This is a genomic window from Candidatus Puniceispirillum marinum IMCC1322 (assembly GCF_000024465.1).
Classification (GTDB): domain Bacteria; phylum Pseudomonadota; class Alphaproteobacteria; order Puniceispirillales; family Puniceispirillaceae; genus Puniceispirillum; species Puniceispirillum marinum.
On sequence record NC_014010.1, the window covers coordinates 2375687 to 2433357 of the forward strand.

The following is a 57671-nucleotide window of genomic DNA, read 5'->3' on the forward strand; positions in this document are numbered from 1 at the left end:
GGCCGCAACGTGGTTTCCCGTGGTCTATGCGGTTGCCGAATATACGATCTCTATTATTCCGGATCATACCACCGCGGTTCAGGCCACACCCGCTGTTGGGCTGGATGATTTGCTGGCGCATATTGGCGTTGATGCTGCGGGTAATATTGATCATCACGGTCTGTTTGCGGCTGGCACCTTTACCGATATTTGTCAGGCATGGCAGACCTTGCTACCTGATAATATGATCGATCTGCTGACCGACACATCATACAATGCCAGGGTTAACGAGCTGGTGATCGAGCTGGTGCGGGGGCGCAGTGTTGCCAAAGGTGATGTGAAAACACCGCTGACGATGCTGTCGAATGCGGGCTATATTCTGGCCTTACTGACCAATGATAATGCAGTCTCGGCATTGCAGAATCTCAAAGATCTTGAAATTGACCATTTATTTGCAACAATCATAGGGGCTGATAGTGGCTTTGGTGGCAAGCCAGCCCCGCATGGGTTGTTGCATATATGTGACTCGCATGGCGTAATGCCGGATCAGACAATCATGGTGGGAGATACGATCGCCGATTATGGTGTGGCGATAAATGCCCGGGTACAGAATTTTATCTGCGTTGCTGATGATATCAGCTATCGCCCAGATAGGGCTATTGATCCAGACTTGGTGATCCCGAGTCTTGGGGCTTTGCCCAGCTTGATTGAAAACTTGCCAAGATAAATGTGACAGCTAAAGGACGTAAAATGAAGTTTCGTGGTATATATACCCCAGCCATCACCCCGCTTCATGATGATGAAAGCATCGATTGGGATGGGTTTGACAAGGTGCTTGAATTTCTCATTGAGACAGGTGTTGATGGTATTATCATTGGCGGCACAACGGGTGAATATTATGCCCATTCGACCGAAGAGCGCGAAACAGCTTTAAAGCGTGCGACTGATGTGGTGGCGGGGCGGGTGCCACTTATTGGCGGTACTGGGGCCATTCGTACCGAAGATTCGATTGCCTTGGCGATGATAGCCAAAGCCAGCGGCTATGACGCCATACTGATCACGACACCGCCTTATGCCCAGCCAACGCCGCGTGAAAATGCCATTCATGCGTTACGCATTGATCGCGCGGTTGATATGCCCATTATGCTGTATAATTATCCTGGACGAATGGCCGCCGAGATGAGTGATGAATATCTAGACCGCGTAGGCCGAAGCCAGAATTTCCGTGTGATAAAGGAAAGCTCGGGCGATATTAACCGTGTGCATCAACTGGCACGCGATTATGCCCATATTCAGCTTAGCTGTGGCATGGATGATCAGGCGCTTGAGTTTTTTGCATGGGGTGCCGAAAGCTGGGTCTGTGCGGGATCAAATTTTGCTCCTGAAGCACATATTGCTCTATGGAAGACCTGCGTTGTTGATGGTGACTTTGCGCTTGGCCGAAAGATCATGTCGGCGATGTTACCGCTTATGGCCACTCTGGAACAAGGCGGTAAATTTCTGCAATGTATCAAATATGGTGCGACCTTGCGCGGCTTGCCGTCAGGGCCCCCACGAAGCCCGCTTCGAAGTCTGAACAAGGATGAAAAACGCAGCCTTGCCGAAGTGATTGCGGTAATGAACAAAACGATAAATGAACTAAACGCTGGAGAGGCCGGAAAATGAGTGATCTTTTGACGCATGATGAATATAAGGCACTTGCCGAGGGCCTGACGCCTGCATCTACCAGCTTTGTTGATGGCAGTTTTCGTGCGGCACAATCTGGTGCCACCTTTGACAGCATCAATCCGGCAACCGGCAAGCGACTGGCCAAGGTCGCTGCGTGCGATGCCGCAGATGTTGATTACGCTGTTGAAAAAGCCCGCATGGCTTTTGATGATGGGCGTTGGCGCTGTTTACATCCATCGGCGCGTAAAGATGTGCTGATAAAGCTGGCCAAGCTGATAAAGCGCAACCGGCATGAACTGGCGGTTATGGAGTCAGTTGATTCCGGCAAGCCAATCCGTGATTGTGCGACCATTGATCTGCCTGAAACGATCAATACCATCATCTGGCATGCCGAAGCGGTTGATAAATTATATGACCAGACCGCACCAGCTGGCGAAGATGCCATGGGTATGATTGTGCGTGAACCGATTGGTGTTGTTGGTGCTGTATTGCCATGGAATTTCCCCCTATTGATGATGGCGTGGAAAATTGCCCCCGCTTTGGCGGCAGGGTGTTCGGTCATTGTCAAACCCGCTGAACAGACATCATTGACTGCTTTGCGTATCGCTGAATTGGCAATGGAAGCTGGTGTGCCACGTGGTGTTCTGAATGTGATTACGGGGGATGGGCCAAAGACAGGCGCGCCTCTGGGGCTACATCCGGATGTGGATATGGTATCCTTTACCGGCTCAACCGAGACCGGACGTTTGTTTCTCAAATATGCCGCTGAGTCCAATCTGAAAAAAATCGTGCTGGAATGCGGTGGTAAAAATCCGGCGATTGTCATGGATGATGCCGAAGACCTTGATCTGGTCGCTGAGCATGTGGTCAATGGGGCATTCTGGAATATGGGTGAAAACTGTTCTGCCACATCGCGTCTGATTGTGCATGAGGCTATCAAGGATGATCTGATGCGGCATATTCTGGCACATGCCAAAGAATGGCATATGGGCGACCCGCTTGATCCGAAGAATCATCTTGGATGTATGATTGATTCCGAACATTTTGGTAAAGTCGCCAGCTATCTCGATACCAGTGAAAATGGTAACAATATTGTTACCCTATGTGGTGGCAAAGCGGCGGATGGCTATGTCGAGCCGACGATTTTTGATCAGGTAACGTCGGCAAGCCGGCTGGCTAAAGAGGAAATCTTTGGGCCTGTTCTTGGGGTTATGACCGTCACATCCATCGACGAGGCGATTGCCCTTGCCAATGACACTGACTATGGTCTTGCCGCTTCGGTCTATACGACCAATGTCAAACAGGCGATGCGCGCGGCGCGCGCCATTCGTGCCGGTACTGTTACCGTCAATTGCTATGGCGAAGGTGATGCCACAACCCCGTTTGGCGGCTATAAGCAATCTGGCTTTGGCGGACGTGATAACGGCATTCATGCACATGATCAATATTGCGAGGTCAAAACCATCTGGATTGACCTGACTGACCGGGCGGCTAGTGACGCGGTCAACTAGTTGCTTGGGTACAACCCGGGCTAGCGTGTCCGATAAGCAATATTTTTGGTCTGCACATAATTGAGCAAGGCTTCGCGGCCTTTCTCGCGTCCATAGCCCGATTTGCCATAGCCGCCAAAGGGTGTTTCGACACCCCCTGCAAACCATTCATTTACAAAAATCTGGCCTGCCTTGATTTTGCGGGCGGCACGGTGGGCGGCGTCAATATCACTGGTAAAAATGCCACCAACAAGTCCAAATTCGGTGCTATTGGCAATCGTGATAGCTTCGGCTTCATCATCGGCTTTCATGACCGATAGAACCGGACCAAAAACTTCGGTTCCTGCGATCTGCATGTCGGGCGATACATCAGTAATGATTGTCGGTGCTAGAAATGATCCAGGCTGGTTCAGGCGATGCCCCCCAGTGACAATCCGTGCGCCTTCGCTAGCCGCTTGTTTGCATAGGTTTTCGGCGCGGTCACGTTGATTGTCAGATACCATTGCACCCATATTAGCCCCAAAGGTAGTTCGTTCTATACCGGGGCCAACTGACAGGCTTTCGGCAAGGCTAACAGCACGTTCGACAATTTCATCATGCACATCAGGATGCGCGATCACGCGCGACATGGCCGAACAGACCTGTCCGGCATTAAAGAAAATACCCCAGCGCATCGATTCCATCACCTGATCCAGGTCGGCATCTGGCATCACGATCGCCGCTGATTTACCTCCAAGCTCCAGAATCGCTGGCACCACATTCTGTGCGGCAGCTACCGCTACTTTGATACCGGTTGCGACCGAACCGGTGAACACAACATTGCCGATGTCAGGATGGCCGGACAGGGCGGCGCCTGCTTCATGCCCATAGCCGCATAGAATGTTCAAAGCCCCGCGTGGCAGGCCAGCGGCTTCGCCTGCTCGTGCCAGCCAGCTGGTTGATAATGGATCAAGTTCGGGTGTTTTGACAACGCATGTATTGCCAGTGGCCAAAGCCACCGCAATACCGCGTGCGGTCATTTCAATCGGGTAATTCCACGGAATGATCTGGGCACTGACGCCAATCGGTTCATAGATTGTATAATCAAGATAATTTGCGCCAAGCGGGATTGACCGCCCTTCAACCGTTTCAGCCTGATTGCCGTAATATTCGAAATACCGGGCTGTCCCTTTAATTTCAATAACGGCTTCCCAGTAAGGTTTACCTGATTCAAGGCACAGCAATTCGGCTATCTCGGCGCAATTATCGAGCATGAATTGCCCCATCTTGCGTACCATACGGCTACGCTCAACAGGACGTAAATCGGATAGTGCACCACTTTCGTGGCAGGCCAGCGCCGCGGCAACGGCGCGGTCGATATCTGCCGCATCCGCAAGCGCTACATCCGCCAGATGCTCGCCAGTGCCGGGATTGCTTACAGGCAGGCGTCCCCCGCCACCATCAATCCATGATCCGTTAACATAGTTCTGGAAAAAATCCTGCATGACATGATCCTCTGTCGGATATTCTTTTTTGATATATGCTCATAGGCCAGTTCAAGATATACTCATCAAACCCCAGATTGGATTTTTATTTAGGTGCAATATCAATCTACCAAAGCTGTTTTTTAAATCCTAGATCATATTATGGCACTATATTAGGCTTGACCCTTATCCAATAATCGCCATGACTAGAGTTCATACAATATGAAGGTGAGATGAGTTCATGACGTCAAATATCGTTATCATTGGTGCCAGTCACGCTGGCGTCAGCTTTGTTGATGCGATGCGCACAAATGGTTTTGACGGCGCTTTAACACTTATTGATCGTCAGGCGGGAACCCCGATGGAACGTCCGCCCTTGTCAAAGGCGTTTTTGCTAGAAGATTCCGACAGTGTTAATCCGGCCTTTATGATTCGTAATGCAGATTGGTATGCGACCAACAAAATAACGCTGACATCAGGTGCTGACGTCATTGCTATTGATCCCGTTACCAAGTTGCTGACATTGGCAGATGGCATGACAATCACTTTTGACAAATTGGTGCTGGCAACAGGTGCCGTGCCGCGTGTGCTTCCGCCGGCATCTGAACTTGCTAATGTGTTCATGTTGCGCCAGCCTGATGACGCTACGGCGCTTAGAAAGGCGGCTCAATCAGCCACAAGTGCCATTATTGTTGGCGGCGGCTATATCGGGCTTGAGGTGGCTGCATCTTTGCGCAAACGCGGGCTAGATGTCAGCGTGGTTGAAGCGGCTGATCGTTTACTTGCCCGTGTTGCCAGCCCGCCTGTAGCCACATTTTTAGGTGACTTGCATCATGCGCATGGTGTGTCAATTCATACGGGTGTGGCAATTGCCAGCATTACTGATAATAAGGGCGTGTTTACGGGTGTTACCCTTATCGATGGGCATGCATTATCGGCCGATATGCTGGTTGTCGGTATTGGCGTTACGCCAGATAGTCAGCTTGCCCGTATGGCCGATATTGAAACCGAAGCTACTGATAATGGTGCCATTCTGGTTGATGCGATGATGCGCACCAGCAATCCGGATATTCTGGCCATTGGAGATGTTGCTCTGCAACATGGGCATGCAGTGCGTATTGAGTCGGTTCATAATGCTCAGGATAGCGCCGCACGTGCGGTTGCGGGGTTGTTGGATATGCCGCCACCAGCTGATCAGGCGCCGTGGTTCTGGTCGGATCAATATGATGCCAAATTGCAATCGGCAGGTATCGTGCCTGTTGGTGCGGATGATCTGTTACATGTGACGCGACCAGGCAAGCGTGAAGGCGGTAAATCGGTCTGGACCTATCGTGGCAGTCAGCTTCTGGCGGTTGAGGCTGTTCGTGATCCGGCCGGTTATATGCTTGGCAAGAAATGCCTTGAGGCCAATATATCACCCAGTCCGAATCAGATTGGTGATCCGGCATTTGACCTGAAGGCACTATTGGCTCATTAAGGAAGAATATTTCAGAATGATGGCGGGTTAAATGGCGAATGCGGGAACATATGCAGGTGCAACAATGGCGACAGGCGACGTGCTTGTTGATTTTCGCAGTGACACGGTAACCCGCCCAACCGCGGCCATGCGTGCGGTGATGGCCAAGGCTGATGTAGGCGATGATGTCTATGGAGACGATCCCAACGTCAATGACCTTCAAGACAAGGTAGCAGCTCTTATGGGCAAGGAAGCCGCGCTGTTTGTGACCAGCGGCACCCAGTCCAATCTATGCGCCATGCTGGCACATTGTCAGCGTGGTCAGGAAATACTGACTGGCGAAAACTATCACGTCTTTATTGACGAAGCTGGCGGTGCGTCTGTGCTTGGCGGCATCATGATGGCACCGATGCCTACTGACGAAACTGGCGCATTGAATGGCGACGATATCGACCGGACGGTCAAGCCTGATGATCCGCATTGTCCTATCAGTTCTTTACTATGTCTGGAAAACACTGTGTCCGGCAATGTGCAATCGGTCGATGTGATCGATGCGCTGGCGTTACGTGGCAAAGCGCATGGGCTAGCTGTGCATCTTGATGGCGCGCGCCTGATGAATGCGGCGGTCAAGCTGGATGTGCCGGTGCGTGATATTGTCAAACATGCCGACAGCGTATCATTATGCCTGTCAAAAGGGCTTGGCGCGCCTGTTGGCTCGGTGCTTGCTGGTTCAAGGGAAGTGATCAGTCGTGCTTATCGCGTGCGCAAACTTGTGGGTGGTGGCTTGCGTCAGGCTGGCCTACTGGCGGCTGCCGGGCTTTATGCGCTTGATCATCATGTTGATCGTCTTGCCGATGACCATGCCAACGCTCTGCGGCTGGCTGAACAGCTGGCAACGATCCCGCAGATTTCGGTCAATGTTGATGCTGTGCAAACCAACATGGTCTTTATGACTATGGCGCATGACGCTGCCGCATCCTTGCCTGCATATTTGCAGAATAAGGGCATTTTGATAAATGGCCATCCTAGCCGTATCCGTCTGGTGACGCATCTGGATGTCAGCGCTGAAAAAATTGACCAGTTTGTGACCGAATTACGTGGATTTTTTGCCTAAAAACGTAATGGTTTTGACGTAAACGGAATATCTTTGCCGCATAGCTATGGCAGACTTCGGTAAATTTATTGAGGTGTGTAATGTCTCTTGCTCTTTCAGTTGGGCCGCGTGTGCGCAAAAGCCCTTTTTTTTCGTCAGCACGCAAAGCTGGCCTGGCGGCGGCCTCTGTTTATAATCATATGTATATGCCAACCAGCTATGGCGACCCTATGGCGGAATATGATCGCTTGATCAATGGCGTTGCTATGTGGGATGTGGCGGTTGAACGTCAGGTGGCTCTCAAGGGGCCTGATGCGATTGCGCTGGCAAAATATTTGACCCCGCGTAATCTTGATAATCTTAAAGTCGGCGTTGGCAAATATGTCCCGCTTTGTGATTTTAATGGGATGCTGATCAACGATCCGGTGCTGTTGCAAATCAGCGAAGATGAAGTCTGGCTGTCGATTGCCGATAGTGATGTAAAATTATGGGCGGCGGGCATTGCTGGTGCGCGCGGCATGGATGTCCGCGTTTATGAACCGGATGTGTCACCGCTTGCCATTCAGGGGCCTAAAGCCAGCGATGTTGTGCGCGATCTATTTGGCGACTGGGTGAATGAGATCAAATATTTTGGTTTCCGGGCGACCGAGCTAAAAGGTATCCCATTGGTGTTGGCGCGGTCTGGCTGGTCAAAGCAAGGTGGCTTTGAACTCTATCTTCAAGATGGCAGCAAAGGTGACGCCCTGTGGGATATTGTAGCCGAAGCAGGCAAGCCCTATGGTATCGGGCCTGGTACGCCGAATTATATCGAACGTGTTGAAAGCGGGTTGATTTCCTATGGTGCTGACACCGATGAAATGAGCAATCCTTTTGAACTGGGAATGGATCGTCTTATTGACCTTGATCAGCCACAAGATTTTGTCGGCAAGGCGGCGCTCAGTGACATCAAGGCACGCGGGGCGACCCGCCGCTTTATGGGGCTGATTATTGATGGTGAAAAATTCACCAGCACCAATGAAAGCCGCTGGCCAGTTGAATGGAATGGTGCCAATGCAGGCTATGTAAGCGCCAGTGCCTATTCACCGCGCCTTGATGCGAATATTGCGATGGCGATGGTATCTGTTGCGGCGATTGAGTCCGGCGACAAGGTACATGTCCTGAACGAAACGGGCCGTCTGACGGCTAAGATAGTGTCATTGCCTATGGTCTAGATTTTAGATCAGTGTAATGATGCCAATGGGGGTGGTAATGGCTGACATGGTCTCACATGCAAAGGTGGTTGTTATTGGCGGCGGCGTTGTTGGCTGTTCGATCCTGTTCCATCTGGCAAAATTTGGCTGGAAAGACGTGGTGTTGCTTGAACGTAATGAGCTGACATCTGGTTCAAGCTGGCATGCGGCAGGTCAAATTCATACGATCAGTTCCGACCCGAATATTTCACGCCTGCAAGGCTATACAATCAATCTTTATAAGGAAATTGAGGAAACCTCTGGCCATTCGGTTGGCATGCATAATACAGGTGGTTTCTATCTGGCCTCTAATCCTGATTGGTATGATTATCTCAAGCGCGAACGGTCCAAAGCGCGCTATATGGGTCTTGATCAGGAATTCATCTCGATCGAAGAAGTTGCCGAACGCCATCCCCTGATTGATCCCAGCCACTATCTTGCGGCTTTATGGGATCCGCTTGATGGCGATATTGATCCGTCTGGCGTCACCTATGCCTATGCTAAATCCGCCCGCGTTCATGGGGCAAAATATTACACGCATACGCCGGTGATTGAAACCAACCAGCGCCCCGATGGTAGCTGGGATGTGGTCACCGAAAAAGGCACCATCAATGCGGAAATGATTGTTAATGCGGGTGGCCTATGGGCGCGCGAAGTTGGTCATCTGGCAGGGTTGCATCTGCCGGTTCAGCCGATGGAGCATCATTATCTGATAACCGAGGATATTCCCGAAATCACCGCCCGCAGCGAACGCCTACCAGCAGGCATTGATTATGAAGGCAATATCTATTTCCGACAGGAACGTGGCGGGATGTTGCTGGGCACCTATGAACCACGGGCAACGCCGTGGTCGCTGGCTGGCACCCCACAGTCATTTGGCCATGAATTGCTCGAACCAAAGCTCGATAATATCGCTGACAGGCTGGAAATTGGCTTTGAGCGCATTCCGGCATTAGCCGAGGCTGGGATTAAGAACATCATCAATGGTCCCTTTACCTTTGGGCCAGATGGTAATCCGATGATTGGGCCGGTGCCGGGCATGACCAATTACTGGGTCGCGGTTGGCGTTATGGCGGGCTTTTGCCAGGGTGGTGGTGTTGGTCTGTGTATGGCTGAATGGATGATGGATGGCGAACCGTCGATTGACGTGTGGGCTATGGATGTGGCGCGCTTTGGTGATTATGCAACGCCGCATTGGGGCACCGTCAAATCATCGGAAAATTACGAACGCCGTTTTGTCATGACGTTTCCTAATGAGACCTTGCCAAAAGGGCGGCGGCAACAGACAACAGCTCTTTATGACCGGCTGGTATCACGCGGGGCGGTAATGGGTGATTCGCATGGGCTGGAAAATGCCCTTTGGTTTGCAAATGATGCCGATGATGCCCACGAAGATCCAACATTCAGGCGTTCACGTGCGCATGATTATGTGGCTGCCGAAGTGGCGGCGGTACGACATGATGTTGGCGCCATCGAGGTTGCCAATTTCGCCAAACATGAATTCACCGGCACTGGCGCGCGTGCGTTTCTGGATTATATGCTTGCGGGCCGTGTGCCAAAGCCGGGCCGGTTGCAACTGACCCCGATGCTGACGCCAAAGGGCAAGCTATATGGTGATATGACAGTTGCTTGTCTTGCCGAAGATCATTTCTATCTATTCGGTTCGGGGGCAGCCCAAAATATGCACCGGCGTTGGTTTGAATCACATCTTCCAGATAGCGCTGTCAGCTATGCAAATCGATCTGATGCGTGGCATGGTATTGCCATCTCGGGGCCGAAGTCACGAACACTTCTGCAACGCCTTGTGCGCGAAGATGTTGGTGCCGATGCGTTGGCTTTTCGTGATGTGCGGCAGACCTTTGTGGCTGGTGTGCCCGCCATGCTGCTGCGCATATCCTTTTCTGGTGAGCTCGGTTATGAAATCTATGTTGCCCCGCAATATCAGCTTCGTTTGTTTGAAGCGATCGAAGAGGCAGGTCAGGATCTTGGGCTTCGGCTTTATGGAAGCCGGGCTTTGATGTCGCTACGGTTGGAAAAGAACTGGGGGGCATGGACATTGGATTTCCGGCCTGATTTCACCGCCGCTGAATCTGGGCTGGATGCTTTCATCCATTGGGACAAGGATTTTATCGGCAAGGCTGCCGCTATGGCTGAGGCCAAAACGGGTCCGGCAAAAAAGCTGGTGATGATGACCATCGATACAGATGATATTGATGTTTCAAATGACGAAGCCATTTTTGCCAATGGCGAGGCTGTGGGTTATGTCAGCTCGGGTGGTTTTGCGCATCATGTCGGCAAATCAATGGCATTCGGCTATGTGCCAAGCGCATTGGTTGCTGATGGTGCCGAACTGCATGTCGAAATTCTTGGCAACCTATGTCCAGCCAGAATAGAAACGACACCTCTATATGATGCAAATGGCGGAAAAATGCGGGGTTAAGCATCATCCAATCGAAGCGAAGTGCAGATTGATAAGATGATCGCGGGTTATATAAGCATCATCCAATCGAAGCGAAGTGCAGATTGATAAGATGATCGCGGGTTATATAAGCATCATCCAATCGAAGCGAAGTGCAGATTGATAAGATGATCGCGCTTTAATACAAGCATCATCCAATTGAAGCGAAGTGCAGATTGATAAGATGAGCATCATCCGCCGGATAAAGTGGTTCAGATATAGTCTAAAACCCATACCAAAGACAAAAGCCGCCCCTGACGGAGCGGCTTTATCATGATAGGTGGCATTGTCTAACCGACACTGCCAATTGGTTTTACAGCCAACTTTATTTTATTCTACAACTTCAAGATTTACGGCGGCCATTTTGCCGTTACGCTGTTCTTCAAGCTCATAAGTTACTTTTTGACCTTCGTTCAGACCGTTCAGGCCTGAATTCTGGACAGCGGTGATGTGAACAAATACATCATTGCCAGAATCATCAGGATCGATGAAACCGTAACCTTTTTGGGTGTTAAACCATTTAACAGTGCCTTGTGACATTCTATTAGTCTCCAACTTCAAACCAAACCTGCCGATGGTTTAGTATCTCAAATTGTTATGTGGTTTCATTGTTGCTTTACGCAAATGCGAAAAAAGCCCAAAAAAACCCTCGGCACATAACATATGGGTGGCATGTGCCCCAATGTCAATTGTTTTATGCGTAGTAAAGAGCTTGGCAATTATACTAGATACGCCTATGAAAGATATTGCTGTGGTCAATTCTTTGTATTTTTCCTGCAGATGTTATCTCTTTGAAAGTTTGTCGCCGATGGCCCCAGAAAATTCCAATGTGCGTGGCGCCATGCCCGGAACAGTGTCTCAATCCCATAACCTGCAAACGCGCGGCATCATATTTGCGATCGCCGCAGGGTTTTTATGGGGTGTTCTGCCGATCTATATCAACAGTGTGAATGCCATCACACCTTATGAAATAGTCGCGCATCGTGCTATTTGGTCTGCGGTTCTTCTGGCCGCGTTAATGCCGTTCTTGGGTGGCTTTGGCCAGGTCATAACCTTGCTTCGCCAGCGCAAGCTTCAATTAGGTTTGGGGGCAACGACGGTTTTGGTTGGCATAAACTGGTCTGTTTTTATCTATTCTGTGCAAAGTGGACAGATTGTGCAGGCGGCGCTTGGCTATTTTATTTATCCGCTTGTCGCACTATTGCTTGGTGTTCTGATGCTGGGGGAACGTCTAGACCGGATGGGCTGGCTGGCGATCGCGCTGGTAGCCTGTGGTGTCATAGCGAAAAGCACATTTGCTGGCGAGCCCCCAGTTATAGCGCTGTTTCTGGCAGTAACCTTCGGTTTATATGCCGTGACGCACAAGAAATTAGGCATCGATCCGGTCAAAGCCCTGTTTGTTGAATCGGCATTATTATTACCTATCGGTGTTGCCTATCTCTGGTGGCTTACCGATCAAGGCCTCCCGATCTTTTTTGGCGGTGGGGCGATCAATATATCATTAGCGGTGCTGGCGGGTTTATTTACAATTCTACCGCTATTGTTCTTTCACGCGGGAAACCGCGCTCTGACAATGTCCATGTCGAGTTTGCTATTCTATTTCAATCCTACAACCCAGCTCATGGTTGGCATCTTTATATATGATTCGCCCTTCACCATGGCCGATGCCGTTACTTTCGGACTGATATGGGTCGGAATAGCTGTATATTTTGCTACCCGACCCCGTACGCCTAGACCAGTGGTCTAATCCAGCATCCGTGCCGAGACAATTTTGTCTGCTGTTGCAGGTGGTTCGCCAACGGCTAGTTTTTTGACAATATCCATGCCGCGTTCTACCTGGCCCCATACTGTATATTGTCCAGTCAAATGACTACATCCATCAAAACAGATGAAAAACTGGCTATCAGCACTGTTTGGGTTCATCGCACGCGCCATGCCGACGGTGCCTTCACGATATTGATAATCGGTGAATTCAGCGTCAAGATTTGTACCTGAACCACCCATGCCGGTACCTGTTGGGTCACCCGTTTGTGCCATAAAGCCGGGAATCACGCGGTGAAAGATAATGCCATCATAAAATCCGTCATTCACCAATTCGGTGATCCGGGCAACATGGTTAGGCGCCACATCAGGCAGCATCGTGATTTCAACTTGCCCCTGGCTTGTTTCAAGAAGCATTGTTTCGCCTGCGACGGCGTCATTTTGAGTACTCATCAATAAAAATCCAATTCCAACTAGGGATACAAAAAAAGTGCGCATAAGATAATCCTTGTTAGCGAGCCTAGAAAAGGGCGTCAATCTGTTCGTCAGTCAAGTTACCAGGTACAACCGTAATCGGTACGCGACAACTTGAAGCACCGCGTGTCACCATGAATGAAATAAGCGGGCCAGCTGTTTCCGAGTTTGTGTCGGCGCCAAGCACAAGCAAGCTGATATCGGTTTCCTCACTGATAAGGCTCAGTAATTCGTCACGAATATCACCTTCACGAACATATAATATAGGCGTGCTGTTGGTAAGCTGTTGAACATATTCGGCATGTATCGACATTTTTTCTTCGGCCGCTTCGCGGGCTTCGGCCCGCATCAATTCGCCAACGCCGGCAAAATATTCGAACTCGGATGGCGCTATGCAATAAAGCAAGGCAACCTTGCCTCCGACCGCATCGGCGCGGCCACAGGCAAACTGCAATGCCTGATGCATTTCCTCGCTATCATCAACGACCACAAGAAAAACAGGGTCCTGCTTCTTTTTTGTTTTAGCCAAGGTTACCTCCGAAAAACTGGCAGCTTCATCATCTGAAAAAGCCACAGGCAAGATTACATGCAGTTGTAGAATTTGACCAGTAGTTGTTGGACAGTCCCGTTATGGTATCATTCATGCAGACGTTCTTTTTTTCTGGCTATTTTTCTGGCTATTTTTTCCGGAACGCTGCTGCAGCCAGCCAGCCCGAGGCAATCGCAAAGATAACGGCAAATAAACCGTAAAAGAACGAAAATTCATGCGCCATATTATAGATCGTGGCACTGAGTCCACCTTTTCTTATGGCAATACTTGTTGTGTCCTCGCTTAATGGCACGCCATCTCGTAAATGTATGATCCGCACCTCATACTGGCCGGAATGCACATTCGATGGCAGGTCAATCACGCTGCGGAACAAAGCCCCTTCCTTGAGGGCGATAGTATCTGTTGTGGCACCCCATAGTCCAAGCGCACGCATATTCGCTACGAGCTCACCAACCATGCCATTGACTGTTGGCATCGCCAGCCCAGTCTCCTGTGGGTCTTTTTCGGGGGTTATTTGCAAGGCCAGATTGGTGGCCCCCACACCAAGATCTTGCAAGGTGGCCTCATTGGCAATCTTGGCCAGGTCACGCGTTGCCAAAATCTGATAGAAGCTTGGTGTTTTGGTCCAGATATTGGTTTCAACATTTATCCAGATGCCCGCGACCTTGCTTTTGCGGCGCTGGGCTATGTGGGCATCAGGGCCACGCACAACGATGATGATATCGTCGCCTTGCATGCCATCAACAGCACCGAATAATAATAACTCTGTGCCATGAAAATCACTTTCGATCGAAACCGTATTTTCGGACAAATCGGCAACAAGCTTACCGTTAACTGCGTGGGCTGAGATCGTACCAAAGCTAACCGAAAGAATCGTGAACAGCCACAGCATGAATGTCATCTGGCTAGGGATTTTATAATTGTGCGGATATGGTCTGATCATTTCAGCAACTCCACCGAATAGAGGCTGGCGGGTTGTAAAGCCAGATCAAAGCCCAGCTTTATACAAACAGCAATGACCATCAATGCGAGCAGGCCGCGTAATTGTTCGCCGCGTAATTTTGCTCCGGCGCGGGTGCCGAACTGGGCACCGATCACAGCGCCGAATAGCAACAGGCCAGCCAGAACAAAATCAACAGTTTGCGTCTGAACGGACTGCAAAACCGTCACATTGGCTGTCACAAAGATAATCTGGAATAGCGAGGTGCCAACCACAACAGCCGTTGGCATACCCAGTATATAGATCATCGCAGGTACCATTATAAAGCCGCCACCCACACCCATAATGGCGGCTAGCACACCCACGAAAGCCCCTATGCCAAGGGGAAGCAAGGCTGAAATATAGAGTTTTGAGCGCCGAAACCGCATTTTGAAGGGCAGGCCATGCAACCAGTTATGCTGATGCAATTTACCACGTGCCGCGCCTGGCTGGCGGGTGCGCAATATGGCGCGTACACTTTCGACAAGCATCAGGCTACCCACGATGCCTAGCAGAACAACATAGGATAGTTTGATAACCAGATCAATCTGGCCAAGTTCACGCAGAAAGGCAAACAGGAACACGCCAAGGGTAGACCCAATCACACCACCAACCAGCAGGATGGTGCCCATTTTAAAGTCAACATTGCTACGGCGCATATGTGCCAGCACGCCGGAAACCGACGAGGCAACAATCTGGTTGGCTTCGGTGGCCACAGCCACAACAGGCGGCACGCCAAAGAAAATCAACAGTGGCGTCATAAGAAAGCCACCACCAACACCAAAAAGCCCCGATAGAAAACCAACACCACCACCAAGCCCGATGATGATTCCGATATGCATCGAAATTTCTGCAATAGGAAGATAAATATACATCTATATGTAACGCCAGATCATATGCTAATGTTCAAAGATGCGTTGCTTGCACAGCCATAGCATCTCTTGCGCCATCGTGTTGCACAAATAATAACGCTATTCAACTCAAATTATATACTTATCGTCGCGTTGTTTATTTTACATATGTAAAAATAAACAGAAACAGCCCCATTTATGGAGCCATAACGTCTGAAACATATGTCATACGTTAAATATGTTAGTGCAGATTTATTAGTGCAAATCCATTAGTGTCGGGTTTTTCTCATTGCGGGGTCGTCAATATAGATATGAGTCAGCAAACGTAGAATGCGCAATACATCAGCATCCTCAATCGAATAATAGATGGTTTGCGACGCGCGGCGGGTACGTACAATATTTGCTCGTCGCAACCGCCCTAGATGTTGTGATAAAGCCGACTGGCTGAGTGTGGCAATAATTTCCTCAAGCTCGGAAACCGATCTTTCCTGTCCGTCGGCAAGTTCATTGAGAATGCGCAAACGCTTGGAATTACCCATAGCGCGCAGAATCATTGTTGCCTTAGATTGTTCGGTTTCTAAGTCAGGTAAGCGAGCCATGAATTTTCCTCCTAGCGAGTTAAAGCCCAAGATATGGCGGCGATTCCCCTTATCCACCCACTAATATATCGCAAAAAGGTTATTAAACCGTTAAAGACTATATGAAAAATGCATTGTTTTTAATATGTGAACGCTGTTTTGTCAGATTATGCACCAAGGCTAGATAATGGGCTGATGTTCGGGGTCGGTGATACAGGCAACGCTTAATACCCGATAATTCTGTGGGCGATCTGATGCGGGGGCGAGGGGATAGATCAGACGATGAAAATGATGCTGGATATGTCCGGGGATGGTTCCGGTTTGTGTGTCTGGCATTTTTATGTGGCCATGGTGATAAAGTGGGGATTTCAGGGCAAAGGCTGTTTCATAAAGGATGCTGAGCCAATATTCTGCATCTTTAGGAAGACATTCATCAAGCGCATCTCCCTTTTCGATGGTGGCGTTTGGCCATGAAAATTGTGGGGGAATCGAGAGAAAACATAATCGCATCGACATGGTTTGTCCGATGGATACAAGATTTTTGATATTGGCATCAATCACCTGCATCAATGCTGACGGCACGTCCTTGCCAAGCAGATTGAGACGCGCCAGTGGCATTAATTCTTCTGGCAGATCATATTTGTCTAAATTGGCATGCGAGAAAAGTTCCAGATGACTTTTAAAAATTATGTCGGGTTCTGCTTCCAGCGCTTTGATTGCCATTCGTGCGATCGTGATAAAGACATCCTGCGGCGTCTGGTTGCTTGTATTGATGTTGGCACCTGACAGGCTCATCAAGCCAGACGCTGATCTTAAGGTGCGAATCAGGCTTATTAGCGCGGGTAGTTCTGGTTTATCGTCAAAGAAAATTGAAAATTCCTGATTCGTGCGTGTCACATATACACCGCCTTCTGGCGTTGCGTTACTTTCTGATGACTGAACAACGCCCTTTTTATTTATCAATATTTCTGAACGCATTACTTTTCGCATGATTTCAATAGCATCATTAGCTTATGCTTGTTCCCAAATTTTAAACGTGTTTTGTTTTTTTCACGTTGCTTAGTTGCATTATGGTTTTATTTCGTTCCATCTAGTATGTGAGTATTTTTAAAACCCACATGCAAAAATAAAAAAATTAATAAAAACAGATACAAAGCCAACATCACATAGTTTCTATGCTATAGTGTCGCAGAAAAAGATTTACAAAAGGTTAGCAACACAAAAATAAATTTTTTGACGGTAAAATCCTGATATTATGACTCATGTCCAAAAACGCGCCTGACAGTGGTAAAATCAAAAAACCGCTTGAAAATATCAACCGGTTGACGCCGCAACAGTTCGATATTCATATCGCGTCTGATGGTTCTTGGTTTCATGAGGGGGGGCTTATCGGGCGCCCAGCTTTGGTACGGCTATTCGCGTCGGTATTGCACCGGCATGACGATGGCACATTCTGGCTTGTGACACCGGCAGAACGCGGACAAATAACCGTTGAAGACGCGCCCTTTATAGGGGTGGCACTTACGGTAACGGGCGAGGGTGTTGATCGTGAGCTTCGCCTGACAACGAATATCGGCGATACGGTGCTGATTGATCGTGATCATGCGCTGCGTATGCAAACAGGCGACGATCATGAGGGCCGACCCTATGTCAGAATCAGAGACCAGCTGGATGCTAAATTGAGCCGGCCTGTTTTTTACGAATTGGCAGCCCTTGCTGAACCAGATGAAAATGGCCGTTTGGGTGTATGGAGCGCGGGATGCTTTTTCCCGCTTATGGATTGAGTATGTTTGGTGATGCGTCAAAAATTGCATCGGTACTGACCCCACCGCACCATATGAATGGTAATATCAAGGATATGATTATGCCGGTGATGGCAACCGATCGGCCGGCGGCTGTGCTGGTCGGCTTAATCACACATCAACAAAGTTTGCATATTCTGATGACGCGCCGCGCCGCGCATTTGGCAACGCATCCAGGGCAAATCAGTTTTCCCGGTGGCAAGATTGAAACACATGATGCCACGCCGGTTGATGCCGCTTTGCGAGAAGCGCATGAAGAGGTGGCGTTACAGCCTGATCATGTGACCATACTTGGTTCGCTTTCGGTGTTGCGTAGCCCAGCGGGCTTTATCGTTGCCCCGATTGTCGGTATGATTACAGCTGACGAAGGGGATGAGGTGAAGCTTACACCTGATCCGGCTGAGGTTGATGATATTTTGCTGTTACCACTTGATCACATGCTTGATCGTCAAAATTATAGGCGTGAAACACATGAACGTGATGGTGTTGCGCGTCAAACTTGGGTTATTGATCATCCAGCCCATTATATTTGGGGACTATCGGCAGCCATAATTGTTGAGCTGTCCGATAGATTGCAGACACTAAGTCAAACAGGAGCAGGTTAATGCGGCGATATCTGATTATTCTATCTGCGCTTGGCGCGGCCATAATTGTGATGAGTCTGGTAAAGGCATGGCAACGACGCCGTGCGATTAAGGCTGGTCTTGATCCCAGCGATATTAAAATCTCGACATCTTACATAATAGGCGGGCTGGCTGGTTTGCTTGTATTTCTTATTGGCGTAATGGCTCTTGAAGGTGGAGCAGGTGCCCCTGGTACAAGCTACAAACCGGCCACCATAAAAGATGGCATGATTAGCTCGGGTGGCTTCAAAGATAATGATAATTAGGCAGCCATCTTGGTCACCAGCAGATAAAAACCATGCCCTGCGGTCATTACCGCCATTTGCCAGTCAACAGCTTGTCATGCGTATTTTTGATATAGCTCAGAAAGCGGGTGGCGAGGCACGTATTGTAGGTGGTGCCGTGCGTGACTGGCTTGCAGGTATGGAAGTTGGTGATATTGATATGGCAGTGAATATGCCGATTGAACGTTTCGCTGATACTCTTGAACAGGAAGGTCTGCGCGTGATTCATACGGGCTTGTCACATGGCACAGTCACCGTGGTGCAGGACAAAACTAAAATCGAGATCACGCATACGCGACTTGATATCGAAACTGATGGGCGTCACGCCAAGGTCACACATAGTCCTGATTGGCTGGAAGATGCGCGCCGGCGGGATTTTACGATCAATGCCATCTATATGGATGCGGCAGGTAAAATCTTCGACCCGCTAAACGGTCAGGATGATCTTCAAGCTGGCATTCTTCGCTTTGTTGGAGACGCAGACCGGCGGGTACAGGAAGATGCGTTGCGTATGTTGCGCTATTGTCGGTTTTTGCATCGGTTTGGCCGCGGCCAGATTGATGCAGATGCACTTGCGGCATTTCGGCGCAATGCGTCGCTGGCACAGCATCTGTCTGGCGAGCGCGTGCGCACTGAAATGGAATTGATTCTTGTTGCTGACGGGGCTGCAAAAGCGTGCACCTTGATGCAGGATACAGGGCTTGCCACAGCCGCATGCGCTATAGATTTCAATGTCGGATGTCTTGCGCCTGATGGCGCACCTGATCGTGATAACTGGTTAATTGGTCTGGCCAGCATTATGCCACCTGGTACGGCGATATCTTTGGCCAAGCGCTTACGCTTAAGCAAAATTGAAGCGCGCCGCCTACAGGCAATGGATCGGGATATTGATCCCGCATTGCCAAATCTGGCTGGTGATAAATGGCAACAGGCAGCCTGGTTTTTAGGTGATGGTTCGGCGGCTATCTATGCTGTCAAAACACGTCGATCGCAGGCGCAGTTTTCAACCACCCGCTGGGATGAATTGCAAAACTGGACAGCGCCTGAATGTCCGGTCACGGGGGCAGACTTATTGTCGCATGGCGTTGACAATGGGCCCATCTGTGGTGACATTCTACTTAATATTCAAAAGCAGTGGGTTGCTTCGGGTTTTACACTTACAAAGCCTGCCTTGCTGGCAATGATTTCGAATTAGGTATTTAAGGGTTTCGATAGCATATGAACGCGCAGACAAATACAAGTCTGGATGACAAAAAACAGGCAGCAACTGCTTGGTTTGCGTCTTTGCGTGACCAGATCTGCGCGCGTTTCGAAAGCATCGAAGATCAATATACAGGTGCGCCTGATCTGGAATCTGGCCGTTTTGCTCGTAAAACATGGAATCGTGAAGGTGGCGGTGGTGGTGTGATGAGTATCATGCACGGTCGTGTCTTTGAAAAAGTTGGGGTGAATATTTCGACAGTTCATGGTGTTTTTTCAGATGAATTTCGCGACAAAATCCCCGGTGCCGAAACCACAGGTGATTTCTGGGCGGCAGGCATTTCATTGGTTGCGCATATGCGTAATCCGCATGTGCCAGCGGCGCATATGAACACCAGATTTATTACGACCAGCAAAAGCTGGTTTGGTGGCGGCGGTGATCTGACGCCGTTGTTACCCGACGAGATTAACGCAGCAAAATTTCATTTGGCGATGCAATCTGCCTGTGATGCGCATGATCCTGACTATTACCCCAAATATAAAAAATGGTGCGATGATTATTTCTATTTGCCGCACCGTGATGAACCCCGTGGCGCGGGTGGCATTTTTTATGATAATCTGGATAGTGGCAATTGGGATGCTGACTTTGCCTTTACTCGTGATGTTGGCATTGCCTTTAAAGATGGTTACAGCGCCATTGTCGAAGCAAGCATGAACCAGCCTTGGAGCGATGCCGAACGGCACGAACAGTTGGTCCGGCGCGGGCGTTATGTAGAGTTCAATTTGCTTTATGATCGCGGTACGCTTTTCGGCTTGAAAACCGGTGGAAATATAGAGGCCATTCTGATGAGTATGCCGCCACAGGTGCGGTGGCCATAAGGTGATATCTATCACCATAGACATATACGCTGTTTTTGTTTGAAAGCAGATAAAAAGAGGGTATGAAACTAACACGTTAACGTGTAAAACACGGCAATATTTGGGTGAAATTTTTGCCCGTGACTGCTGCTAAAAGGCGGGGCCCCAAAAAGGGGTTAACAGTTGTAGAGGATAGAATGACAAAATCGACATCAGATACCAAGGATCTGCAAGATCCGGAGCGTCGCGATTTCATTGTAGTAGCGACCTATGCGATGGGCGCGGTTGGTGCCGCCGCCGTTGCGTGGCCGCTAATTGATCAGATGAACCCGGCGGCAGATACATTGGCGCTTGCCAATACCGAAGTCGATATCTCGAAAATTGCCGAAGGTCAGTCGATCACTGTCAAATGGCGTGGCAAGCCAGTTTTTGTAAGGCACCGTACGGCTGATGAAATTGCCCGTGCTGAAACCGCAAATGGAGATGACCTGCGTGACCCACAGCCAGATGATGCGCGTGTCCAGCGGCCTGAGTTACTTGTTGTCGTTGGCGTCTGTACGCATCTTGGTTGTGTTCCGCTTGGTCAGAAAACAGGTGAAGTGCGTGGTGATTATGATGGTTGGTTCTGCCCATGCCATGGATCGCACTATGATACATCAGGGCGTATCCGCAAAGGCCCGGCACCGACTAATCTTGAAGTGCCGCCTTACACATTTCTTTCCGACTCGGTCATCCGTATCGGTTAATCTATCAAGTCTTCTGGAGGTATAATAGCAATGTCTGCTGATAAATTTTCAAATCCGGTTGTACGATGGATTGACCATCGTTTGCCCGTGTTCTCAATGCTCGATCATACAGCTCACGACTACCCAACACCCAAAAACCTAAATTATATGTGGAACTTTGGAAGTCTTGCCGGTTTGTCATTAACGATAATGATAGCAACAGGCATTGTTCTATCCATGAACTACACGCCTCACATTGACTATGCTTTTGACTCTGTTGAACGCATCATGCGTGATGTTAACCACGGTTGGATGATCCGCTATATCCATATGAATACGGCTAGCTTCTTTTTCATAGTTGTTTATCTGCATATTATGCGGGGACTTTATTACGGTTCGTATAAAGCACCACGAGAGCTTTTGTGGATATTAGGTGTGATAATTTTCTTACTTATGATGGCAACTGCTTTCATGGGATATGTTTTGCCATGGGGTCAGATGAGCTTCTGGGGTGCGACTGTTATTACCAACCTGTTCTCGGCTATTCCGTTTGTTGGTGAGAGTATTGTAACATGGCTCTGGGGTGGATTTTCTGTTGATAATTCAACGCTAAACCGCTTTTTCTCACTACACTATTTGTTGCCGTTTGTTATTGCAGGTGTAGTGATATTACATATTGTAGCCTTACATCGTTTTGGCTCCAATAATCCGATCGGCATTAATGCTAAAGGCCCGCAGGACACAGTTTCATTTCATCCTTATTATACAATTAAGGATGTCGTAGGTATTGCTATGTTCCTCTTGCTTCTTGCAATGGCAGTATTCTTCTTCCCCAATGCGATGGGGCATCCGGACAATTACATTCCTGCCAACCCGATGCAGACACCTGCGCATATTGTGCCTGAATGGTACTTCCTACCTTTCTATGCGATCTTGCGGGCGGTGCCTGACAAGCTTGGTGGCGTATTGATGATGTTTGGTGCGATTGCGGTGCTGTTTGTTTTGCCATGGCTGGATCGCTCGCCTGTGCGTTCGGCGCGCTTCCGTCCGGTCTTCCGCATTTTCTTCTGGTTGTTGATTATTGATGCGGTTCTGCTTGGTTATCTTGGCGCAAAGCCTGCCGAGGGCATCTATGTGATCCTGTCACGTCTGGCGACTGCATGGTACTTCTTGCATTTTCTTGTCATCCTGCCATTGCTTGGGGTGTTTGAGACGACCAAGCCGTTACCAAAGTCAATCTCTGAGCCAGTGCTGGCGACTGCGAAGGGAGCCTAGATCATGATAAAGGCACTAATTACTGCAACAATAGCTCTTACAGCGGCCTTTGGTGTGTCCAATATGGCTGTTGCGGCTGGCGGTGACACTACCGAATTGCAAACCCGTGAATGGAGCTTTTCGGGGCCTTTCGGCACTTTTGACAAAGCCTCTATGCAACGTGGATTTCAGGTCTATCGTGAAGTCTGCGCTGGGTGTCATTCGATGGATCTGATCGCCTTTCGTAATCTGGCTGATCTTGGTTATAACGAAGCCGAGATCAAGGCGATCGCGGCTGAATATGAAGTTCAGGATGGCCCTGACGATGAAGGCGAGATGTTCATGCGTCCGGCACGTCCGGCTGACCGGATCCCTGGCCCCTATCGCAATGATAACGAGGCACGCGCCAGCAATAACGGTGCCATGCCGGTTGATCTGTCGCTAATCGCCAAAGCACGTGCGCATGGGCCTGATTATCTGTACAGCTTACTGCTTGGCTATAAGGAAGCCCCAGCTAGCGTCGAAATGCCTGAAGGCATGTATTATAACGCGGCTTATTCGGGCAATCTGATTGCTATGCCACAGCCGCTTTATGGTGATGATGTTGAATTTGCCGATGGCGCTGATGCGTCAGTTCAAGGGGCGGCGGCAGATGTGACCCAGTTCCTGATGTGGGCGGCAGAACCGAAAATGGAAATTCGCAAGCGCATAGGTGTTGCGTCGGTATTTTTCCTCAGCATTTTCCTGATCTTGAGCTATCTGGCTAAGCGTCGGGTCTGGGCTGATGTGCACTAAACCAGCCTAAATATCCTATCTAAATAAACATCAAAACCCCGTCAGATGCGTCTGGCGGGGTTTATTTATTGTCATCATCAGATCTGTTCAGTATGGCGTTGCTTATACAGGCGGTCATAATGATCGCAATACCGACCATGGTTAGATAATCCAGTATCTCGGCAAAGATAAACACCCCGATCAAAGCGGCACTTACAAATTCTAGATAGGTGAGTGGCACAAGTTTGCCCACAGGTGCCAGCCGTGCGGCCTGAATCATCATCAGGGATGATATTGACCCAATCAGCGCGGCCATAGTTGGCGGCATGATAAATATCCGCGCATCCCAAATTACTACTGGAAGCGATTGTTGGGATGTAAACAGAGTTATGGCATAGATGCTAACCATTAAACTGCTCGCGATCAGACCATCCTGCAATAACAGATATATGGGTGCTTGTGCCTTGCCAAGCTTACGGGTGAGTACGATATAAAGACTGAACATCGCCGCCGCGGCCAATGGGAACAGGCTACCCAGAAATGTTGCGTCAAGTTCGGTTGGTCTGATGATGAGCATGACCCCGCAAATCGCCATGAAAATAAGCAAGATATGTCGCAAACGTAACGCTTCACCAAGGATGAAATAACCAAGCACGACAATGAACAAGCCCTGTATCGTGAATAGCGCAAAGGCAACTGCCAGCGGGACATGCCGCAAACCGGCAAAGAACAACCCCATCGATATGGCAAGGGCAAGCGAACGTCCTAGATTGAGCCATTTCATACCGGCAAAGGGATTGCCATAAAAGCGGCGCTCCTTAAAGGTGATCAAGGTAAAGGCTATACAGGCCTGAATGAAAAAATAAAGACCAACAGCCAACAATATAGGCACCCGGTCATCTTGCATCTTCATAAAGCTGTCTTTGACGGGAAACAACATCGCGGCAGTTGCCATACAGGCCATGCCCATAAGATGCGTGTGGCGTTTTTCGGCTACATGCGACATACGTCAGCATATGGTGCGTTAACCATATGGTGACAGGCCAAAAGTATCACATGCTATGCGTGTTGGGATAAAGACCGCTGTCTAGACATTGAAGCGGAAATGGAACACGTCGCCATCGACGACTTTATAATCCGATCCTTCGACCCGTAATTTGCCAGCATCCTTGGCGCCGCTTTCACCCTGACAGGCGATATAATCGGCAAAGCTGATGGTTTCGGCGCGGATAAAGCCACGTTGGAAATCGGTATGGATCACACCGGCAGCTTGTGGTGCGCTGGCCCCGGCCGCCACCGTCCATGCGCGGGCTTCTTTCGGTCCGACGGTAAAGAAGGTGAGCAGGTCAAGCAGTCCGTATCCGGCGCGAATCAACCGTGATAGCCCAGTTTCGGACAGCCCCAGCTCGGACAGGAATTCGGCCTTGTCGTCATCTTCAAGCTGTGCGATTTCGGATTCGATGGCGGCCGATACAACCACATGAGCCGCACCTTCGCTGGCAGCTTTCTCGGCGACCAGCTTGGTATAGTCATTGCCGGTGGCGGCATCGCCCTCGGCAACATTACAGACATAAAGCACGGGCTTTGATGTTAGTAGTTGCAGATAGGGCAGACGCAGGGTTTCGGCGTCGGTCAATCCGTCGGTGCTACGCACAGGCTTGCCATCGGATAGATGCGCGAATAGTTTTTCCATCAAGGCCAGATCGGCTTTGGCGTCAATATCACCGCCGCGTGACTTTTTAACCAATGCCGCCATACGCTTTTCCAGCGAGTCCAGATCGGCCAGCATCAATTCGGTTTCGACCGTTGCGGCATCACGCACTGGGTCAACATCGCCATCGACATGCGTGATTTCGGTATCTTCAAAACAGCGCAGAACATGGGCGATGGCATCAACTTCGCGAATTGTGCCAAGAAATTTATTGCCCAGCCCTTCGCCTTGAGATGCGCCACGGACAAGCCCGGCAATATCAACAAATTCAAGCTGGGTCGGTATGATCGTTGCCGATTTTGCCAGCACCGCCAGTTCATCCAGCCTGCTATCTGGCACCGAAACGCGTCCGGTATTGGGCTCGATCGTGCAGAAAGGATAATTTGCTGCTTCGGCCGCGGCTGTCTGCGTCAACGCATTGAACAGGGTAGATTTACCGACATTTGGCAATCCGACAATTCCGCAGTTAAAACCCATTATACACTCCTTGCAATGCCGTCAGGCTTGGTTGCCCGCAGGCTCTATTTTGTTGTGCTGTCGCCGGTATTGGTTTGCGTCTTTGCCGGCGGTCTAGCTTTGCCGCCTTGGCTGTCTTGTGGTGCGGCAAGATAGGCAACGCGGCTCATAAAGCCGCCATCATCGCCATCGACCAGCCGTTTGGCTTCATCGGCAATTGCATCAAGCATCCGCCCTAGCCAGCCTGATTGTTCGTCTTTGCTGAAATCGGTCAGTACCCAGTTTCGCACATCCATCGCAGGCACAGGTGGTCGTCCGATGCCGATACGCACGCGCCAGTAATCCTGTCCCAGATGCCGGTCAATATCGCGCAGGCCATTATGCCCGCCATGGCCACCACCAATTTTAACCTTGATCCGGCAAATGCCCAGATCAAGCTCGTCATGGAACACAAAAACCGAACGGGGATCGACTTTGTAAAATTTTATACATTCGGCAACTGGCAACCCCGATTTGTTCATAAAACTTTGGGGTTTCAGCAAGATCACCTTTTCCGTGCCGATACGTCCTTCGGACATCAGCGACAGATGTTTCTTTTTCCAAGGTGAAAAACCATGCTGATCAGCGATCCTGTCAACAGCCATGAACCCCGCATTATGCCTTTGGAAAGCATATTCGGGTCCGGGATTGCCAAGGCCTACAAATACCAGCATGGTCTCTACATTCGGATATGAAGCGACAAGCGATTATTCTTCGCTTGAGGCTTCCTCTTCGCCCTCTTCACCATCTGCGTCTTCATCTTCGTTCTTCACGCCGCCACCAGGTGACTGCAATGTGGCAACGGTAAAGTCGCGGTCGGTAATGGTTGGTTCAACACCGTCGGGCAGCGTAATCGCACTGATATGGATTGAGTCACCGATTTTCAGACCGTCAAGATCAATGATAATTTTTTCCGGAATATCGGTTGCTGGGCAATTCAGCTCGATTTCGTGACGGACAACGTTCAACACGCCACCAATCTTCAGCGCCGGACACAGATCCTCATTGATAAACTCAACAGGAACGCCAACGGCCACTTTTACCGAACCGGATACCCGCAGAAAATCCATATGCAGAATAGTGTCAGATACCGGATGGAACTGAATATCACGGGTTAGAACGGTGCTTTTCTTGCCATCGACCACGATCTCCAGCAAACGGCCGAAAATACCGGGCTGATGCACGATTTTGGTAATTTCACGGGTAGACATGTTAATGCCTAGAGGTTCCTTCTTGTCACCGTAAATAACGGCTGGGACAAGACCTGCGCGGCGTGCCGCACGGGCGGACCCCTTACCGACCCGTTCGCGCTGTTCAGCGCTAATGGTTGTTATGTCAGACATTGCTAACTCCTTTATCAAACAATGACTATGCCTCCAGGGGTGCATAGCGGTGCGAGGTATAGGCCGTAAATCACCAAAACACAAGCGTTTTACGTGCCGCAGACACGAATCGGCTTATGTTTTCTGACGCTGGTTTGAAATTTGAAAAAGGGGTCTAGGCAAAAGCCCCCAACCCATTAAATCATACCAATTAGAACAATGTCGAAACAGACCGTTCTTCATTGATTCGCAGGATCGCTTCGCCAAGCAAGGGTGCCACCGACAGATGCCGCACATTACGGGCAACCCGCACCGCTTCGGTGGCAGGAATCGAATCGGTTGTCACCAGCGAATTAAGCGGCGAGGCCGCCACCCGGCTCACCGCGCCGCCTGACAGAACGCCATGCGTAACATAGGCATCGACGCTCAACGCACCATCATTCATCAAGGCAACAGCCGCATTACATAATGTTCCGCCTGAATCAACAATATCGTCAACCATGATGCAATGACGTTTGCTCACATCACCGATGATATTCATGACTTCGGATACGCCAGCTTTAGGACGGCGCTTATCGATGATCGCCAGATCGGCATCAAGCCGTCTGGCCAATGAACGTGCCCGCACCACGCCGCCAACATCAGGCGATACGATCATCAATTTAGAGGCATCATAGCGTTGCTTGATATCTTCGATGAAAACCGGTGCGGCGAATAGATTGTCGGTGGGAATGTCGAAAAAGCCCTGTATCTGGCCAGCATGCAAATCAATCGTCAATACGCGATCGGCACCTGCCGAGGTGATCAGATTGGCTAGCAATTTTGCCGAAATCGGTGTGCGGGGGCCAGATTTACGATCTTGCCGCGCATAGCCGTAATAGGGCAGGACAGCTGTGATACGGCGGGCTGAACCGCGTCGTAGCGCATCAAGCGCGACCAGCAGTTCCATGACATTATCATTCGCGGGGAAACAGGTTGACTGGATAACAAATACATCCTCGCCACGAACATTCTCGTCAATCTCGACAAATACTTCCATATCGGCAAAGCGTTTGACATCGGCACGGGTCAACGGAACATCAAGGTAGGCGGCAATAGCTTCCGCAAGAGGACGGTTACTATTGCAAGATAAAATCTTCATGCGTCAAAACCTTTGCCGGTTTCCGTGGTCATACCCCACGTCAAGAAGCATGTTATTAGCAACCGCATGGCGAACCGACAAGGTGGTTTTCATCTTTTCTTTACACTTTTATTACGGACACTGTTCAGATGATGCAGCTAGCCAGTAAGGAAAGAAACAGTAACCCAAGGAAAATATACAGATGTGGCATTCTACACCTCTTGCATGGTGGTGGAAAATGGCTGCAGGGCAATGACCGAAATAAGGCGGCCTGAGTCGCTGTCACCGGCATGTGTCGCAAAACGATGCGAAAAGAACTGGTCTGATTCGCTATAGGTATCGCGCTGGCAATCATGAATCGTGTTAATGCGGCAACCTTTCAGACGCATGGCGATATAGCCAGCAAGGTCAAAGCGGTATTTGCCAGATTCTTGGTCAGCCGCAAAAAAGACCGCGGCATCTTCTGTGCTGGCCAGTGCTTCATCGCGCAGATCACCACCAACCTGATAACTATGCTGACGGATACAGGGGCCAATCACGGCGGTTATATTATCGCAGGTGGCACCGGCCTTGCACATGCGATTGATTGTTGCCTCCAGCACCCCACCACATGCACCGCGCCAGCCAGCATGCGCTGCGCCAATCACACCGGCCTCGCGGTCGGCAAACAGAACTGGGGTGCAATCGGCTGTCAAAATCGCCAGCCCATATTCAGCTATTGTTGTGACATGCGCATCGGCATCAGGACGCTGGCCTGCATCTTGATCCAATGCAACCAGCACGGCTTTGGCCGAATGGCATTGCCGTAGCCCGTATAATCTTTCCGCGCCTAGCGCAAGGCTGGTTGCAACCCGCCCTCTGTTTTCGGTGATGTTGGCAGGCATATCCTGTGATCCATAACCACAATTCAGACTATTATAATAACCGCTACTCACGCCGCCATTTCGGGTGAAAAATCCATGCTGAATTATGGTGCCCTCCGCATCTGGTGTCATCCAGTCATCAAACTGGATATACGGCAGCCCATCTGGCGAAATGACTGTCGAAAACCGCATCAGCGAGCCTGCCTATCTGATGGTTCTGTCTCGGCATTATGCGTGACAAAGCCTGGTGGGGTACCATCTCCCTGCGGCACCAGCAATGCCACCTTAAAGGCGCTTCCCATTTGTGCAGGGCTTACCAGCCGGTCATAAGCGGCCAGCAATGCTCGGCGCATCTCTGGATCGGCATGCTTGGCGGCCTGTTCGGCGCGCGCCTTGAGCCCAATCTGCGTCAGAAAGCTACCTTGCTCGACAGGGCCGATCAAACGCGCACCTGCTTCGCTGGCACAAGCAGCCAGCGCCCCGAAATCCACCCAATGCGATATATCGGCCTGACCTGGCTGATAGAACAGATCGACAGGCTTATGTGCGGCAACCGCCTGTACCGTATCGCCAAAATTATCTGTCTTGCCGTAATCAATGATCAAAATGGCACCGCCAAAGCGGGCTATATGCGCTGCCAGAACCTGCATTATATCTTCACCCATCACGCAAAATTCGGCAACCGTACCGTCTGGCGATGCGGCCTTGTGGCTCAGGTGCCACCTATCAAGCTCGGCGGTGGTCAGGGGTGCGCCTTCGCCAAAGCCTAATGCGGGAGTGGCTGTTACCAGCCGGTGCCGCCAAATGCCCTTACGGCAGATCGCATGTGCCACTGGCAAGGCATCGAAAAATTCATTGGCAATGCCATAAAGCGGTGCGGCAGGTAATGCCGATAGATCATCATGCCAATGGATCACCGCGTCTGGCAACGCTTGTTCTTGAAGCGTGCGCAGATAGGGGCTTGTTTCGATCAGATGCACCGTGCATGCCGCCAACTCCGGCATAAGCTGCCCCCAGACATGCCGCATATCGGCCATTAAGGTGCCGCGCCCGGGGCCACATTCGATGATTACTGGTTTTTTGCGCCCGGATTCTGTTTCCTCTGGTGCCTTGCCCAGCTCGAACATATGCGCCAGAAATAAACCACACATCTCGCCAAAAAGGCCGGATATCTCTGGCGCGGTAATAAAGTCCCCCTTGTGGCCAAAGGGATCGCTGGATTGATAATAGCCAGCATCAGCTGTACTTAACGCGATTTCGATATAGCGTGCCAGCGACAGCGGGCCATCAGCCACAATCTGCGCGACAAGCGAAGCTGTCATATCATCGGCATTTATTTCATTGCCGCTGGCAATAGTCATCTGCGGCGCTCCCGCATGATCAGATAAAGACCGCCTGCCAGCATCGGCAAGCACAGAATCTGTCCCATCGTGATCACACCGAATAAAATACCCAGATGCGCATCTGGCTCGCGTGCAAATTCGATCACATAACGGCTCGCCCCATAGCCGATCAGCATAATGGCGGTCAGCCGTCCTTGATATGCCAGCCAGCCTTTGCGATAGCCCATGATCATCACAAGCCCCAGCACCAGCCCTTCTAGCCCAGCTTCATAAAGCTGGCTTGGGTGGCGCGGGGCACCGTCGCTATGCGGGAACACCATCGCCCATGGCACGTCGGTAATGCGTCCCCATAATTCACCATTGATAAAATTGGCAATCCGGCCAAGGAACAGACCTATCGGCAATACCATTGACACTCGATCGCTGATCGCCAGCACCGGTATCTTATGCCGTCGTGCCAGCAGCATCATGGCCAATGTAACACCGATCAATCCGCCGTGAAATGACATGCCACCTTGCCATATCTTAAAGATATCTAGCGGATGGGATAGGAAATAGCTGGCATTGTAAAACAGTACATAGCCAAGACGCCCGCCCGCAATGATCCCGATCAATACATAGTTCAACAAGCTATCAAGCGCGACACTGGTCATGACTGAGTCGGCTTTATTCGCCTCACGCTTCAGCAGATAAAAGCCGATAAGCAGGCCCGCTATATAGGCCAGCGCGTACCAGCGAATGCCAAAATTACCAAACTGAATGGCAAACTCATTGAATTCAGGCAGAATGATTCTGGCTGATGACAGTATCTCGGTTGTTTGGGTCTCGGCGGTTTGGGCGTAACTTGTCATGGCTAGATACGATCCGGCTTAGTTGAAACTATCGTCGCATCGACAAAGATTAGTGATGCGACATCATCTGGTGATTGCAAGCTTAGCGCATTCACCTTATCTCTAGTAGAGGATAAATATGCAACTTGCTTATGTTTGGGTAAACTGCCTATCACATATGCAGAGATTGTGTCGTCATAGTAGGAGAATTTCATGGCTTTGCGTTCATCTTTAATGTCAGACCTTGCCCAGATGGCCAATGGGGCCGCGTCCGCCCTCGGTGGGGTGCGCGAGGAAATAGATAATATGATTCGCCATCGTTTGGAACGCACCTTGAATGCGCGTGGATTGGTCACACGTGAAGAATTTGACGCGTTGCGCACCCGTCATGAGGCACTTGCTGCGCGTCTGGCCGTGCTTGAGGCCGCCGCTTTAGGTCAGCCAGCCCGCAAATCTAAGGCCAAAACCGCATCCGAATCATCTGCCGAATCGACGCCTCGCACAGCCGCAAAAACTGCCAAGCGCCCTGCGGCTAAAAAACCAGCAGTAAAAAAGTCTGCCGCGCCAAAAAATAAATGAAATGTGACTGATGGCTGTATCAAGCCGAATCACCAGAAAAACAGGAAAAAACACTAAAAATTGTGGTTTTGCAAATTCCAGACACTAAATATTGTGTCGAAATAGCTTGATCAACCGCACCGCTTTTGTCATTTTAAGTCATGAAGGTGTCTTTCTAGGCATCCCAACGCATATGCCTTATTGGAACATGACAATGGCGCTGACCCAGCACACAGACGATATTATTCTTGCCGATCCTATTGAGCTTGTGTCGCGTTTTGTCACGCGGCATGACTGGCTTTTGCGGCGTCAGGCCAGCAACGCCATCTTTGCTGAAATTCCCGGTAAATGGAGCGATTATCAACTGCACGCCACCTGGCAGGATTCAGAACAGACAATGCATGTGACTTGCCGCATTGATATTCAGGCTGATGAAAGCCAGTTTGGCGAAATAGCCTTGCTTGCCGCTTTGTTAAATCAGCAGGTGTTTATTGGGCATTTGGCGTTTGATATCACCAATGGTGAGCTCGAATTACGTCATACGCTGGCTTTGCGTGGTGCGGGCGGGGCTACGCCTGAACAGATCGAAGATGTGGTTGATATCATGCTTGGCGAATGTGAACAGAATTTTCCAGCCATTTATCAGGTGGCGCATGGCACCATGCAGGCGACCGACGCTGCCGCCATCGTCTTGATGCCGACAATGGGTGAGGCATGAGCACAACCAGCCACCTGTTACCACAACATCATATCGTCCTTATTGGATGCGGTAAGATGGGTGGGGCCATGCTTGAAGGCTGGATTGCTGATACCGAACTTGACGCGCATTTTTCCATAATCGAACCGTTTCAGGATCATCTTGGCTGGACAACCAAACACGCCCATATCGCGCTATTTGAAAGTTGTGCCGCCGCTGAATCCGCATCTATCCCGCCCGCGACGATCATCGTACTGGCAGTAAAGCCGCAGATGATGGATGCGGCCATAGGTCATTTTGCCCCTATGATTGATGGTGACACTGCGTTTCTGTCGATCGCCGCCGGCATTACCACGGCCTGGCTGGCATCACGTCTTGACGCTTTGACGGGGGGCACCGCGCCAATCCTACGCGCTATGCCGAATACACCCGCCGCAATTGGTCATGGTATCACCGTGCTATATAGCGGTAAGGCTGCTGATACAAAGCGGGATCTTGCTGCCCAGCTATTGGCGGCGGTCGGTCAGGTTGTGATGATTGACGATGAAAGCCTGATGGACGCCGTTACCGCGGTTTCGGGTTCCGGGCCTGCCTATGTGTTTTTGCTTGCCGAGGTGATGACCAAAGCGGCAATCGAAGCTGGCTTGCCAGCTGATCTGGCTGCTGAACTTGCCGAGGCCACGGTGGCGGGGGCTGGCGCGCTGATTGCGGCATCTGACGATGATCCGTCAATCTTGCGTGCCAATGTGACCAGCAAGGGTGGCACCACGGCCGCAGCCCTTGATGTGCTGATGGCGGATGATGGCATGGCCCCTTTGCTGGCGCGTGCTATCGCGGCGGCGAAAGCCCGTTCCATCGCGCTAGGAAGCTGATTGCAACGCCATTTTTAAATCACGCCAGTCATTGATTTTGACTGCTGGCTGGAAATCTGCGTCTATTTTCTTATATAGTGAGTATCAATCCATTATTGCTGGGTAAAGATGTGATGCATGACGCCGATCAGGATACCACTATAGTTATGAGCCAGCTTGCCGCGGTTGCCTTTGACATGCTGGCAGATAAGCCGCTTGAGCAGATCAGCCTTGATGATGTTGCTGATGCGGCCGATATCGATCGTAGCTATGCTGCGATTTGTGCGGGCACTGTTTCGGCGCTGATTTTGCATCATCTATCGATGCTTGATAACAAGGCGATGAGTGAAACCTATGACGATCTCAAAGATGCTGGTGAGGTGTCGATCCGCGAAAAGATCCTCGAAGCTATTTTGCACCGTTTTGAGGTCTATAATCCGCATAAAAAGGCCGTGGCTTCGCTGGCTAAATCGGCGCTACGCACCCCGCCCTTTGGTCTGGAATTATTAGCCAGGCGCGTAGCCATTACCCGCCGCCTGTTATTATTATGTGGCGATAATCCGCATGGCTGGCAAGGCGAAGCCCGCATTCACGGTGTTGTGGGCGTGATGGTGGCTAGTGCGCGTGTTTGGCACAAAGATGATTCCCCTGATTTATCGATGACAATGAAGGAAATTGACCGTCGTCTTGAACAGGCCGAAGATTGGGGATATTCACTTGGGGTTTTTGGTCGTGGCGCGTCCAGACAAAAATCTGATGCGGCCGATAGGGCGGATGCCGATGTCGCCGCAAATAAAGAAGCCGATCATGACTGAAGCGCATTTTGACGATTTTCTCAAACTTGATATTCGTTGCGGTACGATCATAAAGGCCGAACCCTTTCCCGAAGCGCGCAAACCGGCGGTCAAGCTGGTTATTGATTTTGGCGGTGATCTGGGGACGCGCAAATCATCTGCGCAAATAACCAAACATTATGATTGCGATGCGTTACTGGGCAAGCAGGTCATGGCGGTAGTTAATTTTCCACCGCGCCAGATTGGTCCTGTCATGTCCGAGGTGCTAACACTTGGTGTGCCTGATGATGCTGGCGAAGTGGTGCTGGTCTGTCCCGATAAATCGGTGCCGGATGGTGGCCGCCTCTATTAGATCACAAGGCTACATAGGTAGCTTTATGGTCACCCGTAAACCGCCCAATGGTGAATTCAATAACGTCAGTTCGCCGCCATGCCCCAGCACAATGTCGCTGGCAATTGACAGCCCCAGTCCGGTGCCACCTGTTTTACGGTTGCGTGATTCCTCGAGCCGGATAAAGGGTCGGATCGCATCGGCGCGCAATTCTTCGGGGATGCCCGCCCCATTATCATCAAATATAAAGGTGATTTCATCATTGCGAATGCGCACCGTGACAACGGTCTTGGTCGAATAGCGCACGGCATTGGAAATGATATTTGAAAAGGCGCGCTGGATGGCATTGCGGCGAATGGAAAAAGGCGGGACTGCCGGTTCGGGGGCTTCAAAGCTGATATCAAAATCATGGGCTTTGGCGGCCTGACTGACCAGCCGGGATAACATCTTGTCCACTTCAACTTCTACCGTTGGTTCTTCACCTTCGCCGGCGGCAAAAGACAGATAACCGTCAATCATATCTTCCATTTCGTCGATATCCTGACGGATGGCCTTAAGATCATCATTATCTTCCATCAGCGCCAATTGCAGTCTGACTCTTGTAAGGGGTGTACGTAAATCATGGCTAACACCGGCAAGCATGGCAGTACGCTCGTTTAACTGCCGCATGATACGGTGGCGCATAGCCTGAAAGGCGCGGCCTGCCAGCCGCACTTCCTGCGCCCCTTCAAGCCGGTAATCAGGGGCTTGGCGTCCTAGACCCAATTGTCGTGCGGCATTGGCAAGCCGGTGAATCGGACGTACCTGACCACGCAGAAAAATCAGCGCCACGCCGAATAGAATGATCGAAGACCCGACTGTCCAGCCGATGAATGTCCAGCTGGTCGAGCTGAAAATGCGCTTGCGGCTGGCATAGATGCGCAGCACACCGCTACCAAGTTCGATATCAACCGAGATCAGATTCGGATTGCTATCGACATCGACATACCACGGCAATGTTACACGTTTGGCAAGTTCTGTCCGCAACATCTGTTCGGCAAAGGTGTCTGCGGGCGTCACATTGGTTTCGGCAAGGCTGGCATCTTTGGTAAAGTTGATCGGAAAGGAAAAATATTGCCAGCCGTGATCCATAATGACCTGAAGCTCTTCGTCAGTCGGATCCGGTCCAAGCCCTTCCAGCAGATAGGCAAATTCGGATGTCAGGCTTGACGCCATATGGCGTGTTACCGTGTCCCAATGGCGCTCATAGAAAATGAATACGGTGATAATCTGCACAAAAATCATCGGTGCCAGAATAATCGATAACATCCGGCCAAATAGTGTTTTGGGAAGAAACTCGCGTAACTGCATTATCTGGGCGGCCTATCTGTACGTAAAAGCCAGCCACGATTCCGGACGGTTTGCAAAAATACTGGATGCCGCGGATCGGGTTCCAGTTTCCGCCGTAATCGGGCGACCGCAACATCGATTGATCGGCCTTCCATGCGCCCTTCAACCGCGCTGGACAGATCATCACGCGACAGCACCGTATCCGGAGCATTGGCAAAACTTGCCAGAAGTTGCTGTTCGGCCGTGGTTATGTGAATGCGTTCCTCGTCACGTGTCAGCGTACTTGTGGCGGGATCAAAGGCGAAAGGCCCGAAATTGATCAGCGCATTAGGCTCATGACTGATGGTTGCTTTACGTTCCAGAATACGTTTGATCCTTAATACAAGTTCACGCGGTTCAAATGGCTTTGACATGTAATCATCGGCGCCTGTTTCCAGCCCTTCGATTCGATGTTCGGTCTCTGACATGGCGGTCAGAAATAAAACTGGCACATTATCCTTTTTGCGCAATTCTTGTAAAAACTCCAGCCCGGTTTCGCCAGGCATCATGATGTCGATTATCAACAGATCAAATACAAGGCATGTCAGAATCTGGCGGGCTTCACTGGCATTAGCGGCATCGGTGACACGAAAACCGCTTTCCTCCAGAAACCGGCGCAAAAGATCACGCAGACGTTCGTCATCATCAATAACCAGAATGTGATGCTGACTCATTATTGTGTGCCTCTTGCGATCATCATGGCGATCACTTCGGTTTATCGTCAAAACTGTCTATTTGGTCGCGCGTTGATTGATCAACTAACCCGCGTAAGACACGTTGAAATCCCTCAACAGCGTCAACCCCGGCTTCACGATAGGCGCGTGCGAATCGTTTGCCTTGCAGGCTTGTCAGTTGATGTTCAAGCGCGGTGCCTTTATCGGTCAGATATAGCAATCTTTGTCTGCGATCCGTAGTGCCGGTTTCCTGCAAAACAAACCCATCTTCCATCAAGGCTGATAATACACGCGATAGGCTTTGCTTGGTAATATTCAGAATAACCAGAAGTTCGGATACGGAAATCCCCGGGCTACGCCCGATAAAATAGATGGCACGATGATGCGCCCGTCCCATATTCTGGTCTTCCAGAATCGAGTCGGGTTCACCTGTAAAGTCACGATAGGCAAAGAACATCAGTTCTATTCCCCGTCGAAGCTCCTCCTCGCGTAAAAAAAGAGCCTTGCCAATCGGTTTTATGTCAGCCATGTTGACCAATTATAATTATGCCAGAATATCTTGATACCTTAGGTAACATAAAATGGCCAGTTTGGAACTAAACAACGCACAAAACATTAAGATTTTTGACGTTGTTGACAGAATTTAGGAGCTAACAATGGCGTTAATTCCATTTGATGATAGAGATGGATCGATTTGGTTAGACGGTGAAATTGTGCCATGGCGTGATGCCAAAACACATACACTTAGCCACGGTTTACATTATGCAAGCCTCGTTTTTGAGGGTGAGCGCGTATATTCAGGCGTTGTCTTTGAAGGTGTTCGGCATACAAAACGTCTGCGCCAGTCATGCAACATTCTGGATTTTGATATTCCGATCACCGACGATGAGGTTGAAGCTGCCAAACTGGCAGTTGTCGAAGCCAATAATATTGTTGATGGATATGTGCGGGCATTTTGCTGGCGCGGGTCGGAAATGATGGCAATCTCGGCCCAGCAGACAACAACGCATGTCGCTATCGCCGCTTGGGAATGGCCAAGCTATTTTGATCCCGAAACCAAGATGAAAGGCATCACGCTCGACATTTCGCAATGGCGACGTCCATCACCTGAGTCGGCGCCTGTACAAGCCAAAGCAGCTGGTCTCTATATGATCTGTACCCTCTCCAAGCATGCGGCTGAAAAAAAGGGCTTTCAGGACTCGCTGATGCTTGATTACCGCGGCTATATTGCCGAGGCGACGGGCGCGAATGTATTTTTCATCGATGGCGAAGGCACTATCCATACGCCTATTCCTGACTGCTTCTTGAATGGCATTACCCGCCAGACCGTGATTGAAATGGCCAAATCGATGCAGATCAAGGTTGTCGAGCGGCATATGAATCCTGAAGACATGGCTAGCATGAAGGAATGTTTTCTCACAGGCACCGCGGCCGAGGTAACGCCGGTATCACAGATCGGGGATTACAAGTTCACCCCGTCCGATATCAGCCGCCAGCTTGTTGACGGCTATGAAAATTTGGTGCGTGGACGTTAAACAGCTCTGCCTAGGTTTAAACTGATCTTTAAGCCGATATGGGCAAGCCAATATGGGCTAGCCACCGGTAACGGGTGGGAAGAAAGCAATCTCGTCGCCAGTGGCAATCTCTGTGTCGATACTGCCATAGGTGCGGTTTACCGCCACCCGTACTGTTTCCATATCGCCCAGCGCTTTTGCATGGCCATCCGATTGTGCTTTCAGATAAGCGACGATATCGCCGACAGTGTGCATATCGGCGTTTATCTTTATGTCTTCGGTCGCGCATCCGGTATGTTCGCGTAACCATGCAAAATATAAAATAGTGACCATCATTACCTCAGGTGGCTTCGCAGTATCTTAATTTTGTAGTCGGATATGAAATTACCTATTTGGAACTTGCCGCAACCCAGCGACTATATATCCCATGCCTGTCTGTAAGGTCAGCAATGTAGCCACCCATAACAACATCAAGCCGATATCATGTGCATAGATAAGGCTGGGGAAGGCAGGTGCGCCAATCAATGTGCCCAGCGCCAGAATCTGCACCGTTGTTTTCCATTTGGCAAGGCGGGTAACCGGCACGGTAAAACTGATCTTGGCCAGATATTCACGCAAGCCGGAAATCATGAATTCGCGGCTTAGGATCAATAAGGCAGGCACAAGGAAAACCCAACCACTGGTCTGCACGCTTGCCAATGCCAGCAGCACTGCGCCGATAAGCATTTTGTCGGCAATAGGGTCAAGCATTTCACCAAAGCCTGACTCAATCTTCATCTGACGGGCCAGCATACCATCCAGATAATCTGTAATGCTGGCAATCGTGAATAGGATGAAGGCGACAAAATAGCCATAGGACACATCGTCGATCCAAATCATGATGGCAATGACAGGCGTCACGGCAATCCGTAACATAGTCATCCAGTTGGGTATGCTATCGATAGACATCATGTTATTGCCTTTAGCTTGCTGGTCAGAGGGTTTTAACAACCCGCATTGCTATGTTTATCCCAATACATCATTTCTGACCACTATAGAACCAATCAAAAATCTGTTGTGCAAATGTTTTTGAAATACCTTCGACCGCTTCCAGATCTTTCAGCCCTGCAGCCGAGACCGCACGCGCCGATCCGAAATGTGCCAATAAGGCCTTTTTGCGTTTGGGGCCGATGCCTGGCACGGCATCAAGCGGGCTGGTAAGTTCGGTTTTGAGACGTTTACTGCGATGCGTGCCGATGGCATAGCGATGTGCTTCATCGCGAAGCCGTTGCAGAAAATGCATGGCCGAGGCGTTTGGCGGCAAGGTAAAGCTCTGACGGCCATTCATGTGAAATTGTTCGCGGCCAGCGTTACGGTCAGGGCCTTTTGAAATGGCCACAACATCAATATCGCTCACGCCCAGTTCTTCCATCACTTCGGTCACCGCCGATAGCTGGCCTTTGCCACCATCGATTAGCAATAAATCCGGCCAGTTATCAGACAGGCGATCCGGATCTTCTTTCAATGCGCGTTCAAAGCGGCGGTTGATGACCTGACGCATCATTTCAAAATCATCACCTTGGACGGTGCCGAATTTGCCATCATCCTTGATATTGAAGCGGCGATAGGCAGATTTCATAAAGCCTTCAGCGCCCGCCACAACCATGCCCCCGACAGCGTGTTTGCCCTGAATATGCGAATTGTCATAAATTTCGATCCGCTCGGGTGCTGCCGCAAGGCCAAGCGCTTCGGCAAGTTCACCCAGCAGGCGTCGTTGCGATGCCGAATTGGCCAGATGCCGCGCCAGCGCCTCTTCGGCATTTTTAATCGCCATCGTCATGATCTTGTGGCGTGCGCCGCGTTGCGGGCTGCTCAGCTTGACTGTCCGTCCGGCTTGACTCGATAAAGCATCAGCGATCAAATCGGCATCATCGGGCATTTCGCATAGCAATATTTCGGCAGGGGCTTCCTTGTCGTCATAGAACTGCCCCATAAAGGCGGTCAGCGTTTCGGCGGGTGGCGTGGTGCCCGGGTGGGTCAGGAAATACGAACGATTGCCATAATTAGATCCCCCACGGATAAAGAAAATCTGGATACATGATCGCGCACCGCTTTGGGCAATGGCGATAATATCGGCATCTTTCAGATTCGGGATATTGATATCCTGACTGGCCTGAATACCGGTGAGGGCGCGGATACGGTTGCGCCAGATCGCTGCCGTTTCGAATTCCAGCTTTTCCGCCGCATCATGCATACGGCGCGCGTAATCGCGTTGAATTTGTGCCGAATCTCCGGATAGGAAACGCCGCGCCTGATTCATCTGTTTGGCATAATCGGCTTTATTGACATAACCAACGCAAGGCGCGGTACAGCGTTTGATCTGATATTGCAGACAGGGGCGCGTGCGCGTGGCGAAAACCGAGTCCGAACAGGTGCGCAGCATAAAGGCGCGCGCCAGATCGGCAACCGTCCGGTTCACCGATCCGGCCGATGCAAAGGGGCCGAAATAATCACCCTTGCGGTTTTTGCGACCCCGATGTTTTGCCAGCTGGCCAAAATCATGATCGGCAGTTAATAAAATCTGCGGCAGGCTTTTATCGTCGCGCAACAGAATATTGTAACGCGGCTTCATTTTCTTGATCAGATTTGATTCAAGCAACAAGGCTTCGATTTCTGATTTGGTAACAATCACCTCAAGCTTTTCGGTTTCGCTGACCATGCGCATGATCCGGTTGGAAAGTCGGTTTGGCTGCGTATAGTTGCTAACCCGCCGCACCAGATCGCGCGCTTTGCCCACATACAGCACTTCGCCCAGCCCATTGGTCATCCGGTACACACCTGGTTGATGCGGCAACACCTTCAGCTCTTCTTTCAGATAGCTGATGCCACGCCAGATATCTGGTGGCAGATTGCCCATCTTGGCGTCATCATCAAGGCTTTGTATCGGCGTGCTCATGAAATTAATCTAAGCCTTTCAAAGACTTTGGCATAGCCCCGAATCGCAACAAGATGATTCTAAATTTACCGGTAAAATTCTATCCCCTAACCCTGTGGATAAAACTGGGGACAAACAGGTATTCTATGGGTTATCTTCCTTATTTCCTGGGAAAATAACCACTTTGCCTAAATTTTAGGCATATTTATATAAATAAATAAAATCAACTAGATAGAATATGGCAATAGGGAAAATGAAATAAAATTCATATTTATTTTCTTATATTTATCTTGAATTGTGACAAATTTTTTTTCTTGTGCAAAACACCACCTGATTCGGTCAAAAATTCATACGCCTATCGCTGTTGAATCGTAAAATAGCAAAACCGGAAAAATATCTAGAAAACAAAGCAAAAGCTGAATTTGATAAAGTTACAAGGCCATCATCCAGAGTAACTTTGCTGTCTATAATCTCACCGTCGGCGCCCGCGTTTTTTAGGTGGTGCGCCCGGTGTGCCCGCGGGGAATCCATAATTCTGAGCGATTGAGCTTGGCACCCCTGGCGCTGTCAGCCCCAGTTCGGCCGCTTCCATCCGGCGGATTTCGTCACGCAGACGGGCGGCTTCTTCAAATTCCAGATTGGCGGCGGCGTCTTTCATGCTGGCTTCCAGATCGGCGATCACGGTTTTAAAGTTATTACCGACCAGCGCGCCGTCTTTGCCACCAGCTTGCGGCGTTAGATGGTCGGCGCGGTCATAGACCGAACCTAGCACATCGGCAATATCCTTTTTCACTGACTCAGGCGTGATGCCATGCGCCTTGTTCCAGGCTTCTTGTTTGGCACGGCGGCGGTTGGTTTCATCAAGCGCATATTGCATCGAGTCGGTGATCCGGTCGCCATACAGGATGACGCGCCCTTCGACATTTCGCGCGGCGCGGCCAATCGTCTGCACCAGCGATGTTTTTGACCGCAGAAAGCCCTCTTTATCGGCATCCAGAATCCCGACCAGCGCGCATTCGGGAATATCCAGCCCCTCACGCAGCAGATTGATCCCGATCAGAATATCAAACACCCCCAGCCGCAAATCACGCATAATCTCGATCCGTTCCAGCGTGTCGATATCCGAATGCAGATAGCGCACTTTCAATCCGGCTTCGAACATATATTCGCTTAAGGCTTCGGCCATTTTCTTGGTCAGGGTGGTGATCAGCACGCGCTGGCCTTTGGCGGCGGCATCGCGGCATTCGGCGATAATATCATCAACCTGATTGCCGGTTGGCCGCACAATACATTCCGGATCGATCAATCCGGTGGGGCGCACAATCTGTTCGGAAAACACCCCGCCGGTGCGTTCCATTTCATATTTTCCGGGCGTTGCCGATACATAGATTGTTTGCGGCCGGAATCCTTCCCATTCCTCGAATTTCAAAGGCCGGTTATCCATACAGGATGGCAGTCGAAAACCATGTTCGGCCAGCGTTGATTTGCGCGCAAAGTCGCCCTTATACATCGCCCCCAGCTGCGGTACGGTGACATGGCTTTCATCGACAATCAGCAAGGCATTTTCGGGCAGATATTCAAATAAAGTCGGCGGCGGTTCGCCTGGCCCCCGCCCGGACAGGTAACGCGAATAATTCTCGATCCCCGCACAGACGCCGGTGGCCTCGATCATCTCGACATCGAATTGCGTGCGCTGTTCGATCCGTTGCGCTTCCAGCAATTTATTGGCTTCGGTCAATTCGGCCAGCCGTTGTTTCAGCTCGATCTTGATCGATTTACACGCTTGCTGCAATGTCGGGCGCGGCGTCACATAATGCGAATTGGCAAACACCGTGATTGTCGGCAGGCTGGCAAATTTTTCGCCGGTCAGCGGGTCAAATTCATGGATCGATTCAACCTCGTCACCAAACAGTGAAATCCGCCATGCCCGATCTTCAAGGTGGGCCGGAAACAGCTCTACCGAATCTCCGCGCACGCGAAAGGTGCCGCGCACGAAATTCGTATCATTGCGCTTATATTGCAGTTCGGTAAATTTGCGCAGCATATCCTGCCGCGGGAAATCTTCGCCGCTGGTGATCTTCTGCGTCATCGTCGAATAGGTCTCGACCGACCCGATACCATAGATGCACGATACCGACGCCACGATAATCACATCATCGCGTTCCAGCAATGATCGCGTTGCCGAATGCCGCATACGGTCAATCTGTTCATTGATCGATGATTCCTTTTCGATATAGGTATCGCTTCGCGGCACATAGGCTTCGGGCTGGTAATAATCGTAATAGGACACGAAATATTCGACCGCATTATCGGGGAATAGCGACTTCATCTCGCCATAAAGCTGGGCGGCTAGCGTTTTATTCGGCGCGAGGATCAAGGTTGGCCGCTTCATTTCGCGGATCACATGCGCGGCGGTAAAGGTCTTGCCCGATCCGGTCACGCCCAGCAACACCTGATCGCGCTCACCCTGTTTGACCCCCTCAATCAATTCGGCAATCGCGGTGGGCTGGTCACCGGCGGGCTTGAAATCTGATTGCAGATCAAAATCGGCAGGCGCGCGCGCCCGCGTGATGATCAGATTATCTGCCAGTTTTTCCGGCAGCTTATCCGGCGCGGCTTTTGCGGCGGCGGTGCTATCTGGTGCGGCATTGTTTTTGGCGATCTCATCCATCCTTTCAAGATAGGCGCAGTCACGATCAAGCGAAAGGGGGCAGATGAAATTTAGGGGGGGCGATAAATCCCCTGCGCCTCACGAATGTCATAAACCCGCGAAATAATATTGTCAAAATAGTGGTTTCTAGATTGTCCTTAAGTTTTTCAAAAGGGGGTAATCTATTGACAGTAATATATTACTCAGTAACTATACATAATAAAAACAGTATATTAGATTATTATAATCCAGCTGAAAGTCATTGTATGCAGTTGCACAACAAAGGGTTTCGTCCACAACAGAGTGTCTCCAATAATCCATGGCCACTCATCGCTTTGATACTTGCTGCCTGTAGCGGCGGCGGTGGCGGTGGTTGTAAAGTGCCATCGTCCATAAGCGTGGCTAGTACTACGCCCCGTCCAGATCCAAGCCCAGCTTCCTCACCTGAGGTACTTACCGCTTCTTATCCTACAGTCAGGTTTTTACCTAATGATACTGGAGAGCAGACGGGGACGATCAGTGAAAATAAAAGCAGGTTTTTTATTGATGAAGCATCATCTACTGACCTGATTAGGCAGGTGGTAGGTACGACTGTAACGATTCAGAATATCAATGTCGTATCACCACAAAAAGCTATTATTACAGGTGGCTTTACAGATGCGTTAGGACGCAGATCATCTGTAGATTTTGAATTTATTGTTAGCGGTGAGGATGCGCATTTAATTCAAATTCAAAAATATGGAGATACCGCTTTATTGTTTCATATTCTGTCATCACCGGATTATGAAAATCCGAAAGATACGGATGGCAATAATATTTATCGCGTCAAAGCAACGGTCAAATATGGTGAGCAAAGCGTAAGCGAATTTTTCAATTTGCATATTTTAGACGTTGCTGAAGAGACATCTCTCGCCATTTCGGGAAATAGTAACAGTTCAAGTGGCTTTGCGTCAGAAGACCTTAATGCCAACATCAAAATTGAAGTCAAAATCAATGAAGGCGAAACACTGATTTTCAGCTTGGAAAATGCGCCTAATTCCATTGAGGGGGAGGACAAAGATGATGTTGAGATTGTCGCGCGGGACGAAAATAATTTTGAATTACGTTTCAAACAACCAACCGATCACAGCAACCCAACCGACCAGGATGGAAATAATATCTATGAGTTTCAGTTTGATGGTGGGTCATTATCGGAAAATTTGGCTTTTGAGGTCGAGGTTGTGAGTTTGGAAATGGTTTAACAAGGAGAAATATAAAATGAGACATATAATCATTATATTAAGTTTCTTGGCTATTATGGCTGTGCCAGTAAGCACCTATGCACATAGTGGTGGCACAGATAAATATGGATGCCATGAAAATCGAAAAACAGGACATTACCATTGTCATCATGGAAAGAAGCGCCAAAGTGGCTGTTAACAAGATTTGTAAATTCTTGGTTGGAGACACCTGCAAAATGGCAGGTGGGCCAAATAGAATATCGCTGGCGAATACAAGCCCGCCACAATATGATGTTTGGATTGATTTATGACATCGGGATGATTGCCCACGCCCTTATCCCCGTGATCACAATATGTCGGTCACAGTCGGGCCATCATTGATCATTATAGCCGGCACATGGGCTGCTACACCTTCCATATTTTCGGCAAAGTCATATTTGCTTAACCGGGTTACATTCTGCAAAATGACCAGCACATTGTTATCGCCGCCATCTTCGTCATCATAAATGACCATATCATTTGCGGTGCCACCGCCATCCAGATCGGCAAGCGCGTAATAGAGAAGTCTGCCAGTTTCATAACCAAAATATATCTTATCAACGCGGTCGGCTGTATGTCCGGCGGGGTCACTTCGACCAGCAAAATCGGTAATGACATCGGCCGCGCTTATATGTGTCGATATGCGGTCAATGCCGAAAAGATCATTGCCATCACCACCAGTCATTACATTGGCACCATCATTGCCATTCAGCACATCGTCATGATCCGAACCGATCAGATTTTCGATAGAGATCAGCCTGTCACCTGTCACCTGTCGCATGCCCGCCGGCAATGCTTGCCGCACTGCCATCATTAGCCAGCGTAATCTGCACCCCCGCGTTTGATCCGGCATAGGACGCCGTATCCTTGCCCGTGCCGCCATCCAGTCGGTCAGCCCCCGCACCGCCAGTCAATATGTCATCGCCGCCGCCGCCGCGTATATCATCGGCATTGTTTGCGCCGTTTAGAATATCGTTACCATCGCCGCCCAGGATCATATAGGCGATATTTTCCCCTTTCGTTTCGGACAGGGTCTGATTTTGCGTCGCCGTGCTATCACCAATCACCTCGCGGACAATCACTGTCACGATCACATCTGCACCTGTGCCATCGGCTTTTGTCGCACGTATTGTCAGGCTTGTTGAAGCGCTTGGCTGGCCACTCAGCGTGCCGCTATCGCTATTTAGCATCAGCCCTTGCATCTCGCCTTCATGTAGCGCCCAGGCCGTATCTGTAATCGGCGCTTCCGCCTTGCCTTGGATATATCCGTTCAGCTCTACCGACACCGGCGTTGGTGACCTGTTCAGCACCGCATCATAGGGGCTATACAGAACCGTAACCTGCCTAGCCTCGGCAATGTTGTCGGGAACGGTGACCTTTTTGGCGTCTGTAAGGGTGGCGATAGCTGTCTCGGGGGTGGCGTAACGGCTTCTATCGCTACATGACGCCAGCAACAAGATCATGGGCAACATACTAACAGGTGGCATTCTAGCAGCTGATATGGCGTGCTTGTCGCCCAAGCGTTTGCTTTTGGTGCCTTTGTCTGTGGTGCCTTTGTCTGTGGTGCCTTTGTCTGTGGTGTATGTGTGCGTGTTTTGTGCGTGTTTATCTGGCGCTGATTTGCTTGGTGCTGATTTGCTTGGTGCTGATTTTGCTGATTTACTAGGTGTGAACATATCGGCAGCTAGTTTTGATAGCATGCCTAAAATCGCGGGGTCGTTGGTTTTTCGGGTACGGTCGTCGGCTGACCTATCTTCCCTTGCGATGCTATTATGACTCAAACCCATACCGGCTGTGATGCCTATGCTGCCTGTGGTGCCTATGCCGCCTGTGATGCCCATGCCGCCTGTGGTGCCTATACCGCCTGTGGTGCCTATGCCGCCTGTGTCTGTGGCGTCTTTTGCCACTTTATTTGGTGTGAACATATCGGCAGCTAGTTTTGATAGCATGCCTAAAATCGCGGGGTCGTTGGTTTTTCGGGTACGGTCGTCGGCTGACCTATCTTCCCTTGCGATGCTATTATGACTCAAACCCATGCCGGCTGTGATGCCTGTGGTGCCTGTGGTGCCTATGCCGCCTGTGATGCCCATGCCGCCTGTGTCTGTGGCGTCTTTTGCCACTTTATTTGGTGTGAACATATCGGCAGCTAGTTTTGATAGCATGCCTAAAATCGCGGGGTCGTTGGTTTTTCGGGTACGGTCGTCGGCTGACCTATCTTCCCTTGCGATGCTATTATGACTCAAACCCATACCGGCTGTGATGCCTGTGGTGCCTGTGGTGCCTATGCCGCCTGTGTCTGTGGCGTCTTTTGCCACTTTATTTGGTGTGTCTGATAAGTTTGTTATGTCACGGCACCTTGTCTGGCTTCGGTTTTTTGAGATGTTGCGTTGCCGCCGGACACTGTCTTCTCTAATATTTGTTTTATTTTGCATATGCCCGTCTCCATCCAATCAATAGTATTAATTTACTCAAGTGATTAAATAGACATATTTCAAGCCATTGAAATAAATCAATTTATCTAAATTAAACATAAGTTAAATAATATTTAAATCAATCTACCTGCACGCCAATGCACTTTGACCTGTCTTAACGTCGCATGGCTCTGCCTCACGTCGCATGGCTCTGCCTCACGTCGCATGGCGCCGTCTTACGCTGATTGACCTTGTTAAAGGGTGCATATTTGGTGTCCAAAATTGACTGTCAGTATGAAACTGTCTTAAGTCAGCGAACAGTCGGCACAATGTTTCACGTGAAACATTTCGTGAACAAATGGATGCTGGCTACGCATCGCCAGACGTCGCCCAGCAGAATTCGCGTATCTGTCATTCTGCGTCCCAAGGTGTATGAAAACCCTTGCCCAAAATGCCGTCTGGTCGCATAACTTGATCATAAGCGCCGAGATGGTGCCAGCATCATCTGCTTAGGCCGCCATTATCACCCCTTGGATCATTGGATCATAGGAGAGCCCGATGCCGTTTATTTCAGATCGCCTTATCCGCCTGGCCCCGTCGCCAACCGTGGAAATCACCGGCATGGCGCTTGATATGAAGCGTGCCGGCCGTGATGTCATTGGCCTGAGCGCGGGCGAGCCGGATTTTGACACGCCTCTGCATATCAAGGAGGCCGCGCAAAAGGCGATGGCTGATGGCAAGACCAAATATACGCAGGTTGATGGTATCCCTGAATTGAAAGAAGCGATTGTCCGGAAATTTGCCCGTGAAAACGGTATTGAAACGTCGGTAGATGCGGTCAGCGTTGGCTCGGGCGGCAAACAGATTCTGTTCAATGCCTTGCTGGCAACGTTGAACCCGGGCGATGAAGTGCTAATCCCGACGCCCTATTGGGTATCTTTCAAGGGCATCGTTGATCTGGCCGAAGGCGTGCCGGTTTTTCTGCCATGCCCGCTTGCGCATGGTATGAAACTGACCCCCGCGCAATTGGATGCGGCGATAACCCCGCGTACCAAATGGCTGATCCTGAATAGCCCGTCAAACCCAACAGGCGTTGGCTATAGCGCCGATGAACTGGCCGCCTTTGCCGCTATTCTGCGCCAGCATCCGGCGGTGCATGTAATCAGCGATGATATTTACGAGCATCTTTGCTATGATGGTTTTACCTTCGCCACGCTGGCGGCAATTGCCCCCGATTTGCAGGATCGCATTCTGACCGCGAATGGCGTGTCGAAATCCTTCTGCATGACGGGCTGGCGGATCGGCTATTGCACGGGGCCGGTGCCGCTGATCAAGGCGATGGCCAAAATCCAGTCGCAATCAACCTCGAATCCGAATTCGATTGCCCAATATGCGGCGGTGGCGGCGCTAGACGGACCGATGGATTTCATGTGGTCGAATCTGGCCGCCTTTGACCGGCGGCGCAAAATGGTTGTGGCCGCGCTTGATGCGATTGACGGCATTGACTGCCCGATGCCCGACGGCGCCTTTTATGTCTATCCTTCGATCGAAGGGTTGATCGGCAAGCGCACGCCTGATGGTATGGTTATCGAAACGGACAAGCATTTTGCCCAATATATCCTGCAAGCTGGAGAAGTTGCGATTGTACCAGGTGTCGCCTTTGGTCTCGAGCCGCATTTCCGCGTGTCCTATGCGGCGTCGGATGAAATGCTGGATGCGGCGATGACCCGTATCCGCGACGCCGTTGATGCACTTAAATAGATATTTCTTATATTCTGGACATCATATTTTTAAGATGCTTTCGCCTCGCATTTTTCCAAAAGCCGATCCCAAAAGCTGTTCGGCTGGCATAATAAAACAGACTTAAATGATATATCATCGCGGTGATTTTCTTCAGATTTATCCTAATGTTCTTAGCTAAAATGCGATCCATTGATTTTATATTTTCCCATTAAAACAAATAAAACTAATGTATAAATAGGTTACGGCATTCGAATTCCGGCAAGCGTTATTCATGCCACATAACTATTAGTATAATCATAAATATCCATTAAATCAGAATTTAATAATTTAGTGTAAAATGCTATCTCATCACTGAATATAGATGTAAAGACGCATGATCGGACGTGGATGATTAGCAGCCTGCCTGCCTAGCAGATGATCTTCCTAACGCTGATTTCTGTAAAGTTGGCTGGCTTGATTATCTTGCCCCCACTCAAGCTGTGACACTCAGTTTCCAGCCTTATTTTCCATGATTTTGTAAACTTTTTTTTAACCTTTTACATATATCATCATTTTTGAATTAAAGCTGAAATTAACACATCAAGCTGAAATCGGTTTGGTTTGACGTGGTTTGTGAGATTGATGTGGGTGAAGAAAGGTGAACGCTAAAATTACTAAAAATCTAGAAAATCTAGCACATAATGCCCCTATTGACGCCCCTATTGTCGCCCCTATTGTCGCCCCTATTGACGACGCCCCCCGTTTTTCAGATCGGCATGTCCCCCCTGTTCTTGGGCTTCATGATACCCGCGTGAACGCGTATTTTCAGGCTGGTAATGGGTGTGATTCCGACAGGGCGCGACACGGCACTGTGGCGTCGCATGGAACCTTAAGCCGCCTGCAATGGGTTTTGTTGTCGCTGTTATCTGGCACGGCCTTGTCGGCCTGTGGCGGCGGCGGTGGTGGCGGTGGCGGTGGGCCAGCGACCAGCGGTACGCCATCCACACCGGCCGCACCGGCCGCACCGGCCGCACCGGCCGCACCGGCCGCACCGGCCGCACCGGCCGCACCGGCCGCACCGGCCGCACCGGCTATGGTGCAAAAATCAGGCTTTGTACATAACAAACCATTCAGCGGTGGCGTTGCGTGGTTGGATGTGAACAACAACCAAAGAATTGATGAAGATGATTATCGCATCCCTGGCCAGACCAACGAACAAGGTAGGTATAGCGGTCAAGTGCCAGCCGAGCATCAAAACAAAGCCGTGATGGTCGATACAAGAAACACTAAATATGCAGGTCAATTACCAGACACCCTTTTGTCTGTGCCTAATGCCAACATTGTTTCACCGATCACGCATGGCCTTGCTAGGAAAAGCATAAATCGGGAAGATTTGCCTGAGCAATACGATCCTTTACAGCAAAACATCTATGAAGAAACCAATGACCCTATCAGGAAAGCCGTCCGCAAGGCTGTCGAAAAAATATTGCCCCGTATTTCCTCTCAAATTAAGCAGAATGAGGATAATATTGCACGGAATCAGAATGATATTCAGCAGAACGCACAAGAAATAGACCGATTAAGAGCTGAACTTAAAGCTGCACTTACTGCGTTGAAGCAGGAGGTTGCGCGTCAAGTAGAGGCAATCGAATATGATCCTGTTCTGACCAAATCTGGCACACAGTCACTAGCCCTAGAGGAAACCACAAACAGCCAAGCCGCAGATACCGGCTATCGCTTTACGGCGACAGATGCAGATAATAATCTGCGTTCGCCCCTTGAGGTAAGCAATGATCGTTTTGAGGTGCGATCCAATGGCCAGTTATGGGTAAAGGCAGGCAAAACCTTCACATCTGGCGAAACGATTAGCCTGACGATCACCGCGCGTGATGCGACTGGCCGCACCGATGTCGAGACTGTCAGCTTCACCGTTGGTGATATTGAATATCCGCCAACTTTGACTGTCTCGCAGGCACGTCCGCAGGCCGCACTGAACGAAACCATCGGCAATGCACGCACCTCTTCAGAGATTAACACGAACATAGATGTGCGGGCAGATGATGCTGATGGGAATTTACAGCCCATTGTTATTGAGCGGCAGGTGGGTAATCGCTTTGTCCGTGACACGCGGTTTGAAGTTAAAAATAACAAGCTTTATGTCAAGGCTGGTCAGCAATTTGATTATGAACATGCTGACAACCCGAATGGTGTCATCACATTGCGTATTACGGCAAGCGATCCCACACGTTCTGTGTCAAAAACAGTCACTGTTCACATCACGAACCAAAACGATCCGACGACAGGTACGGTTTCGGTTAGCAATCTGGCAGGGAGCAATGTGGCAGGTAGCAATGTGGAGACAGGCACCGCGGTCACGGCGCAGACGGATGGGCTAACTGACCCTGATGACAGTTCATTGGACTTTGACTATAAATGGCAGAAGCAGGTGAATGGCCAATGGCAATATGTGCCGAATGAAACCAGTGTGCGTTTCACCCCGAGTGAGGAGGGCACTTATCGGCTAGAGGTGACGGCGGTGGATGATGATGTGTTCAACGCCACCAGCGCCCCCTTTTATTCGGCGGCGTTCACCGTTACCGCCCCACCGCCACCCGATCAAGCGCCAACGGGGCTTGCCTTTGTAACGTCACGCGGTACAGCACAGGAAACGGTGGGTGGTGCACGAACCGTTGCGCGCAAGCTAAGCGACATTGACATTACCGATGATGGTCAGGGCGTCAATACAGTGTTTTTGACGGGGGAATCTCAAAATTACTTTCAAATAAGAGGGACTGAATTATGGCTACGGGGCGGCATTGAATTACCTGATCCGGGGGTGTCCTTTACGGCCACTATCGGTGTGCGTTCGGATGGTCATGGTGAGGTTAATTTGTCGGCACGCTATGTTTTAAGCGTTGAAAATACGCCCGAAGCCCCGACTGTAGCCCGAACCACCAACCAAAAAGGAACAATTCAGGAGACAGCGCCGGATGAGACAACCAGCGCGGCCACCACCGGAATCCGCTTTACAACGCATGATGAAGATGTTGGTGACGGGATTTCGGCTTTCATCATAGAGCGCCAGAATGCGGCAGGTGAGTGGGTTGAAGAGACAAGGTTTGAGTGGGGTCCGAGTAATGAATTACGGGTCAAAGCAGGACAAAAATTTGATTTTGATCATGCCGATAATCGCAACGGAATTATAAAGCTGCGGGTAATTGCGGTTGATGACAGTCGTGAAAAATTACGAAGCACCCCAGAGGAGTTTGAGATTCGTCTGTCTGCATTGCCGCCATCCACCCCCGAAGATGTTGGAGACGTAGCAGACACGCCGGAAACGGCATCATCCAGTAGTGACTGGCACTATCATGTTCATGAAAATCGCCCGCTTGATTTACCGATTGTGAAACTGCCACAGCGTTTTATCGATAATGGCCTGACCCTATCTAACGGCTATGGCGATAACAGCCTGTTTCAGCTTTATGGAAGCAAATTGATGTATGTCAATCCTGTGGCTGGTGTTACCGATAAATGGCAATATCTGAATTATGAAGCCCCGGCGGATCAAGATCGAAATAATATCTATGAACTGCAATTTGAACGAACGCTTAGTAGCGGTGAGCGTGAGTATTACCGCATGTCATTACATGTTGATGATCTGAAGAATGAGGCGCGTCATTCTGGTCATGCCCAAATGCAATCCAGTTCAGATGACAATCTAGCAGCACCTGTTCAGAACATTATCAAATCAAGTTACTGGATGATGCCAGCTAGTGGCCCATTGGTGTTGAAATGGTCAATCAAGATGATCGATGCGATCATCAAACATGCGATGAAGGGTAACGCCCCGCCAACAGCTGACAGCTCTGATAACAGTTCTGATAACAATTCTGAATATAATATAGACGAGGTGCATTCTAGCACTTGTGGTTGCGCGGCATGTTCATCTGGAACCTTTGAAAATCAGGCGGACGCGGCTGGAGCTTCTGGAAAGCAGGCAGGCATAGTGCAAAAAGCCGATATTGTGGTGAAGGTGCGTGCATTTATGGCCAAGGCCATCGCGGCGATTGAGCGCATTGCCAATATCAAATTTATCGAGGTGGGGGATTTTACCAATGTGAATGCTGATTTCACAGTAGAGGTTATGGATGTCATTCCGGGGAATGTCGGGGAAGGGCGGGTGATTCTTGGGCAAGCGGTGTTTCCCTATTTTAATGTAGCGATTAATAGAATGAAGCTTATTTTCAGAAAAGCATTACTGGATGATGAATCAAAAAGTGAAAATGTGTTTCTGCATGAACTTGGCCATCTTCTGGGGTTGAAGCATCCGTGGGACTCCAGCCCCAATCGGCCATATGACCCTGCCCCTACAGCAGAGGCTAGAGATGCAGTTGACTATACGATAATGGGTTATAAAAAGAATGTCCGGATATTGAAACCGGCCGATATTGCGGCCTTGCAATTTTTATATGGTGCGCCCGGACAGCGGCCACAGGTTGAACAGGCGCGTCAAGAAGGGACTGCCCCAGTTGCGGAAAGTGATATTGTGGGAGACCGGAAACCCAGCTTTTTCAGGTTTGCGGAAGGTGGAGTAAATCAGACACCCAGTAAGAAGATAGTGCTACTGGCTGGTGTAGGTAATCAAACCGCCAAGACGATCAACTTCATGATTTTTGATGATGGTGTGGGTACGAACAATGTCAGGCTGAATAATGATGTACCATATATGTCGATCAGTCCCTTTGCCGGCACAGGTGCGTTCCGTTTTGGATCGGTCACTGTTGATATTGATGGTATAAGCTATAGAAACACCCCCTATATTCATCAAATCATTCTGGAGGCAAGCGGAACGGGGACTGTGCCTGCGCCATTGACGCTGGAGATCAGAACCTTTCAGGTGACAGGCAATGTTGCCAAGGTAAAACATGAACAGACAATAGAGTATAGTGGTGATGGAAATGCGACGTTTGAATGGTATCTGGGTGATATGCTGGTCAGTCGTTCGGCAACATTTACGCCGATTGAACCTGGTCGTTACCGGATAGAGGTGGAGATAGACGGAATATCAGGCACGTTATTTCACAATATTCACTGGGATAGTCCCGGGGAAGGTATCACTCGCTATGGTGCTGGTGGTGGAGGAAGCGATGTTATCATATTAACCAGGCTACATCATGATAATGGTCATGGTCATGCTGGTGATGATTATATTGACGCAAATATTTTTAGGGAAGTTTTGGAAGGCGGGCCAGGCAATGATGTTCTGGTTGCCGGTACTAAACGAACCACCATGACAGGTGGGTATAGTGAAGAACAACAGCCCACGGGACCACATACATCAATAACAATCTATAACCCTGATAATGATGTGTTTCTGGTCTATCGCGGCCTGTCACGCTTTGCCGATAAAGCGCATAGAATTGTCGATTTTACCCCAACGCATGATAAAATCGGCCTTGGATATTCTGTTACCGAAGTCTGGTACAAGCAGACCAGCAAAGGCATCTATCTGCTGGATTCCGGCGCGCCGGATGCCGATTATTATGTATTTCTTGCCTTTGATTATTATTATTACGTTCCAACTGGCATGAAGAATATGATCATTAATAATGCCAGCCAACTGACAACAGAGCATTTTGACATTTTGGGGCAGGCGGTGACGGTGCGTGAATTTGCGCATGAGATACGCACCAAAAACGACTTGCATCACTGGGTGGTTAATAACCTAGATGATACAGAGTTGGTGACGTTAAGTTACCAGGAAATTAACAGATCTGTGAATTTTGATCCGGCAACAGATCGGGCAGATGCGCTTGCTAATGGCCGCCTCATTGATCTGGGGGATGCTACACAGGTCTGGTTCGATGTCAGGGATGTCGATGGTGACAGATATATGGATACGATCCTTTATAAAACAGAAAATCGTAGTGAAATTTACGGCGTGCTTGATAATTATAATGGGCGCACTTCTGGTATATATCTCAGAGCGCTGGATGCCGATTTCTTTGTGAATAATAACATAGAGGTGATTGACCTTGATCCCCCGCTTGCGCAAATTCATGGCGCTGGCATTACAGGAAGCCCTTTGACAGCACTCAATGTTGCTGAGGAGGATGCCACCTACCAATGGTTTTTGATCCATAGGAGTTCTGAGCAAGCTATTCTGGTTAGTGAGTCAGCGATATTTACACCAATTGAACCCGGATTTTATCGCCTCCATCTCACAATCAATGATCAAGACGGTTTTGCGGTAAAAAATGTGCGTTGGCCAAATCAGGGCAATGACAGTCCCAATGGTTTAGGCGATGCAGGAAACAATCTCATAGACGCAGACAATAGCAGCTTTACCGAACTATATGGAAGTCGTGGGGATGATTATTTACGTGCCGGCCGTTCTACCACAGACCTTTATGGCGGGGCAGACGATGATATTCTGGTTGCGGGTATAAACCAAACCACCATGACAGGTGGGCATAGCCATAGTTATGATCCGCAAACGCGAGTAAGAATCTATAGCCCTGATGATGATGTGTTTCTGGTTTATCGTGGCCAGACACGTTTTGCCGATAAAGCGCATAAAATCACCGATTTTACCCCAGATCATGACAAGATCGGCCTTGGGTATTCTGTTACCGAGGTCTGGTACAAGCAGACCAGCAAAGGCATCTATCTGCTGGATTCGGGGGCGCAGGATGCCGATTATTATGTATTTCTTGCCTTTGATGATCAAGATGTGCAACCAAGCCTGCAGGATCAGATCATCGATGATGCTAGTGATCTGACAGCAACGCATTTTGACATTCTGGGGCAGACGGTGATCTTGCGTGAATTCACCCATGAGATTCGCACCAAAAACGACCTACATCATTGGGTGGTTGATGACCTGAATGATGCGGAGCTGGTGACGTTAGTTGATGAATTCAACAAATCCTTAAATTCGGATCGGGCATTTAACCGTGAGCATGGCCAGCTTATTGATCTGGGGGATGCCACGCAGGTCTGGTTCGATGTGAAGGATGTGGATGGTGACACGGATATGGATACGATCCTTTATAAAACAGAAAATCGTAGTGAAATTTACGGCGTGCTTGATGATTATAATGGGCGGGTCACTAACCCTTGGTATCGGGCGCTGGATGCCGATTTCTTTATCAATGACAACATAGAGGTGATTGACCTTGACGCCCCATCGCCCGATGTCATGTAATGTGATGATGGTGTGGATAAAAGGTGCCTCATAACCGCCACATTAGGCGGGTTAACTGGGTCAGAAACAGATATGGGAGACCACAGATATGCTGATTAAAAAGAAAGCGTCATGGGCTTTGCCCGAATCCGCGGCGACACCCGAACATGTCTATATGAACCGTCGTAGCTGGTTGAAAGCGGCCGGATTTAGCGGCCTTGGTCTGGCCAGTACGATGATGGGCGGCGGCATGGCCTCAACGGCGCTGGCGGCTATCACCGGCTATCCGGCACTGCGAAATGACGCCTATAGTCTGGATCGGGCGATCACTGACGAGGAAGAGGCCACCACCTATACCAATTTTTACGAATTCGGGTCATCCAAAAATATCTGGAAAAAAACCCGCAATATGACAACCGACCCGTGGGCGGTAACGATTGACGGGCTTGTTGAATCGGAGATGACGCTGGATGCCGAAGATCTGGTGCGCCAGATGGGCGGGCTGGAAGAACGGCTATACCGGCATCGCTGTGTCGAGGCATGGGCGATGGCGGTGCCTTGGACAGGGGTGCCGCTGGCGAAACTGATCGCGCTGGCCAAGCCGTTGCCGGAAGCCAAATATCTGCGTATGGAAACCTTTCTCGATCCGGATGTTGCGCCCGGGCAAAAACAGGGCTGGTATCCGTGGCCTTATGTCGAAGGGCTGACCATCGCCGAGGCGCAGAACGAGCTGGCCTTTCTGGCGACCGGCATTTATGGCAAAAGCATGCCGAACCAGAATGGCGCGCCAATCCGGCTGGTGGTGCCGTGGAAATATGGCTTTAAGTCAATCAAATCGATTGTCCGCTTTAGCTTTACCGCCGAACAGCCCGTGTCATTCTGGCAGGAGCTGGCAGGCACCGAATATGGGTTCTGGGCGAATGTGAACCCGACCGTGCCGCATCCGCGCTGGCCGCAACGCACCGAACGCTTGCTGGGCACCGGACAAAGGGTGCAAACTGAGATTTTTAACGGCTATGGCGATCAGGTGGCGGGACTCTATGCCGATATGTCATTTGACAATAACCGGACGCTGTATTTTTAGGTGTTGGTTAGCTTGTCTGTCTAATGGCTTTGTTCCAAGCCCATTTCATTTTTGATTTGTCGCATTTAACGCGCTCACCATATGTGCGATGGTCTTCCAACAGAAGATTGCGGAGATAATTTTCGCAATCATGAGCTAGTTGTTCACAATCCTCATCTTCCCACGCATGAGAAAAGTATTGCCTCCAAGACTTTTCTTCTCCCAAGATTTCGATTGGAATGTGGGCATTAATCTCACTCAAGCGTCTATTTAAATCAATCGTGCGGCCTATTTTGTAGCAGTCAGAGTCAGCAAAACGCAGGACATAAGTATAGGCTTGGTTAGGGTGATTTTTAGGTTTGGCATTTTGAGGTGCTAACTGATTTTTTCTGTTTGCAGGGATTGGTCCTTGTGTCGGACCGGTGGGTAGGCCTGTCTAGTCTGCT

At 49.9% G+C, this 57671-nt stretch carries 54 protein-coding genes (2 of these 54 running past the window's edge); 27 read left to right on the forward strand and 27 right to left on the reverse strand.

All coding sequences use genetic code 11. From position 1 onward, the window contains the following. The 3 genes in view from SAR116_RS11100 to SAR116_RS11110 are tightly spaced (at most 23 nt apart) and all read left to right on the forward strand, a layout consistent with a single transcriptional unit that may run on beyond the window. Positions 1 to 706: the 3' portion of an HAD family hydrolase gene (locus SAR116_RS11100; RefSeq protein ID WP_013047036.1), read on the forward strand. Its footprint begins 107 nt before the window's first position; 706 of the gene's 813 nt are visible here — the last part of the coding sequence; its start codon lies beyond the left edge, outside the window; it ends in the stop codon at positions 704 to 706. 23 nt (positions 707 to 729) lie between these two features. After that, the gene (locus SAR116_RS11105; RefSeq protein WP_013047037.1) at positions 730 to 1644 is read left to right on the forward strand and encodes a dihydrodipicolinate synthase family protein; all 915 of its coding nucleotides are present in this window, start codon (positions 730 to 732) and stop codon (positions 1642 to 1644) included. Then, positions 1641 to 3158 carry an aldehyde dehydrogenase gene (locus tag SAR116_RS11110; protein ID WP_013047038.1) on the forward strand — a complete coding sequence of 506 codons (1518 nt, stop codon included), beginning with the start codon at positions 1641 to 1643 and terminating at the stop codon, positions 3156 to 3158. Before SAR116_RS11105 ends, SAR116_RS11110 begins: the two co-directional genes overlap by 4 nt. A 20-nt stretch (positions 3159 to 3178) precedes the next feature. Here the strand turns inward: SAR116_RS11110 and SAR116_RS11115 are convergent, their stop codons facing one another. Further along, complete coding sequence (locus SAR116_RS11115) at positions 3179 to 4621, reverse strand: aldehyde dehydrogenase family protein (protein WP_013047039.1); 1443 nt, start codon at positions 4619 to 4621, stop codon at positions 3179 to 3181. Positions 4622 to 4841: 220 nt separating this feature from the next. On the opposite strand from SAR116_RS11115, the gene SAR116_RS11120 reads away from it, so the two are divergent. The 4 genes from SAR116_RS11120 to SAR116_RS11135 all read left to right on the forward strand — a co-directional run bounded on the left by SAR116_RS11120 (position 4842) and on the right by SAR116_RS11135 (position 10818). Then, a complete protein-coding gene (locus SAR116_RS11120; RefSeq protein WP_013047040.1) occupies positions 4842 to 6077 on the forward strand; it encodes an NAD(P)/FAD-dependent oxidoreductase in 1236 nt (411 codons plus the stop codon). A gap of 31 nt (positions 6078 to 6108) precedes the next feature. Further along, positions 6109 to 7170, forward strand: coding sequence for a low-specificity L-threonine aldolase (gene ltaE, locus SAR116_RS11125; protein WP_238531154.1), 1062 nt, complete (start codon positions 6109 to 6111; stop codon positions 7168 to 7170). A gap of 80 nt (positions 7171 to 7250) precedes the next feature. Further along, positions 7251 to 8360, forward strand: coding sequence for a glycine cleavage T C-terminal barrel domain-containing protein (locus tag SAR116_RS11130; protein WP_013047042.1), 1110 nt, complete (start codon positions 7251 to 7253; stop codon positions 8358 to 8360). A gap of 46 nt (positions 8361 to 8406) precedes the next feature. Further along, the gene (locus SAR116_RS11135) at positions 8407 to 10818 is read left to right on the forward strand and encodes a GcvT family protein (protein ID WP_041861451.1); all 2412 of its coding nucleotides are present in this window, start codon (positions 8407 to 8409) and stop codon (positions 10816 to 10818) included. A gap of 348 nt (positions 10819 to 11166) precedes the next feature. Here SAR116_RS11135 and SAR116_RS11140 read toward each other — a convergent pair whose 3' ends face one another. Continuing rightward, a complete protein-coding gene (locus tag SAR116_RS11140) occupies positions 11167 to 11376 on the reverse strand; it encodes a cold-shock protein (RefSeq protein ID WP_041860926.1) in 210 nt (69 codons plus the stop codon). Between the two features lie 268 nt (positions 11377 to 11644). Between SAR116_RS11140 and rarD the strand changes: the two genes are divergently transcribed. Then, positions 11645 to 12583: an EamA family transporter RarD gene (rarD, locus tag SAR116_RS11145; protein WP_190275446.1), complete on the forward strand. Its 939-nt coding sequence runs from the start codon at positions 11645 to 11647 to the stop codon at positions 12581 to 12583. Here rarD and SAR116_RS11150 read toward each other — a convergent pair. The 6 genes from SAR116_RS11150 to SAR116_RS11175 all read right to left on the reverse strand — a co-directional run bounded on the left by SAR116_RS11150 (position 12580) and on the right by SAR116_RS11175 (position 17007). Beyond that, positions 12580 to 13050 (reverse strand): peptidylprolyl isomerase, encoded by a 471-nt coding sequence (locus SAR116_RS11150; protein ID WP_041861453.1) that lies wholly within the window; start codon positions 13048 to 13050, stop codon positions 12580 to 12582. The two genes, rarD and SAR116_RS11150, sit on opposite strands and share 4 nt — an antisense overlap. Positions 13051 to 13117: 67 nt before the next feature. Beyond that, positions 13118 to 13600: a universal stress protein gene (locus SAR116_RS11155; protein ID WP_041861454.1), complete on the reverse strand. Its 483-nt coding sequence runs from the start codon at positions 13598 to 13600 to the stop codon at positions 13118 to 13120. A gap of 148 nt (positions 13601 to 13748) precedes the next feature. Continuing rightward, entirely contained in the window at positions 13749 to 14564 is an 816-nt protein-coding gene (locus SAR116_RS11160) for a TIGR02186 family protein (RefSeq protein WP_013047048.1), read from the reverse strand. Next, positions 14561 to 15475, reverse strand: a complete 915-nt coding sequence (locus tag SAR116_RS11165; RefSeq protein WP_013047049.1) for a sulfite exporter TauE/SafE family protein — start codon at positions 15473 to 15475, stop codon at positions 14561 to 14563. The genes SAR116_RS11160 and SAR116_RS11165 overlap by 4 nt, the downstream gene beginning before the upstream one ends. Positions 15476 to 15720: 245 nt before the next feature. Further along, the gene (locus SAR116_RS11170) at positions 15721 to 16050 is read right to left on the reverse strand and encodes an ArsR/SmtB family transcription factor (protein WP_013047050.1); all 330 of its coding nucleotides are present in this window, start codon (positions 16048 to 16050) and stop codon (positions 15721 to 15723) included. A 159-nt stretch (positions 16051 to 16209) separates the two neighbouring features. Beyond that, complete coding sequence (locus SAR116_RS11175) at positions 16210 to 17007, reverse strand: hypothetical protein (protein ID WP_041860927.1); 798 nt, start codon at positions 17005 to 17007, stop codon at positions 16210 to 16212. Between the two features lie 284 nt (positions 17008 to 17291). On the opposite strand from SAR116_RS11175, the gene SAR116_RS11180 reads away from it, so the two are divergent. From SAR116_RS11180 to SAR116_RS11215, 8 genes are all read left to right on the forward strand, one after another. Next, positions 17292 to 17813, forward strand: coding sequence for a DUF1285 domain-containing protein (locus SAR116_RS11180; protein ID WP_013047052.1), 522 nt, complete (start codon positions 17292 to 17294; stop codon positions 17811 to 17813). Next, positions 17789 to 18436: a CoA pyrophosphatase gene (locus SAR116_RS11185; RefSeq protein ID WP_013047053.1), complete on the forward strand. Its 648-nt coding sequence runs from the start codon at positions 17789 to 17791 to the stop codon at positions 18434 to 18436. The genes SAR116_RS11180 and SAR116_RS11185 overlap by 25 nt, the downstream gene beginning before the upstream one ends. After that, positions 18436 to 18720, forward strand: a complete 285-nt coding sequence (locus SAR116_RS11190; protein WP_013047054.1) for a hypothetical protein — start codon at positions 18436 to 18438, stop codon at positions 18718 to 18720. The genes SAR116_RS11185 and SAR116_RS11190 overlap by 1 nt, the downstream gene beginning before the upstream one ends. After that, complete coding sequence (locus SAR116_RS11195) at positions 18710 to 19933, forward strand: CCA tRNA nucleotidyltransferase (protein ID WP_013047055.1); 1224 nt, start codon at positions 18710 to 18712, stop codon at positions 19931 to 19933. The genes SAR116_RS11190 and SAR116_RS11195 overlap by 11 nt, the downstream gene beginning before the upstream one ends. 23 nt (positions 19934 to 19956) lie before the next feature. Then, a complete protein-coding gene (hemF, locus tag SAR116_RS11200; RefSeq protein WP_013047056.1) occupies positions 19957 to 20817 on the forward strand; it encodes an oxygen-dependent coproporphyrinogen oxidase in 861 nt (286 codons plus the stop codon). A gap of 176 nt (positions 20818 to 20993) precedes the next feature. After that, positions 20994 to 21542, forward strand: coding sequence for a ubiquinol-cytochrome c reductase iron-sulfur subunit (gene petA, locus SAR116_RS11205; RefSeq protein ID WP_013047057.1), 549 nt, complete (start codon positions 20994 to 20996; stop codon positions 21540 to 21542). A gap of 30 nt (positions 21543 to 21572) precedes the next feature. Then, positions 21573 to 22796 (forward strand): cytochrome b, encoded by a 1224-nt coding sequence (locus SAR116_RS11210; RefSeq protein WP_013047058.1) that lies wholly within the window; start codon positions 21573 to 21575, stop codon positions 22794 to 22796. Between the two features lie 3 nt (positions 22797 to 22799). Continuing rightward, a complete protein-coding gene (locus SAR116_RS11215) occupies positions 22800 to 23570 on the forward strand; it encodes a cytochrome c1 (protein WP_013047059.1) in 771 nt (256 codons plus the stop codon). Between the two features lie 61 nt (positions 23571 to 23631). On the opposite strand, the gene SAR116_RS11220 is transcribed toward SAR116_RS11215, so the two are convergent. The 8 genes from SAR116_RS11220 to lgt all read right to left on the reverse strand — a co-directional run bounded on the left by SAR116_RS11220 (position 23632) and on the right by lgt (position 31254). Continuing rightward, entirely contained in the window at positions 23632 to 24555 is a 924-nt protein-coding gene (locus tag SAR116_RS11220; RefSeq protein WP_013047060.1) for a DMT family transporter, read from the reverse strand. A gap of 81 nt (positions 24556 to 24636) precedes the next feature. After that, positions 24637 to 25737 (reverse strand): redox-regulated ATPase YchF, encoded by a 1101-nt coding sequence (gene ychF / locus SAR116_RS11225; RefSeq protein WP_013047061.1) that lies wholly within the window; start codon positions 25735 to 25737, stop codon positions 24637 to 24639. 44 nt (positions 25738 to 25781) lie between these two features. Beyond that, complete coding sequence (gene pth / locus SAR116_RS11230; RefSeq protein ID WP_013047062.1) at positions 25782 to 26429, reverse strand: aminoacyl-tRNA hydrolase; 648 nt, start codon at positions 26427 to 26429, stop codon at positions 25782 to 25784. Positions 26430 to 26462: 33 nt separating this feature from the next. After that, positions 26463 to 27098: a 50S ribosomal protein L25/general stress protein Ctc gene (locus tag SAR116_RS11235; protein WP_013047063.1), complete on the reverse strand. Its 636-nt coding sequence runs from the start codon at positions 27096 to 27098 to the stop codon at positions 26463 to 26465. 190 nt (positions 27099 to 27288) lie between these two features. Beyond that, positions 27289 to 28218, reverse strand: a complete 930-nt coding sequence (locus tag SAR116_RS11240) for a ribose-phosphate pyrophosphokinase (RefSeq protein WP_013047064.1) — start codon at positions 28216 to 28218, stop codon at positions 27289 to 27291. A 191-nt stretch (positions 28219 to 28409) separates the two neighbouring features. Continuing rightward, entirely contained in the window at positions 28410 to 29252 is an 843-nt protein-coding gene (pgeF, locus tag SAR116_RS11245; protein WP_013047065.1) for a peptidoglycan editing factor PgeF, read from the reverse strand. Continuing rightward, entirely contained in the window at positions 29252 to 30421 is a 1170-nt protein-coding gene (locus SAR116_RS11250) for a class I SAM-dependent methyltransferase (RefSeq protein ID WP_013047066.1), read from the reverse strand. The genes pgeF and SAR116_RS11250 overlap by 1 nt, the downstream gene beginning before the upstream one ends. Beyond that, positions 30418 to 31254 carry a prolipoprotein diacylglyceryl transferase gene (gene lgt / locus SAR116_RS11255; protein WP_013047067.1) on the reverse strand — a complete coding sequence of 279 codons (837 nt, stop codon included), beginning with the start codon at positions 31252 to 31254 and terminating at the stop codon, positions 30418 to 30420. Before lgt ends, SAR116_RS11250 begins: the two co-directional genes overlap by 4 nt. 192 nt (positions 31255 to 31446) lie before the next feature. Between lgt and SAR116_RS13520 the strand changes: the two genes are divergently transcribed. From SAR116_RS13520 to SAR116_RS11285, 5 genes are all read left to right on the forward strand, one after another. Then, positions 31447 to 31812 carry an accessory factor UbiK family protein gene (locus SAR116_RS13520; protein WP_013047068.1) on the forward strand — a complete coding sequence of 122 codons (366 nt, stop codon included), beginning with the start codon at positions 31447 to 31449 and terminating at the stop codon, positions 31810 to 31812. 106 nt (positions 31813 to 31918) lie between these two features. Further along, positions 31919 to 32509: a type III secretion system chaperone family protein gene (locus tag SAR116_RS11270; protein ID WP_049757543.1), complete on the forward strand. Its 591-nt coding sequence runs from the start codon at positions 31919 to 31921 to the stop codon at positions 32507 to 32509. Then, positions 32506 to 33360, forward strand: coding sequence for a pyrroline-5-carboxylate reductase (gene proC, locus SAR116_RS11275; protein ID WP_083775290.1), 855 nt, complete (start codon positions 32506 to 32508; stop codon positions 33358 to 33360). The genes SAR116_RS11270 and proC overlap by 4 nt, the downstream gene beginning before the upstream one ends. A 113-nt stretch (positions 33361 to 33473) precedes the next feature. Next, a complete protein-coding gene (locus SAR116_RS11280) occupies positions 33474 to 34154 on the forward strand; it encodes a TetR family transcriptional regulator (RefSeq protein WP_013047071.1) in 681 nt (226 codons plus the stop codon). Beyond that, entirely contained in the window at positions 34120 to 34485 is a 366-nt protein-coding gene (locus tag SAR116_RS11285) for a tRNA-binding protein (protein WP_013047072.1), read from the forward strand. The genes SAR116_RS11280 and SAR116_RS11285 overlap by 35 nt, the downstream gene beginning before the upstream one ends. A gap of 9 nt (positions 34486 to 34494) precedes the next feature. Here the strand turns inward: SAR116_RS11285 and SAR116_RS11290 are convergent, their stop codons facing one another. From SAR116_RS11290 to SAR116_RS11300, 3 genes are read right to left on the reverse strand one after another with little or no spacing between them, the layout of a single operon-like run. After that, entirely contained in the window at positions 34495 to 35814 is a 1320-nt protein-coding gene (locus SAR116_RS11290; protein ID WP_013047073.1) for an ATP-binding protein, read from the reverse strand. Then, positions 35814 to 36506 carry a response regulator gene (locus SAR116_RS11295; RefSeq protein WP_013047074.1) on the reverse strand — a complete coding sequence of 231 codons (693 nt, stop codon included), beginning with the start codon at positions 36504 to 36506 and terminating at the stop codon, positions 35814 to 35816. The genes SAR116_RS11290 and SAR116_RS11295 overlap by 1 nt, the downstream gene beginning before the upstream one ends. A gap of 31 nt (positions 36507 to 36537) precedes the next feature. Further along, entirely contained in the window at positions 36538 to 37035 is a 498-nt protein-coding gene (locus SAR116_RS11300) for a MarR family winged helix-turn-helix transcriptional regulator (RefSeq protein WP_041860931.1), read from the reverse strand. Between the two features lie 127 nt (positions 37036 to 37162). On the opposite strand from SAR116_RS11300, the gene SAR116_RS11305 reads away from it, so the two are divergent. After that, positions 37163 to 38041, forward strand: coding sequence for a branched-chain amino acid aminotransferase (locus tag SAR116_RS11305; protein WP_013047076.1), 879 nt, complete (start codon positions 37163 to 37165; stop codon positions 38039 to 38041). Between the two features lie 57 nt (positions 38042 to 38098). Here the strand turns inward: SAR116_RS11305 and moaD are convergent, their stop codons facing one another. The 4 genes from moaD to uvrB form a co-directional block, all read right to left on the reverse strand. Next, the gene (gene moaD / locus SAR116_RS11310; RefSeq protein ID WP_238531155.1) at positions 38099 to 38356 is read right to left on the reverse strand and encodes a molybdopterin converting factor subunit 1; all 258 of its coding nucleotides are present in this window, start codon (positions 38354 to 38356) and stop codon (positions 38099 to 38101) included. Positions 38357 to 38404: 48 nt separating this feature from the next. Beyond that, on the reverse strand, positions 38405 to 38971 hold the full coding sequence (gene pgsA / locus SAR116_RS11315) for a CDP-diacylglycerol--glycerol-3-phosphate 3-phosphatidyltransferase (protein ID WP_013047078.1): 567 nt from the start codon (positions 38969 to 38971) through the stop codon (positions 38405 to 38407). Between the two features lie 67 nt (positions 38972 to 39038). Then, positions 39039 to 40916 (reverse strand): excinuclease ABC subunit UvrC, encoded by a 1878-nt coding sequence (uvrC, locus tag SAR116_RS11320; protein WP_041861466.1) that lies wholly within the window; start codon positions 40914 to 40916, stop codon positions 39039 to 39041. A gap of 490 nt (positions 40917 to 41406) precedes the next feature. After that, positions 41407 to 43605 (reverse strand): excinuclease ABC subunit UvrB, encoded by a 2199-nt coding sequence (uvrB, locus tag SAR116_RS11325; RefSeq protein ID WP_013047080.1) that lies wholly within the window; start codon positions 43603 to 43605, stop codon positions 41407 to 41409. Positions 43606 to 43769: 164 nt separating this feature from the next. Between uvrB and SAR116_RS13605 the strand changes: the two genes are divergently transcribed. Then, entirely contained in the window at positions 43770 to 44825 is a 1056-nt protein-coding gene (locus SAR116_RS13605; RefSeq protein WP_148212298.1) for a hypothetical protein, read from the forward strand. Between the two features lie 55 nt (positions 44826 to 44880). Continuing rightward, positions 44881 to 45003, forward strand: coding sequence for a YHYH domain-containing protein (locus SAR116_RS13610; protein WP_238531202.1), 123 nt, complete (start codon positions 44881 to 44883; stop codon positions 45001 to 45003). Positions 45004 to 45150: 147 nt separating this feature from the next. Here SAR116_RS13610 and SAR116_RS11340 read toward each other — a convergent pair whose 3' ends face one another. After that, positions 45151 to 45624 (reverse strand): hypothetical protein, encoded by a 474-nt coding sequence (locus SAR116_RS11340; protein WP_041860934.1) that lies wholly within the window; start codon positions 45622 to 45624, stop codon positions 45151 to 45153. Beyond that, a complete protein-coding gene (locus SAR116_RS13755) occupies positions 45605 to 47275 on the reverse strand; it encodes a calcium-binding protein (protein ID WP_013047083.1) in 1671 nt (556 codons plus the stop codon). Before SAR116_RS13755 ends, SAR116_RS11340 begins: the two co-directional genes overlap by 20 nt. 537 nt (positions 47276 to 47812) lie before the next feature. On the opposite strand from SAR116_RS13755, the gene SAR116_RS11350 reads away from it, so the two are divergent. The 3 genes from SAR116_RS11350 (at position 47813) to msrP (ending at position 57246) form a co-directional block, all read left to right on the forward strand. Next, a complete protein-coding gene (locus tag SAR116_RS11350; RefSeq protein ID WP_013047084.1) occupies positions 47813 to 49015 on the forward strand; it encodes a pyridoxal phosphate-dependent aminotransferase in 1203 nt (400 codons plus the stop codon). Positions 49016 to 49634: 619 nt separating this feature from the next. Beyond that, positions 49635 to 56183: a lipoprotein receptor-like protein gene (locus tag SAR116_RS11360; RefSeq protein ID WP_013047085.1), complete on the forward strand. Its 6549-nt coding sequence runs from the start codon at positions 49635 to 49637 to the stop codon at positions 56181 to 56183. Between the two features lie 88 nt (positions 56184 to 56271). Then, positions 56272 to 57246 carry a protein-methionine-sulfoxide reductase catalytic subunit MsrP gene (gene msrP, locus SAR116_RS11365; RefSeq protein WP_013047086.1) on the forward strand — a complete coding sequence of 325 codons (975 nt, stop codon included), beginning with the start codon at positions 56272 to 56274 and terminating at the stop codon, positions 57244 to 57246. A 7-nt stretch (positions 57247 to 57253) separates the two neighbouring features. On the opposite strand, the gene SAR116_RS13950 is transcribed toward msrP, so the two are convergent. Together SAR116_RS13950 and SAR116_RS11370 are read right to left on the reverse strand one after the other, a co-directional pair. After that, positions 57254 to 57628 (reverse strand): GIY-YIG nuclease family protein, encoded by a 375-nt coding sequence (locus SAR116_RS13950; RefSeq protein ID WP_148212420.1) that lies wholly within the window; start codon positions 57626 to 57628, stop codon positions 57254 to 57256. Between the two features lie 33 nt (positions 57629 to 57661). After that, positions 57662 to 57671, reverse strand: partial view of a hypothetical protein gene (locus tag SAR116_RS11370; RefSeq protein WP_148212303.1) — the final stretch only. The gene runs 515 nt beyond the window's last position; the window shows 10 of its 525 coding nt (coding positions 516-525); the start codon falls outside the window, past its right edge; it ends in the stop codon at positions 57662 to 57664.

Coding starts and splice junctions, on each gene's coding strand:
- SAR116_RS11150 (WP_041861453.1), bottom strand. CDS start 13,050: ATGAGTACTCAAAATGACGCCGTCGCAGGCGAAACAATGCTTCTTGAA.
- SAR116_RS13520 (WP_013047068.1), top strand. CDS start 31,447: ATGGCTTTGCGTTCATCTTTAATGTCAGACCTTGCCCAGATGGCCAAT.
- SAR116_RS11295 (WP_013047074.1), bottom strand. CDS start 36,506: ATGAGTCAGCATCACATTCTGGTTATTGATGATGACGAACGTCTGCGT.
- SAR116_RS11140 (WP_041860926.1), bottom strand. CDS start 11,376: ATGTCACAAGGCACTGTTAAATGGTTTAACACCCAAAAAGGTTACGGT.
- petA (WP_013047057.1), top strand. CDS start 20,994: ATGACAAAATCGACATCAGATACCAAGGATCTGCAAGATCCGGAGCGT.
- SAR116_RS11340 (WP_041860934.1), bottom strand. CDS start 45,624: ATGCGACAGGTGACAGGTGACAGGCTGATCTCTATCGAAAATCTGATC.
- SAR116_RS11250 (WP_013047066.1), bottom strand. CDS start 30,421: ATGACTATTGCCAGCGGCAATGAAATAAATGCCGATGATATGACAGCT.
- SAR116_RS11190 (WP_013047054.1), top strand. CDS start 18,436: ATGCGGCGATATCTGATTATTCTATCTGCGCTTGGCGCGGCCATAATT.
- SAR116_RS11130 (WP_013047042.1), top strand. CDS start 7,251: ATGTCTCTTGCTCTTTCAGTTGGGCCGCGTGTGCGCAAAAGCCCTTTT.
- SAR116_RS11220 (WP_013047060.1), bottom strand. CDS start 24,555: ATGTCGCATGTAGCCGAAAAACGCCACACGCATCTTATGGGCATGGCC.
- SAR116_RS13610 (WP_238531202.1), top strand. CDS start 44,881: ATGGCTGTGCCAGTAAGCACCTATGCACATAGTGGTGGCACAGATAAA.
- pth (WP_013047062.1), bottom strand. CDS start 26,429: ATGCTGGTATTTGTAGGCCTTGGCAATCCCGGACCCGAATATGCTTTC.
- SAR116_RS11285 (WP_013047072.1), top strand. CDS start 34,120: ATGTCGCCGCAAATAAAGAAGCCGATCATGACTGAAGCGCATTTTGAC.
- SAR116_RS11135 (WP_041861451.1), top strand. CDS start 8,407: ATGGTCTCACATGCAAAGGTGGTTGTTATTGGCGGCGGCGTTGTTGGC.
- SAR116_RS11305 (WP_013047076.1), top strand. CDS start 37,163: ATGGCGTTAATTCCATTTGATGATAGAGATGGATCGATTTGGTTAGAC.
- rarD (WP_190275446.1), top strand. CDS start 11,645: ATGGCCCCAGAAAATTCCAATGTGCGTGGCGCCATGCCCGGAACAGTG.
- SAR116_RS11160 (WP_013047048.1), bottom strand. CDS start 14,564: ATGATCAGACCATATCCGCACAATTATAAAATCCCTAGCCAGATGACA.
- ychF (WP_013047061.1), bottom strand. CDS start 25,737: ATGGGTTTTAACTGCGGAATTGTCGGATTGCCAAATGTCGGTAAATCT.
- SAR116_RS11185 (WP_013047053.1), top strand. CDS start 17,789: ATGCTTTTTCCCGCTTATGGATTGAGTATGTTTGGTGATGCGTCAAAA.
- SAR116_RS11235 (WP_013047063.1), bottom strand. CDS start 27,098: ATGTCTGACATAACAACCATTAGCGCTGAACAGCGCGAACGGGTCGGT.
- uvrB (WP_013047080.1), bottom strand. CDS start 43,605: ATGGATGAGATCGCCAAAAACAATGCCGCACCAGATAGCACCGCCGCC.
- SAR116_RS11240 (WP_013047064.1), bottom strand. CDS start 28,218: ATGAAGATTTTATCTTGCAATAGTAACCGTCCTCTTGCGGAAGCTATT.
- hemF (WP_013047056.1), top strand. CDS start 19,957: ATGAACGCGCAGACAAATACAAGTCTGGATGACAAAAAACAGGCAGCA.
- proC (WP_083775290.1), top strand. CDS start 32,506: ATGAGCACAACCAGCCACCTGTTACCACAACATCATATCGTCCTTATT.
- pgeF (WP_013047065.1), bottom strand. CDS start 29,252: ATGCGGTTTTCGACAGTCATTTCGCCAGATGGGCTGCCGTATATCCAG.
- SAR116_RS11180 (WP_013047052.1), top strand. CDS start 17,292: ATGTCCAAAAACGCGCCTGACAGTGGTAAAATCAAAAAACCGCTTGAA.
- pgsA (WP_013047078.1), bottom strand. CDS start 38,971: ATGATGTCTATCGATAGCATACCCAACTGGATGACTATGTTACGGATT.
- SAR116_RS11110 (WP_013047038.1), top strand. CDS start 1,641: ATGAGTGATCTTTTGACGCATGATGAATATAAGGCACTTGCCGAGGGC.
- SAR116_RS11165 (WP_013047049.1), bottom strand. CDS start 15,475: ATGTATATTTATCTTCCTATTGCAGAAATTTCGATGCATATCGGAATC.
- SAR116_RS11290 (WP_013047073.1), bottom strand. CDS start 35,814: ATGCAGTTACGCGAGTTTCTTCCCAAAACACTATTTGGCCGGATGTTA.
- SAR116_RS11195 (WP_013047055.1), top strand. CDS start 18,710: ATGATAATTAGGCAGCCATCTTGGTCACCAGCAGATAAAAACCATGCC.
- moaD (WP_238531155.1), bottom strand. CDS start 38,356: ATGATGGTCACTATTTTATATTTTGCATGGTTACGCGAACATACCGGA.
- uvrC (WP_041861466.1), bottom strand. CDS start 40,916: ATGGGCAATCTGCCACCAGATATCTGGCGTGGCATCAGCTATCTGAAA.
- SAR116_RS11215 (WP_013047059.1), top strand. CDS start 22,800: ATGATAAAGGCACTAATTACTGCAACAATAGCTCTTACAGCGGCCTTT.
- SAR116_RS11115 (WP_013047039.1), bottom strand. CDS start 4,621: ATGCAGGATTTTTTCCAGAACTATGTTAACGGATCATGGATTGATGGT.
- SAR116_RS11280 (WP_013047071.1), top strand. CDS start 33,474: ATGCATGACGCCGATCAGGATACCACTATAGTTATGAGCCAGCTTGCC.
- SAR116_RS11120 (WP_013047040.1), top strand. CDS start 4,842: ATGACGTCAAATATCGTTATCATTGGTGCCAGTCACGCTGGCGTCAGC.
- msrP (WP_013047086.1), top strand. CDS start 56,272: ATGCTGATTAAAAAGAAAGCGTCATGGGCTTTGCCCGAATCCGCGGCG.
- SAR116_RS11300 (WP_041860931.1), bottom strand. CDS start 37,035: ATGGCTGACATAAAACCGATTGGCAAGGCTCTTTTTTTACGCGAGGAG.
- SAR116_RS11170 (WP_013047050.1), bottom strand. CDS start 16,050: ATGGCTCGCTTACCTGACTTAGAAACCGAACAATCTAAGGCAACAATG.
- SAR116_RS11105 (WP_013047037.1), top strand. CDS start 730: ATGAAGTTTCGTGGTATATATACCCCAGCCATCACCCCGCTTCATGAT.
- SAR116_RS11350 (WP_013047084.1), top strand. CDS start 47,813: ATGCCGTTTATTTCAGATCGCCTTATCCGCCTGGCCCCGTCGCCAACC.
- SAR116_RS13755 (WP_013047083.1), bottom strand. CDS start 47,275: ATGCAAAATAAAACAAATATTAGAGAAGACAGTGTCCGGCGGCAACGC.
- SAR116_RS11175 (WP_041860927.1), bottom strand. CDS start 17,007: ATGCGTTCAGAAATATTGATAAATAAAAAGGGCGTTGTTCAGTCATCA.
- ltaE (WP_238531154.1), top strand. CDS start 6,109: ATGGCGAATGCGGGAACATATGCAGGTGCAACAATGGCGACAGGCGAC.
- lgt (WP_013047067.1), bottom strand. CDS start 31,254: ATGACAAGTTACGCCCAAACCGCCGAGACCCAAACAACCGAGATACTG.
- SAR116_RS11210 (WP_013047058.1), top strand. CDS start 21,573: ATGTCTGCTGATAAATTTTCAAATCCGGTTGTACGATGGATTGACCAT.